Genomic DNA, 57,071 nt, shown 5'->3' with positions numbered 1-57,071 from the left:
TTGGGATCGCGCGTTGGCCGAGATGAGGGCGATCGACCCGCAAATCGAGATCGTTCCCGCCGACTTCCAAGTGCCGTTCGCGGAATGCTTTGATTTGTACTGGACTGGCGTGCGAGGCGCCCGCATTTACGCCAAGTACATCAGGCCTAAGCATGCTGCCGGTCCGCACCCCGCAGTCGTGCAATTCCACGGCTATTCCGGGAATTCGGGGGACTGGACAAGCAAGCTCGGCTACGCAGCCCTCGGATTCAGCGTACTCGCGATGGACTGCCGGGGACAGGGCGGCCGATCCGAAGACGTCGGGGGCGTCAAGGGGAACACGCTGAACGGCCACATCATCCGCGGCGTGGACGACCACGAGGACCAACTGCTGTTCCGCCACATTTTCCTCGACGCGGCGCAACTGGCCGGCATCGCGATGAGTCTGCCCGAAGTGGATCCGGCGCGCGTGGCCGTCACCGGCGCTTCCCAGGGCGGCGGGTTGACGCTCGCCTGCGCAGCGCTGGAACCGAGAGTGGCGCGCCTCGCGCCGATCTATCCGTTTCTCAGCGACTACCGGCGCGTCTACGAGATGGATCTGGACAAAGACGCGTACGACGAGATCCGCACCTACTTCCGCCGGTTCGATCCGACGCATGCGCGCGAGGACGCGTTCTTCGAACGGCTCGGGTACATCGACGTTCAGCATCTGGCGCCGCGCATCCGGGGCGAAGTCCTCATGGCGACCGGCTTGATGGATACGATCACGCCTCCGTCGACCCAGTTCGCCGCCTACAACAAGATCGTCGCCCCGAAGGAGCTGGTCGTCTACCCGGATTACGGGCACGAGGGGCTGCCGGGCTTCGACGACCGGACGATGGCCTTTTTCCGGGCGCTGCTCTGATCGCATGCTTGACGGAAAGAAAGGAAGAAACGAATGAAATTCAGCGAATTGGACGAAGCGAGCTGGCCGGACTTGCAGCCTTTTCTGGATACGGCGCTCCTCCCCGTGAGCGGACTGACCGCCCTGGATTCGCCGCCGGAGGCCGCGGAGAAGATCGGCCGCACCGGCGATTGGCTGTCCCCGCTCGAAGAAGCCTTCCGAGGAAGGACGGTTACGCTGCCCGCGAGCCACTACGACGGTGATCCCGCCGCGGGCGCCGCGCGCCTCGAAGGGCTGTGCGCCGCCATCAAACGCCAGGGCTACCGGTACGTGATCGTCGTGGCCGGCGGCGGCGGATGGTCGGAAGCCGCATTGCCCTCGGCGGATTTGATCGTGCAGCCATCGGAGCCGGACGAGCAGCCCGAGCCGGAGCGGATCCGGCAGGCCGTGACGACGCTCTGGAAGCGGCCGGCGGTCGGCTGATCCGCTGCGCCGTGAACCGTTCCTTCATTAGAGCGGACTTTTGCGGCGCCTCGCGAATGACCCGTCCGCGATTGGGGCATACCAATGGCAGACGGCCGCCACGGAGAAATGTGACAATTTGAGAACAATTTAGGCTGGCTCAATCCGGCGGCGCTCGAATCCAAGGTGGCAATTCTTGACGCTCCATGGCACGTGGGCTATTATAGTTATGTCCTTGTCAAGTAAAAGCGGTTTCGCTTTTTTTCATGCAGCAAGCGAATCGTTTTTATCGGGATCATACGGCGTTGGGCGGGCGAAAGCCTGCCGATTCGGTATGATGAACAAAAGGTGAAAGTCCGTGACGGACGCGACATTGGTGGGCAAAGGGGGTAGAAAGAATGGACCACAATCAGCAGCACGAAACCTCGCACAAGCCGATCAAGCGCAAAGAAATGACTCGCCGTCAGTTTCTGTCCTACACGCTCGGCGGCGCTACCGCCTTCATGGCGGGCGGAGCCATTTTGCCGATGCTTCGGTTTGCGGTTGACCCGCTTTTGCAGAAGAAGACTGCGACGCCTTTCGTGAAGGTCGTCGAAGAGTCGAAGGTGACGGCCGAGCCGCAAAAGATCGACTTCAAAGTCCATCAGGTGGACGGTTGGTACGAGAGCGACCCGAAGATGCAGGCATTCCTCGCCAAGGATGATTCCGGCAAGATTTTCGCGCTGTCTCCGGTGTGCAAGCACTTGGGCTGTACGATCAGCTGGGGCGGCGAAGAAGCGCCGAATCTGTATCACTGCCCGTGCCACGGTGCACGCTACACCAAAGACGGCAAGCAATTGAAAGTGGCACCGAAACCGCTGGACGAATACGAAGTGAAGGTCGAAAACGGCTGGGTTTATCTCGGACCGCTGGAAGCCAACACCCGCGTGAAGTAGAAGGAGGGCGTCTCGTCCCATGTTCAAAGGCATGTATAACTGGATTGACGAACGTCTTGACGTAACGCCGATGTGGAGAGATATCGCCGACCACGAAGTGCCCGAGCACGTCAATCCGGCGCATCACTTCTCCGCTTTTGTGTATTGCTTCGGCGGACTGACGTTCTTCATTACCGTCATTCAAATCCTTTCGGGGATGTTTTTGACGATGTATTACGTACCGGATATCATCAACGCGTACTACAGCGTTGACTACCTGCAGCACCAGGTCGCCTTCGGCGTCATCGTGCGCGGGATGCATCACTGGGGCGCCAGCCTCGTCATCGTGATGATGTTCCTACATACCCTGCGCGTTTTCTTCACGGGCTCCTACAAGGCGCCGCGCGAGATGAACTGGGTCGTCGGGATGTTGATCTTCTTCGTCATGTTGGGCCTCGGGTTCACGGGCTACCTGCTCCCGTGGGACAACAAGGCGTACTTCGCGACCAAGGTCGGCATGGAGATCGCCGGTTCGGTGCCTTGGATCGGCGGCTACATCAAGGAGTTGTTGCAAGGGGGCACGATCGTCGGCGCCCAGACGCTGACTCGCTTCTTCGCGATTCACGTGTTCTTCTTGCCGGGTGTATTGCTCACGCTGCTTGCGGCACACTTCTTCATGATTCGAAAACAGGGCATTTCCGGGCCGCTGTAAGAGAAAGGAGTGGCAAGCTTTGGCACATGGACATCAATCTAAAGAAAAAGTCGTCTTTGTAGGCGACTCTCGTATCCGCAAGCCGAACCCGAACAAGCCCGCTCCGCCGGACTATACCGCATACCCGGGCAAGTCCGAAGCCTTCATCCCGAACTTCCTCTTGAAGGAATGGATGGCTGGCGTCGTGGTGCTGGTCGGCTTCCTCGCGCTGACGATCGCGGAGCCTGCTCCGCTCGGCTATCCGGCTGACCCGTTGAACGGTTCGTTTATTCCGATGCCGGACTGGTACTTCCTGTTCATCTACCAGCTCCTGAAGTACCCGTACACGTCGGAGCACTTTATCGTACTCGGTACGATCGGTCTTCCGGGCATCCTGTTCGGGGCGCTGTTCCTTGCACCGTTCCTCGATACCGGCAAGGAGCGCCGCTTCTACCGGCGTCCGATCGCTTCCTCACTTATGCTCGTCACGCTCGTCGCGAGCGTCTACCTCACTTGGGTGTCTTGGCATCACTACACCAAAGAGGTCGAAGCGTCCGGCGTCGTGCCGGAGCACATCGAGCGCGAAGAGAAGAACCGCGAATCGATCGAAGCCGGCAAGGGCCGCTTCATTCCCGGCAAGGTGAAAGTGCCCGCGCTCGTGAAGCCGGAGGACGAAGCGTTCTCCGTCACCATGAAGGCGCAGTGCATCGCGTGCCACGGCACCGACCTCGAGGGGCAAGCGGGACCGATGCTGGCCGGCATCGGCGACAAGCTGAGCAAGGAAGAAATTTTGAACACGATCACCAACGGCAAGGGCGAAGGCATGCCTTCCTTCAAAGGCCAGCTGTCCGACGCCGAGATCGAAAAAGTGGCTACCTGGCTCTCCGAGCAAAAGGCCGCCGAGTAAGTCGCAACCAAGTAAACACGGCTCCGCCGCCTTCAAGGAAGATGGGGGCACGTTTTTATCGAAGGTCATACAGAAATGGATAGGGCTAAAACTTATGCATTCTGTATGAAGAACCTGAAGACCTGACCGTACGCGGTCAGGTCTTTTTTGGAGGCGGGTCCGGGTCAACCTTCGCCCGATGAAAGGAGGACAAGCATGAATTTGCGCGCTTATTTATCCCGGGAAACGCTGCTGCATCCGACGACGCTCACGTTGCTGATGATCTTTTACATCCCCGGCACGATTTACGGCTATTACTGGTACAAAGGTCAGCTCCAGGATACATGGGAATGGAATCCGCACTGGCAAATTCCCTTTGTGCCCGACAGCCCGACCGCTTCGCTGCTGTTCACAATCGCGGTGCTGTGGCTATGGATCCGCCCCGCGCCGAACCGCAGCCCGGTCTGGCGATCGATCCGGGGGTTAGTCGAAGCGCTGGCGGTCGTCACTTCGGTGAAATACGGCATCTGGGCGTCGGCGATCATCTTCGCAGGCGCTGCCTACGGCGACCAGCTGGTCTGGGAGCACTGGATGCTCGTCGCTTCGCACCTGTCCATGGCCGTATGCGCCGTGCTGTACGCGCGGTTTTTCCATTTTCGCATATGGGCGCTGGCGGCCGCGGCCGCTTGGACCTTCCTGAACGACACGGTTGACTACGGCTTCGGGGTCTACCCGTATCTGCCGAACGAGCTGATGGACAAAGTACCCCAGGTCGCCGTCTTCACCTTTCTGCTCACCGCATTTAGCGTTCTGACGGCTGGCTTGTCCCGGTACTTGCCCGAAGAAGCCCGGCGGAACGAGAAGTCGGCAGCCTGACGAACTAACGGCCGCAAGCGCCTCGAGCGCTTGCGGCCGTTGTCGTCGACGGGGCTTCCGCAAGCGGACAACCCGGTTCTAGGCTGGGACATCCCCTCATACGCTGGGTACAAGGAGGGGATGTCCATGGAGAAGCGCGATGCGATCGCGATCCGATACCGCAAGACGGCGGGGCTGCTGCTATTGCTGCTCGCCTGGGTGCTTGGCGCCGTCCCGGCTGCCGCGTCGGCGGCGACCGGCGAGGCAGCCGGGACCGCCGGCGCGGGAAAGACGTCCGCCGGCGAGCCGGAGGCGGCATTTCGCAGCGCGGCCGAAGCGCTGTACCTTGCCGTGCAGCAGGGCGAGCCGCTGACGGTCCACCGCAAGCTGCAGGAGGCGGAAAAGGCGCTGCGCGCCCTGCCGATGGAGCGGATTCCGCATGCAGAGGGCATCGCGGCGCTTTCCGGCAGCGTCGCCGATTTGAAGCGGGCGCTCGCGGCCACGGCGCCGGACGAGACCAAAATCCAGACGGCGGCGGGAGCGCTGCGGCTGGCGGCGGATGCCCTGGCGAGCTCGCAGCGGCCGCTATGGCTGCAGTACCGCAAGTTGATGCAGGAGGAACTGACGACGCTGGAATTGTCGATCGGCGCCGCGCCGGGCCGTATTCCGCCGGAGGCGAAGATGGCATTCGAGCGGCTGAGCGGCCATTACGCGCTCATCCGAACGGCGGTCGCGCTCGAGCGGGAGCCGTCCGTCGTGGAGCGAGGGGATTCGGTGTTTCGATATGGGACGCGGGTGATGGCCGCGAAGCAGCCGGACGCGCGGGTGCTCGACGGACTGACTGAGCCGCTGCGGGATGCGGTGGAGGGACTGTTTCCGCCCGGGGACGGGGAACCGGCTGCAGGGCCCTTGCTCATCCCGCCGGCTTGGGGATTCGCCGCAACGATCGGTTCGTTCATCGTCACGGTGCTGACGTACGCCGGCTGGCGGCGCTTTCGCTTCGAGCGGCGGGGCGGGGGGAGCGGAAGAAACGGCGGCGGAGAGCGCAGGGACGCGGCCGACCGCTGGCTCGGACGATAATTGGGCTTGCGGCTGCCGCTTTCGCTTCCCATCTTCACCAAAACAAGGCGATAGAGTTACCCGTGAAAGCCTGTCCAAGGGACGTTATTCCTCTCGGAATCCTTCCCCCAGCACGTCGTGCACGTCGCTGATCACGATAAAAGCCTGTCTGTCATGCTGGCGGACGAGGCTTTTTAATTTGCGGATTTCGAATCGGCTGACGACGCAATAGACGACCATCCGCGCTTCGCCCGAATATCCGCCGACCGCCTTCATCAGCGTGACGCCCCGGTCCATCTCCTTCGTGATCGTTTCCGCCAGCCGTTCGGGCGCATGGCAGACGATGGTGAAGGCCTTGGCCGCATAGGCGCCTTCCTGGACGAAGTCGATCATCTTCGAGGCGATGAAGACGCTCACGAGTGTGTACAGCACCTTTTCCTTCGGAATGAAGATCAGCGAGGTGAGAAGGACGACCGCATCCATCGCGAGGATGATCTGACCGAGGCTGAAGCCTTTGCCGCGGTTCAGGATGCGGGCGATGATGTCGACGCCGCCGGTCGTGCCGCCCGAGTAAAAGACGAGGCCGAGGCCGACGCCGAGCGTCACGCCCGCGTACAGCACGACGAGAATAAAGTCCTGGCGCGAGGTGAACGGGACGAGCCAGCCCAGGTCCACGGCCGTCTCCCACAGCCAGAGAAAGCCGGACAGCGACAGCGTGCCGCCGAACGTGTAGATCATCGTATTCCAGCCGAGCTTGCGCAGGCCCAGCCAAAAGAGCGGCAGGTTGATGAGCAGCGTCGTGAGCCAGGTCGGCAGGCCGGTCGCGTAGTACAGCAGGATGCCGATGCCCGTCACGCCGCCTTCCATCAGCTGGTTCGGGATAATGAAGTATTGAAGGCCGAACGCGTAGATCGCCGTGCCTGTCAGCAGGACGACCCATGCGCGCACGGCCGCTCCGATTCGATTCGCATTCAATGAAGGACCCTCCCGGGCGCCAATTTGCATTTGTCTTTAGCATCGTCATGAGCTAACATAAGATTATTACCGTTCGGAAAGGAAGCAGGGTATGGGAACCTCCGGCATCGCGGGCGTCGAGCTCGCCGAGAAATCTCTGGCTGACATTCAGCGTGAAGTCGACGCTTATATCTCGCAGTTCAAGGAAGGCTACTTCTCCCCGCTGTCGCTGCTCGCGCGTATGACCGAGGAGGTCGGCGAGCTGGCGCGGGAAGTCAACCACCGCTTCGGAGAAAAGCCGAAGAAAAAGGACGAAGCCGAAAATTCCGTCGAGATGGAATTGGGCGACGTGCTGTTCATCGTCCTCTGTTTTGCGAATTCGCTCGGGATCGATCTGACCGAGGCGCACGACAGGGTCATGCACAAATTCAATACCCGGGACGCCGATCGTTGGACAAAGAGGCACACCGACGACGCGTAAGATCATATGCTGTACCATCCCCGATAGAAGGAGGGTGGTCGCATGAACGGGGAATCTTGTCTTCAGCACGCGTACGAGTCCATCCTGCAGGGTGACTTCGAAGCCGCGGCGGACTGGTTCGAGCGGGCCATCGAGGCCGAGCCGGACAACGCTTCCTACTATTACAAGGGCTCCATCAGTTTAGCGCGGAACGGCCGCTTGGCGCAAGCCGTCGCTTACGCGAGCCGGGCGGTGCAAATGTCGCCGGAAGATCCGGTCTATTCGTTCCACCTGCGGACGCTGCGCGCCAAGGTGCGGATGCGCGACGCCGAGTCGCTTCTCTCCCAGACGCCGCCGAACACCGCGCAAGCGATCGAAGCGCTCCGCGAAGCGGTCAAGCTGGACCCGCTGGCGGGCGAGGCGCAGCTGCTGCTCGGCATCGCGTATCATTTCGGCGGAGACTACGAGCAGTCGCTAGCCGCGCTCGTCAGCGCACAGCAGCTCAATCCGCAGCTCGAAGAGGCGGGAAGGCTCCTGCAGCAAGTACGCACGGAGCGGCGCAGACAATGGAAGCAGTGCTACTCTACCACAACTCGCAGAAGGAACAGGTGATGACATGTCTGAGCCAATCAAGGTCGCCGTAGCCGGCGCCGCAGGGCGCATGGGACGGGAAGTCGTAAAAATGGTGCTGGAGGATCCGGCGCTGCGCCTCGTCGCGGCGATCGGACGCTCCTCCGGACCCGTCGACGCCGGAAGCCTGGTAGGCAAGCCGGACACCGGCGTCGTCCTGACGGGCCACCTGGCGGAGGCGCTCGAGCGCTCCCGTCCGGACGTGCTCGTCGACTTCACGAATCCCCAATCGGCCATGCCGAACACGGAGACCGCCGTCGCGCTGGGCGTCCGCCCGGTCGTCGGAACGACTGGCTTCACGCCGGAGCAGATGCAAGCGCTGGACAAGCAGTGCAGGGAGCAGGGCATCGGCTGTCTGATCGCGCCGAACTTTTCGATCGGCGCGATCCTTATGATGAAGTTTGCCGCATCGGCCGCGAAATATTTGCCCCATGTGGAAATCATCGAATATCATGGCGACCAAAAGCTGGACGCGCCTTCGGGGACGTCGATCAAGACGGCCGAATGGATCGCCGAAGCACGCCAAGAGCTGCGCCAAGGCAATCCGAACGAAGAGGAAATCATCGAAGGCGCCCGCGGCGGCTATTACAACGGATTCCGCATCCATAGCGTCCGGCTGCCCGGCGTGTTCGCGCAGCAGGAGGTCATCTTCGGCGGCCACGGCCAAACGCTGAAAATCCGCCACGACTCCTACGAGCGCGCGGGCTACATGCCTGGTGTCAACACCGCCGTGAAAAAGATCATGCACGTCACCGGTCTCGTTTACGGCTTCGAGCATTTTCTGGACTAATTCATTCGCTCCCGAGAGAGGAGGCGCGTGGTTCCGATGCTGAACATCGCGCTAATCGCCCACGACCGCAAAAAAGAAGAAATGGTGAACTTCACCATCGCTTACGAACACGTATTCAAGCCGCATAAGCTGTATGCGACGGGCACGACGGGCAGCCGCATCATGGAGCAAACGTCGCTGAACGTTCATCGCTTCATGTCCGGGCCGCTCGGCGGAGACCAGCAGATCGGCGCGCTCGTCGCCCAGAACGAAATGGACTTCATCATCTTTCTCCGCGATCCGCTAATGGCCCAGCCGCACGAGCCGGATATCATCGCGCTGCTCCGTCTGTGCGATGTGCAGGGCATCCCGGTCGCGACGAACGTGGCGACGGCCGAGCTGCTCGTCAAATGTCTGGAGCGGGGAGACTTCGCCTGGCGCGAGCTCGTGCACAAGTACAAGCCGGGGCTCGAAGAATGAGTGCCGAAACGCGCGCGGGTCTCGATCTGCTCGTATTCGCCGCCCATCCGGACGACGCGGAGATCGGCATGGGCGGCACGATCGTCAAGGCGGTCCGCTCCGGGCAGCGTGTCGGCATGATCGACCTGACCTATGCGGAGATGTCTTCGAACGGCGACGTGGAGACGAGACAGCGGGAAGCCGCTGAAGCGTCCGAGACGCTCGGTCTCGCGGTCCGCGAAAACCTCGGCCTGCCCGACCGCGGGCTTGCCGCCGTCCCCGAGCAGCTGGACAAGCTGGTCGAGGCCATTCGTCGGCACCGGCCGCGCGTCGTTTTCGCGCCTTTTGGCGTCGATCGGCATCCGGACCACGTCTTGTGCAGCCGGATGGCCGAGGAAGCGGTGTTTAACGCCAAGCTTCGCCGCTATCTGCCGTCCCTGCCCGCGTGGTCGGCCGAGCAGCTCGTCTTTTATTTCATTAACGACGTGCACGCGCCTCAGCTCGTCGTCGATATTTCCGACGTGCAAGAGCGAAAGATGCAAGCGCTTCGCGCTTACCGGTCCCAGTTCGAGCCTGCCGGCAGCCAAGCGGACTGGGTCGCGACGCCGCTCACGCAAGGGTATCTGGAGAACGTGGCCGCACGGGACCGACTGTTCGGCGCGCCGCACAAGGTGGCTTTCGCGGAAGGCTTTATCCCCAAAGGACCCGTCAAGCTCGAACGGTTCTAAAACGATCGCCGGGCGGAAGGCTTGCCTTCCGCCTATTTGCGCCGCTTGGCGGCAAAGAAGGAAAGGAAGCAAGCTTCAGGGAAATATACATATGAGGAAAGGAGGCGGAAGCCATGACTCGACCGCTTCGCATCGGCATTACCTGCTACCCTTCATTGGGGGGGTCCGGCGTTGTCGCGACCGAGCTCGGCAAGCTGCTTGCCGAGAAGGGACACGAGATTCATTTCATTACGCACAGCATGCCGTTCCGTCTCGGCAAATTCCACCGCAACATTTTCTATCACGAAGTCGAAGTGTCGGATTATTACGTGTTTCGTTATCCGCCTTACGATCTGTCCTTGGCGAGTAAGATGCATCAAGTCGCCAAGCTGCAGCAGCTCGATCTGCTGCACGTCCACTACGCGGTACCGCACGCGATCTGCGCCTTGCTCGCCAAGCAGATGTCAGGCAACAAGCTCAAGGTCGTCACGACGCTGCACGGAACCGACATTACGGTGCTGGCGCAGGACGAGACGCTTAAAAATATTATCCGCCTCGGCATTCAAAGCAGCGACGCGGTCACGGCGGTCAGCCGCGATCTTATCCGCGAGACGCGCGAGCTGCTGGAGATTGAGGAGCCGATCGAGTTGACGTATAACTTCGTAGACAAACGCATCTACTACCCTCGCGAAGTGTCCGATCTGCGCCTCGACTTCGCGGAGCCGCACGAGAAAATATTGATGCACATCTCTAATTTCCGTCCGGTCAAGCGCACTTGCGACGTGGTCGACGTTTTCGCCAAGGTGCATGAGCGCCTCCCGGCCCGCCTGCTGCTCGTCGGGGAAGGCCCCGATCTGCCGAAAATCCAATCCAAGATCGAGGCGATGGGCCTTAGCCGCAAGGTGCATTTCCTGGGCAAGCAGGACGACGTCGCCGAAGTGCTGTCGCTCGCGGATCTGATGCTGCTGCCGTCGGAAAAGGAAAGCTTCGGCCTCGTCGCGCTCGAAGCGATGGCGTGCGGCGTGCCGACGATCGGATCGATCGCCGGCGGCATCCCGGAATTGGTGAAAAGCGGTGAGACCGGATTCCTGTCTCCGATCGGGAATACGGACGAGATGGCGGCGAACGCCGTCCGCCTGCTATCGGACGAAGCGTTGTATGCGCAGTTCCGCGAAGCTTGCCTGCATCGGGCGCGTACCGCCTTCTGCAATGATTTGATCACTGCGCAGTACGAGCAAATCTACTACAACGTCCTCGGCATCCCGGCCCGCATTGCCGTTCCGGCTTGCGACTGACGTCGCCGGGAGCGGCCGCGCAGGCGACGGAAGGAGCGGACTGCGCATGAACGACAACGATCGAGCGGCATGGGAGGCGGGGCTGGACGTGCTGCGCCGCTTGGAGGAGGCCGGCCATCCCGCTTACCTGGTCGGCGGCTGCGTTCGCGATAAACTGCTGGGGCGCGGGGGCGGCGACGTCGACATCGCAACGGCGGCCGAACCGGAAACGGTCATGGAGATTTTCCCCGACGTGCTGCCGACGGGTCTCAAGCATGGAACGGTCACCGTACGCGAGGCCGGCTTCATCTTCGAGGTGACGACGTTCCGCCAGGAAGCGGGGTACTCGGATTCGCGGCACCCGGACGCCGTCGCCTTCGTGCGAGATGTGCGCGAGGATTTGGCGCGCCGGGACTTCACGGTCAACGCGATGGCTTTCGGCTCGGATGCCGAACTGGTCGACCCGTTCGGCGGCCGTGACGATATGAAAGCGCGCCTCCTGCGGGCGGTCGGCGACGCGGCGGAGCGCTTCGGCGAGGACGCGCTGCGCATGCTGCGCGGCATCCGTTTTGCAGCCGAGCTCGGTTACCGTATCGAGGATGCTACCTGGCGCGGCTTGCTTGCCCAGCGGGACAAGCTGCGGCACGTCGCCATGGAGCGGGTCGGCGTCGAGTTGAACAAGATGATAGCCGGCTCGAATCCGGCGCGCGCCCTGGCGCTCCTCGCCGAGAGCGGGCTCGCGGACCGGACGGCCGAGCCGCTGCCCGAGCGCCTGCGCGACACCTTGGGGACCGCGGCTCCGCTTCTGGACGGCATGCGCCTTGGTCTCGGCGCGCCGGCCGAGGCGCTGGAGCCCGACCTGCGCTGGGCGGCGCTGCTGCTTGCATGCGGGGTCACGCCCGCGGAGGCGCGGGATGCGATGCGCGCGCTGCGGTACGCCTCGCGGCGCGCGGGTCGCATCGAAGCGGTCGTCCGGCTCTACGAGCAGCTCGCCGAGTCGAAGCGCGCAGGGGAGGAAGCGAAAGTCGCCTGGATCCGGACGGTGCTCGACCGCGGCCGGGAAGCCGCGCGGGATGCCCTCCGCATCGCCGCCGCGCTTCCGCATCCATTGCCTTTGACCGAAGACGCGGAGACGGCGCTCCGACTCGCGTCGAAATGGATGCGAGAGATGCCTGCCGGCACCGTCAAGGAGCTTGCGGTAAAAGGCGACGAGCTGGCCCGGGCGGTGGAGGCCGCGCCCGGGCCATGGGTGGCCCGCCATCTGCGCCTGCTGTTGGAGGAGGTCGCCCTGGGACGAACGAACAACGACAAGGAAGCGCTGCTGGCGGCGTTCGAAGACTGCTGGCGAAAGGAACGTGAAGCTACGCTATGACTGTCCATCTGTTGACGCTGCTCGAAGCGCAACCGGGCGCTTATGTGTCAGGCGAGGAAATCAGCCGGACGCTGGGCGTAAGCCGGACGGCCATCTGGAAACAGGTGCGCAAGCTCGAGGCCGAAGGCTATCGTATCGAGGCGGTGCCGAGACTAGGGTACCGTCTCGTAGAGAGGCCCGCTCGTCTTACCGAGGCGGAGCTTCGTGCGCATCTGAAGACGCGGGAGCTCGGCCGGCATCTGCACCTGCGGGAAGCGGTCGCCTCGACGCAGGACGAAGTACGCGCGCTGGCCGAACAAGGCGCGCCCGAAGGCACGCTCGTCGTCGCCGAGCGGCAGGACCAAGGCCGCGGCCGAATGGGGCGCAGCTGGATATCGCCGCCGGGCAAAGGCGTCTCGATGAGCCTGCTCCTCCGGCCCGACGTGCCGCTGCCGCTCGCACCACAGCTGACGCTGTTGTCGGCCGTCGCGCTGTGCCGTTCGCTCTCGCGAATCACCGGCCTGCGCATCGGCATCAAGTGGCCGAACGACTTGCAGGTAGAAGGCCGCAAAATCAGCGGCATCTTGCTGGAATCGGCCGCCGAGGACGAGCGCATCCGATATGTGGCCGTCGGACTCGGGATTGCCGTGAACCTCGAAGAGGCAGACTATCCGGAGGAGCTTCGGGAGAAGGCCGTTTCGCTGCGCATGGCGGCGGGCCGCGCGTTCGACCGTGCCGCGCTGATCGGCGAAGTGCTTCTCGAATTTGAACGTCTCTACGATCTCTACCGCGAACAAGGCTTCGAACCGATCCGCTTGCTGTGGGAGGCGAACGCCGTGACGCTGAACCGAACCGTAACGCTCTACACGGCCCAAGGCTCGTTCGACGGGATTCCCCGCGAGCTGGACGCCTCCGGCGGCCTCCGCGTCGAATTGCCGGACGGCAGCTGGCGCACCGTATATTCCGCCGAGGTCGGCGATGCGGCGCCTATCGATCGCTAACGTTCGCATCCGCCCGCCCGCGGGGCGGGCCGTTATGCATAGACGATGGCGGTCCGATCTGCTATAATGAAGTCCTCGGGCGGTATCGATCGAACCGCACCGACGACTCGTCTGGGCGGTATCGATCGAACCGCACCGCAGACGGATCGACGACAAATCGTACTTATTTCCGTTTTTTCGAAATTGAATACCGTGAATTTTCGCGGCGGATTCTGCTCTGAGCCGAAGGGACCGAGACAGAAGGACGTGAAGCGCTCCTGCTGAATGGATACCTTCTTTGCTCATGGGCAAACGAAGGTTTTTTTGCGTCCGCATACCCCTTTCCAGGGATTCCAGAGGAGGCGCTATTCTCCATGAAACAAAAACAACCGATGACGCTGCCCCGATTACGAAAAATGAAGCAGCAAGCCGATCCGATCGCGATGGTGACCGCGTACGATTACCCGTCCGCGCAGCTCGCCGAAGAAGCCGACGTCGATATGATTCTGGTGGGCGATTCGCTCGGAAATGTCGTCCTGGGCTACGATACGACCGTACCGGTCACCCTCGACGATATGATTTATCACGCGAAGGCGGTCGTCCGCGGCGCCCCGCATACGATGGTCGTCACCGATATGCCCTTCGCAACCTATCGGCTCGGCAAGGAAGCGACGCTCCGCAACGCAGCCCGCATCATGCGGGAAGGCGGGGCGCACGCCGTGAAGCTCGAAGGAGGGGCGGAGCTGGCCGAAGAGATCGCCGTTCTGGTGTCGGCCGGCATCCCCGTACTCGCGCACCTGGGACTGACCCCGCAATCGGTGCACCAGATCGGCGGTTACAAGGTGCAGGGCAAGGAACCGGCGGAAGCCGAAAAGCTGCTGGCGGACGCCAAGGCGCTCGAGCAGGCAGGGGCGTTCGGCGTCGTCCTGGAGCTGGTGGCCGAACCGGTCGCGGCCGCCGTTACCCAATCGCTCCATATTCCAACGATCGGCATCGGCGCCGGCCGGGGCTGCGATGGACAAGTGCTCGTTTACCATGATATGATCCGGTACGGTTCCGGCATCCGGGACAAACGCATGGTCAAAGCTTATGCGGATGTCGGCGAGACCATCCGCGCCGCGATTTCCCAATACGTCGGCGAAGTGAAAAACCGCCAATTTCCCGAAGCGAAGCATGGCTTCCCGCTCGATGAGCAAGCCGAGCAGGCGATGACCGCCGCTTTGTACGGAGGAGATTCCAAGTGACAACCGTACTGACATCCGCCCCTGCGGTCGTTCGGACCGTCCGCGAGCTGCGCGAAAGGCTGCGCGACTACCGGGCGAAGGCGGGAGCCGACGCGACGGTCGGCCTGGTGCCGACGATGGGCTTTTTGCACGAAGGCCATGCCAGCCTGATCCGGAGGTCCGCGGCGGAGAACGGATTGACCGTGCTCAGCATCTTCGTCAATCCGCTTCAGTTCGGCCCGAACGAGGACTTCGAGCGATATCCCCGGGACGAAGCGCGAGATCTGGCTATCGCCGCCGATGCGGGCGCCCAGCTCGTCTTTATGCCCGAAGTCCGGGACATGTACCCGACGCCTCCGAGCACGAAGATCATCGTCGGCGGGATTACGGAGCGGCTGTGCGGGGCAAGCCGTCCCGGACACTTCGACGGGGTTGGCGTCGTCGTGACCAAGCTGTTCAACCTCGTGCAGCCGGGCCGCGCCTACTTCGGCTTGAAGGACGCGCAGCAGGTTGCCGTCGTATCGACGATCGTCGCCGATCTGAACCAGCCCGTCGAGATCGTGCCTTGTCCGATCGTACGTGAGGCTGATGGCTTGGCCATGAGCTCCCGCAATGTGTACCTGAAGCCGGAAGAGCGCGAGCAAGCGCTGATTCTGTCGCGGACGCTGCGCCAGGTACCCGCCTGGGTACGCGAAGGCGCCACGCCGGAATCGTTGAAAGCCAACATGACGGCTTCAATTGCCGGCATGCCGCTCGCCGAGATCGACTACGCCGAAGTGCTGACGTATCCGGACCTGCAGCCGCCCGCCGAGGGCGAGGCGCTCCGGCATGTCCCCGTGCCGCTGCTGGCTGCCGTAGCCGTCAAATTCGGCCAGACGCGTCTCATCGACAACGTGCTCCTGAATCCGAACGAGGTGAACTGATATGTTCCGTCAAATGATGAAGTCGAAGCTGCATCGCGCCACCGTCACCGAAGCCAACTTGAATTACGTCGGCAGCGTGACGATCGACCGCGATCTGATGGACCTGGTCGATATTTTGCCGGACGAAAAAGTCCAGATCGTCAACAATAACAACGGAGCCCGCTTCGAGACGTACGCCATTTCCGGACCCCGCGGCTCCGGCGTCGTCTGCCTGAACGGCGCGGCGGCGCGTCTGGTCCAGCCCGGCGACAAGGTCATCATCATCGCCTACGGCTACATGACCGACGAGGAAACCCGCGTCCACAAGCCCAAGGTGGCCATCATGGACGACGCCAACCGTCCAGTCAAAATGCTGGCGGAGGAGCCTCATTCGACCGTCGTGTAACGCGTATGAAAGGTCCCCCCGGAACGCAGAATGAGCATACAAACTCGCTGCGACAGGGGGACTTCTTCCATGATCCGTTCTTTTTTCTCCGCCATGAACGATGCCCTTGACGACCTCATCGCGCGTTACCCTCATGCCTCGACGGAAGAAAAATTGCGGCTGGAAGAGCAATGGAACGTGTTAAAAACGCTGAGTGATGATATCATTGAATCATGGCTTCAGTTCGAGGACAAAATGGCGGTTTACCGGCAATCGCGGGAGCAAGCGGCACCACAGGCGCCATCATGGGAAAACGCCGAGGAGCTGTGGGGACCGTTCGTCAAAGGACAGGGCTACTTCAAGCTCCACATGTTCGGCGAAGCTTCGCGCCATTTCGACGAAATGCTGAAGCGTGACGCCGAACTGATCGTCGCCCGGCTGTTCCTGGCCATGTGCCGGATGCATCTCGGGGAATTCGAAGAGGCCCAGCGCCACTTACGATTAATCGCGGCGACGTCGGACGAGCCGAAGCTGCAGGCGATCGCCTACAATGCCCTCGGCTGCGTGCAGGCCGTGTACGCGAATCTGAAGCAGGCGCAGTGTTATTTTCACAAAGCGATGGAGACCGACCCTTCCTTCGCGGATGCGCGCAGGAATTTGGAGTCCTGTCTGCAGGGCTCCGGGCAGCTTCAGCTGCAATTCGGAAGCGCGGAGCTGCATGCGCTCGTGCAATCCTGATCGGTCGGGCCGGTTCGCTAAGCGGACCGACTCCGTATGCTGGGAAAGGAAGTCAGGCATGAAGTTTGCCGTACTCGACTTTGAGACGACGGGCACATCGCCCGAACAAGACGAAATCATCCAAGCGGGGCTTGCCTTGATCGACGAGGCGGGCGCCGCTGCTTCTGTATATACGTCGTTGGTTCGGCCGTCCAAGCCGATCTCCGAATTCATCGCGCGGCTCACCGGCATCACCGACGACGACGTCCGGGAGGCGCCCGAGATCGAAGACGTGCTCGCGGAAATGGTTCCTCTGCTGCAGGATGCCGTCCTCGTCGCGCACAATGCCAGCTTCGACGCGCAGTTCCTGCAGGCGGCGCTGGACCGCAGCGGCTATTTGCCCTTCTCGGGGCGAATCATCGATACCGTGGACCTGGCTCGGATCGCTTTTCCTACGCTGCCGTCTTATCGGTTGGGTGCGTTGACCCAAAGTTTGGACATCGCCCACGACCGGCCCCATCAGGCCGACAGCGACGCACTCGCGACGGCAGACGTGTTCGCGCGCTGCCTGGACCGCTTTCGGGCGTTTCCGATGCTGACGCTGCAGCGGCTGGCGAACCTGTTCGATCCCGAGCGCAACGATCTGGGCTGGCTGTTCGCGCACATTCTCGCATGGCGGGAGACGCAGCCGCTCGCGGAACCCGAAGGCTATCAATATTACCGCCAATTCGCGATGAAAATCGCCGATTGGACGGAGGAAGACGAAGACCGCGAGGAAGCGGCGATGAGAGCCGCGCGCGAACTGGGCGAGATGACGTTCGAGACGTACGAGCAGAGCGTGCGCGAACGGCTCGAGACGCTCCTGCCTTCCTACGAGACGCGGGAAGGCCAGCGCATCATGTACGGAGAAGTGCTGGAAGCGCTGGAGCGCGACGCGCATTTGCTCGTCGAAGCCGGCACCGGCACCGGCAAATCGCTGGGCTATTTGCTTCCCTCTCTCTATTATGGTTTAAAGGAATCGAAAAAAATCGTCGTGACGACGCATACGATTCAGCTGCAAGAGCAGCTCCGGCAGCGGGATCTTCCGCTACTGCAGGAAGTGCTGCCCGTCCCGTTCCGGGCGGCGGTGTTCAAAGGGCGGGGCAACTATATGTGCCTTCGCAAGTTCGAGCAGCAGCAGATGCTGCCGGAAGCCGCCCTGTCGCGCGACGAGGCCGTCACGCGGGCGCAGATGGCCGTATGGCTGACGGATACGGAGCGGGGAGAGGCGGAGGAGCTGAACCTGAGCGGACGTTCCAAGGACGAATGGAACACCGTGGCGAGCGATGCGGACTCGTGTCTGAACCGACAGTGCCCTTGGTTCCGCAAATGCTTCTACCACCGCGCACGCCAGGAGGCGAACAAGGCGGATCTGGTGATCACCAACCACGCGATGGTGTTCACGGACATGCGGGCGGAGCATCGCCTGCTGCCTTCGTACGACCGGCTGATCGTCGACGAGGCGCATCATCTCGAAGAAGTCGCGAGCAACCATCTCGGGCAGAAGACGGGCTACAACGCGCTCCTGACGCCGCTGCAGCGATTGTGGAAGGACGCGCGCAGCGGACAGCTCAACGCCTTGATCGCGCTCGTGAGCGGCCTTGGCGACGATCAGGCGACGGCATGGGGCGAACGCCTCGAAGAAGCCGTCCCGCGCGTGCACGAGCTGCGGGAAGCATGGGAGCAGTGGACTGATCGGCTTTACGCGCTGCTCGCGGCGAACGCGGCGGCCGACGAGACCGGAAGTCTCACCTACCGCTTGCGCACCGAGGCGCTTCCAGCCGATTGGGAGTCCGTTCAAGTGGACGGACACAATGTCATCCAGCGGCTGTCCGATTTGCTGCGGCCGCTCGACAAAGTCGTCTCGGACATCCGGGATCGCAGCGACGACTTGACCGTCCAGAGCGTGCTGACGGACTTGAACGGCGCGCTGAAGGATCTGGCCGGCCTGCGAACGGAGCTTCAGTCGTTCGTCACGCTAGGCGAAGAAGGCCACGTGTACTGGATCGAAGGCCATTCCCAATACAAGAGCCGGTCGGTGTGGATGTACAACGTCCCTGCCGACGTCAGCGATCTGCTCAAGGAAGGCATGTTCGACAAAAAGGCGAGCGTCGTCCTGACGTCGGCGACGCTGACCGTCGACAAATCGTTCCAATACGTGAAGGAGCAGCTCGGCCTCGACGCGGCCGAACGGGAAGGCAGGCTGCGCACGGCGCAGCTGCCCTCTCCGTTTAACTACCGCAAGCAAGCGCTCGTGCTCATTCCGCGCGATTTTCCGAACATCCGCGGCAGGGAAGGCGACGCGGCGTTTGTCGAGGCGCTCACCCGGTCGCTCGCCGAAGTGGCGTCGGAGACGGGCGGACGGATGCTCGTGCTGTTCACGTCCCATCGGATGCTGAAGTCGGTATACGGTCCGCTGAAGGACCTGCTCGCACCCGCGGAGATCGAGGTGCTGGGTCAGGGCGTCGACGGCGGGAGCCGCAGCCGGCTCACCCGGCAGTTCATGGAGCAGCCGAGATCGGTTTTGCTCGGGACGAGCAGCTTTTGGGAAGGCGTCGATCTGCCCGGAGACGCGCTGACTTGCCTGGCGATCGTGCGACTGCCCTTCCAGCCGCCGAACCACCCGGTTATCGAAGCCAAGTCCGAAAGACTGCAGGCGGAAAAGAAAAATCCGTTTATGAAGCTGTCGCTGCCCCAGGCGGTCATCCGCTTCAAACAAGGCTTCGGCCGTCTCGTCCGCACCGCTTCGGACAAAGGGATCGTCGTCCTGTACGATACGCGGGTCATCGATACTAATTACGGCAAATATTTTCTATATTCGCTGCCCGGCCCCAAGATGGAGCACCTACCGCTCAGCGGCCTCGTGCCGCGCGTGCGGGAGTGGCTCGCGCACGATGAAGCCGCTGCCGGCGAAGCGTCGGACCGGCCTGCGGCGGCACCAGCGAAAGGAGGAGACGGGTCATGAAGCAGGTGAAAATTTCCGAAGCGGTCGTCCGGCGGCTGCCGATCTATTTGCGGTACCTGAACGAGCTGAGCCTGAGCGACGTGCAAACCGTCTCCTCGCAGGATCTCGGCGAGAAGCTGGACCTCAATCCGGCCCAAATCCGCAAGGATCTCGCCTACTTCGGGGAGTTCGGACGCAAGGGCGTCGGCTACAACGTCGGCTATCTGATCGAAAAGATCCGCCAGATCCTGAAGCTCGACCGCCCGCTGCATGTCGCTCTAGTCGGGACGGGGAACCTTGGCCGCGCCCTCTGCAACTACAACATGTATCTCAAGGACAATATGAAGATCACGTCCGTATTCGATGCCGATCCTTCCAAGGAAGGCATCGTGATCAACAACCTGACGGTCGAGCCGATGAGCAAGCTGCCCCAGGTCGTGCGCGAAAAAGAAATTTCCATCGGCATCATCACGGTGCCGGCCGCCGAAGCGCAGAACGTGGCGGACCGTTTCGTCGAAGCGGGCGTGCGCGCGATTCTGAACTTCGCGCCGACCGTCATCCGGACGCCGGAGGACGTGCGAATCCATCACGCGGACTTCACGTCCGAGCTGCTGAGCTTGGCTTATTACATGAATCATGAGGACGAGATGGACGAAAGGAACAGTGAGTCATGAAAAGATGGTTGATACGCAACGGTACGTTCGTCACGCTGGCGGCGGAGCGGCCGACCTATGAAGGATGGCTGTCCGTCGAAGGCGACCGGATCGCGGGTATGGGCGAAGGCGAGGCGCCTGCCGCCGAGACAGAGGCCGCGACGGAGATCGTGGACGGGCGAGGGCTGCTATTCCTGCCAGGCCTGATCAACACGCACGGTCATGCCGCGATGTCCCTTCTGCGGGGACTCGCCGACGATCTGGTGCTCCAGGATTGGCTGGAAAACCATATGTGGCCGACCGAAGCGAAATTTACCGGAGACGACGTCTACTGGGGGACGGCGCTGGCCGCGTCCGAAATGATCCTGAGCGGTACGACGACGTTCGTCGACATGTACGACCATATGAGCCGGGTCGCCGAAGTCGTCGAGCAGGCCGGCTTGCGTGCCAGCCTGACGCGCGGCGTGATCGGATTGTGCCCACCCGACGTACAGACAACCAAGCTGAACGACGCCGTCCGGTTCGCCCGCGAGTGGCACGGCAAAGCCGACGGCCGCATCCAGGCGATGATGTCCCCGCACGCGCCCTATACGTGTCCGCCGGATTACATCGAGCGGATCGTGGCGGCTGCCCACGAGCTCGGGCTGCCGCTGCACACGCACATGTCGGAGACGGCCGCCGAAGTCGCGCAGAACGTCCGGGATTACGGCGTCCGCCCGGTCGAGCATCTGGACCGGCTCGGCCTGTTTTCCCGTCCTTCGCTCGTGGCGCATGCCGTTCATCTGAACGACGAAGAGATCGCGCTTCTAGCCGAGCGCGGCGTCGCCGTCTCCCACAATCCGGTCAGCAATCTGAAGCTGGCGAGCGGCGTCGCCCGAGTGCCGGATATGCTTCGCGCGGGCGTCACCGTCTCGCTCGGCACCGATAGCGCCGCGAGCAACAACAATTTGGACCTGTTCGAGGAAATCCGTCTGGCCGCGCTGCTGCACAAGGGCGTATCCGGCGATCCGACCGCCGTGCCGGCCGCTGAAGCGCTGCGCATGGGGACCGTCTACGGCGCCCGGTCGATCGGCCTTGAGAACGTGACGGGCGAGCTGCGTCCGGGCCTGAAGGCCGACATCGTCGCCGTCTCGATCAACAAGCCGCATTTCGTGCCGCGGACGGACTACATTTCGCATCTCGTCTATGCGGCTAACGGAGCCGATGTCGCCCACGTTTGGGTCGACGGCAAGCAGCTGCTGAAAAGCCGCGAGTTGTTGACGCTGGACGCGGAGCGCATTCGCTTCGAGGCTCAGCGCTGCTTCGAGAGGCTTCGGGGATGAGCCGGAGCAGGACGAAGGAGCGCCGTTCCGGCGCTTCCTTGACCCCGGTACGCTGGGTGCTGCTCATCGCCGGTTTTCTGCTCTTCGTCGTTGTCTGCCTGGCGATCTATGTCCGGAATGCGGACGCGGAATATCGCGGCGAAGAGCGCGCCGCGACGCTGAAGGCCAAGCAGGAAGCCGGGCTGGCGTCGGTTCGCGAAGTGACCAAGCATGTGTGGGACGAGGTCGTCTGGGTCGTCGAAGGCGAAGACGAAACGGGCGTCTCTTGGATCGTCTGGGAACGGGAGTCCGGCATCGTCAAGGAACAGGCGAGCGCGGGACTGACGAAGAAAGAGATCGAAAACCGGTTTGAGACCGCCCATCCAGGCAAGCCCATCGCCCGCCTGCTGCCCGGCTGGTTTGCCGGACAAGCTGCTTGGGAGCTGAGATATGTGGACGACAAGGCAGCCGACCGGGAGGCCATCGACTTTTACGCGTTTAAGGACGGCGCTATGCTCGGAACTTACGATCTGCCCGGCAAGTAACGCCGCAAGCCCGCTTTCCCCTCGGGGAGGCGGGCTTTTTCGTATTCGCAGAGGCGAAACCTTTCGGTATGTCATATCGTATACACATTTGGCAAGCATTTATACCGCAAAAGTCTATCAAAACATGATATACTCTTAGTTGTGCCAAGTAAGTTGCGAACGAACGCGAACGACATGCTGATCATACAACTTAGAGATAGAACGAGGAGAAGGAGGGCATACAGCATGAAACTGCGCATCATTCCGATCGCGGCGACTGCGGTGTTGTCCGCGGCCGTCCTGTTCGGCGGCTGGTTCGCCTATCGCCATTACGGTGTCGAGCAGCCGCTCGACCGCGTGGCGCAAAAGGTGCCCGGCGTCGAATCGGCGCGAGCAAGCATGAAATCCGATCAGGTCGTCCTGACGGTAAAGTTGAGTAAAGACGCGGACTTGGCCGAAGTATACCGTCAGGTCAAATCGCAGGGCGCGCAGGCGATCGGCTCCAAGGAGCTGCAGCTTGTCGCCCAACAATCCGACGATCCTTCGCTCGAGAAGGTATGGCGATCCGCCTTGTTTGACGTAGCGGAAGCGATGGATCACCGGCAATATACCGGCATTCGCGAAGCGATGACCAAGCTGGAGCAGGCGACGCCGGGACTGAATGCCTCGAGCGAGATGGACGAGCAGAACGTCTATATCAGCCTGCATCTGGGCGACCATGCGAAGTACGTCATTCTGCCGCGGGAGGCCGCCAAGCTGGGGGTGTGGCCAAATGCGTAACTGGAGAAACTACGGCAAAGAGATCGCGATCGGCTTCATTCCGGTCCTGATCGTATTCCTCATCTTCGCGGGAATGCCCGCCGTTCCTCTGCTGATGGGCGCGGCGCTGGTCGGCGGTCTGCTGTTCCTCGCGCGCGCCAAAGGTGGCCTCGCCGTCGGCGCGGCCGCCCGCAAGGCGCCCGCCCGGGAACCGGCTTACCTGTCCTTCGACGACATCGGGGGACAGGAGCAGGCCAAGCGCGAGCTGACCGAGGCGCTGGATTTTCTCGTGCAGCGGGATCGCATCGCGAAGCTGGGCATTCGTCCGCTTAAAGGCATTTTGCTCACCGGACCTCCCGGAACCGGCAAGACGCTGCTTGCCAAAGCAGCTGCCAAGCATACCCACTCGGCGTTCGTCGCCGCGTCGGGCAGCGAATTCGTCGAGATGTACGTCGGCGTCGGTGCCGGCCGTATCCGCGAGCTGTTCAAGGAAGCGCGCAACCAAGCCGCCAAGCTGAAGCGGGACAGCGCGATCATTTTCATCGACGAGATCGACGGCATCGGCGGCAAGCGCGACGGCGGCCAGCATCGCGAATACGACCAGACGCTGAATCAGCTGCTGACCGAGATGGACGGCATTCAAGGCGACGAAACGCCGCGCGTGCTGATTATCGCGGCGACCAACCGCAAGGAGCTGCTCGATGCCGCGCTGACGCGCCCGGGCCGTTTTGACCGCCACATCCAGGTGGATCTGCCGGACAAGCACGGACGCGAGCACATCCTGCGTCTGCATGCACGCAACAAGCCGCTGTCGGAGGACGTGTCGCTCGCCAAGGTGGCGGAGGAAACGTTCAGTTTTTCCGGCGCGCAGCTGGAGAGCGTCATGAACGAAGCGGCGATCTACGCGCTTCGCGACGAGAGCGAGCGAATCGTCCAGGCGCATCTGGCTCAGGCGATCGACAAAGTGATGATGGGCGAGCGGATGGACCGCGAGACGTCGAAGGAAGAGCGGGAACGCGTTGCGCTTCACGAGCTGGGTCACGCGATCGTTGCGGAAACCGTCCGGCCCGGCAGCGTGGCGCAGGTATCGCTTACGCCGCGTGGACAAGCGCTCGGCTACGTCCGCCACCATCCGCAGAAGGACAGCTACCTCTATACGAAGCAGGTGCTGGAGGACCAGATCCTGATCGCCCTCGGCGGCGCCGTCGCCGAAGAGATTCATTACGGCGGCCGCAGCACCGGGTCGCGCGGCGACTTCGACCAGGCGACGCAAATCGTGCGCACGCTGATCGAGTCCGGCATGTCGGGCCTCGGCATCATTCATCCTCAGGCACTGACCGCCGACCAATGGTCGAAGGAAAACGCCGCGATCCTCGAGGGGCTGACCGAACGGACGCGGGACATCCTCAAGGGACACATCGAGACGTTCAGCCGGCTGCTAGCGATTCTGATTAACGAAGAGACGCTGTCCGGAGATGCCCTCCGGGAGCATCTCAAGCAAGACGCGGCCTGATTTTTTTCTGTACGTTGAACGATGAGCGTTTCCCGAACCGATAGGGGAGGGAGACGCTTTTTTTTCTACTTTTGGACATCAATCTCGCGAAACAAGCGGCAAGGAGGGAACTTCCATCCCCGGCCGCGGCTGAGCGGCGACACCAACCGACAAGCATCGGTGACCGAACCCCAAAAGTGTGGTAACATAAATGTTTGAACCGATCACTCGTGTTCTTCGTCCATTAAAGAGGTGGTTGCTTTGAATGCCGACGCGAATTTCGATTATCTCAAATATATGAACGACCCCGAAGACAAGAAAGCGCTGCTCTCGGAGCTGATGAACGCTTACGGCAAGGAGGTCTGGAATTATGCGTTCAGCCTTACGCGCAAGTGGGATCTGGCGGACGATATTTCCCAGGAGGTCTTCATCAAGGTATTCAAGAACCTGCACAACTTCCGAAGCGACGCCTCCATCCGGACGTGGCTCCTCACCATCACGAGGAACACGGTCATCGACCACCATCGCTCCGCTTTCCTCCGCAAGGTCACGCTGACCGACTGGATCGGAGAAGTCGGGGAGCGGCAGTCGGTTGAGGAAGACGTCATCGAGCGATATGCCGTCAACGATCTTTGGAAGCTTGTGCTCAAGCTGCCAGCCAAGTCTCGCGAAGTTCTCATTCTTTACGCGCATCACCAGCTGTCGTTGAAGGAGATCGCCGAAGTGCTTGGCGTGACGGAAGGAACCGTGAAGTCCCGCATGTTCCACGCCCGTCGCAAAATCGCGAAAATGAAGGAGCGCAATGGTTATGGAACCGAATGATAAAGAATTGAGGCAGCAGCTTTCTCGAGGCCCCCTGTCCCGAAACGGCTTCGACGACCGTCTGCGCAAGCGGATCGAGGACGCGATCGACCGTCCTGCGCGCCGGCCGTCCTTCTTTGCCCGGATCGGCTGGAACGGGGCGGGGGTCGCCGCGATCCTCAGCTTGCTGCTGGCATTCGGCATCTGGCAGTGGACGGCCCCCGGGCCGTCCGCGGAGCGCTTCGCGGACGACCCGGCCGTCCAGACGGCCTCGACGCAGGACAACAAGCTGTTCGCGGACGCAAACGCGCAGATCCGGTCCGTCCTTCTGCTCGGTTTGCGCACCGACCAGGAAGCGGGCGGCAACGTCGTCAGCCGGTACCGGACGCTGCTCATCGCGCCGCAAGACGGCCAGTTTGCAGTCACCGCGTCGGGCGACGGGATCGTCATGCCTTACAAGCAAAATTTTTGGAAAATTGAGGCAGTTACCTCGGGCGACAAGAACGCGCCTACGCAGACGCTCAAGGCGTATCAGGCAAACGGTAAAGGCGCGCTGACTCTCGAGCAGGCTAACGCAATCCCCGTTACCTCCGACATCGGAATGGTCGAGCGCCTGACGTTCGTCGGCAACCGATACGTCTCGGTCGTGCAAAACCGGACCAGCGCGCCCAAGGCGGAGTTCCGCTGGGTCAAGCACATCGAGCAGCTCGCCTCCGACGCGAGCCGTACGGCTTTCGACCCTGCAGCAGAGTCGCACGTCAAGCTGGAGGAAGTCCTGAAAGACTCCGTTGCGGCGTCGCCCGCCATCCAGCCCCAGACGGAGCAATGGTCGATCATCCGGCGGACCGGCAACTGGACGGCTGCCGCCGAGGAGATGAAGAACGGCGTCACCGTGACCGACGCCTACGCGCCGTTCGGCAACGACGCGCTGGTCGAGATCTCCGAACCGCTGCCAGACGAGTTCCGGAATTACGACACGCTGTCGATCTCCTGGTCCCAGATCAAGAAGATCGTGCCGCAGGCGGAAGACGCATTCACCTCGCCGAACGAGGATATGCTCGCGGTCCTCGCGGGCAATCAGATTCTGGTCTATCCGTACCAGCAACAAAACGGCAAGGACCATCCGCTCACGATTCCGCTGGCCGACGGGGAGAAGATCGTCATGGCCCAGTGGACGTCCAATATCAAATACGTCGACAACTGGAAAAAGCAAGTGGCCGCCATCTTGAACCCGACGGACGGCGACGCGATTCAGTTGAATCAAGGGAACTGAGCGCCCGAAACATCCCGACGACATCCGCCGACGCGGATGGTCGGGTTTCTTTTTGCGAAAAAACCTTTACTTAGGTAACGCGTTAATGTATTATTGGGGTAATATAATAAAGCGTCCGATACGCAAAGGAGAGATTTGCATGAACCGAACCGGCCCAACGCCCGCACGGGAGACGCTCGGCCGCATGGCCCCCTATACGCCGGGCAAGCCGATCTGGGAAGTCCGGGAGGAATACGGCCTTGACCGCATCGTCAAGCTGGCTTCGAACGAAAATCCGCTTGGGCCTTCGCCTCTGGCGCTCGCCGCGATCACGGAGATGCTTAGCGAGCTGCACCGTTACCCGGACCATCGGGCGACCGCGCTCGCGGAAGCGCTGGCCGAGCGGCTGGGCGTGGCGCCGTCTCAGCTGGTCGTCGCCAACGGGGCCGACGAGCTGATCACCCTACTCTCGGAAGCGTATCTCGATCCCGGAGACGAGATTGTCGTCCCGTCGCCTTCCTTCAGCGAATACGAGTTCGGCGGGCTGCTCATGAACGCGGATGTCGTCCGGGTGCCGCTGCGCGAAGGGTTCGCTTACGAGATCACGGATATCCTCGCCTCCGTCACGCCGCGGACCAAGCTCTTGTATTTATGCTCGCCGAACAATCCGACCGGCACCTACCTTTCGCGGAACCACCTACGCCATCTAACGGATGCATTGCCTGAGCGGGTGCTTGTCGTCCTCGACGCGGCCTACGCGCATTTTGCGGATGCGGAAGACTATACCGACGGCTTCGAGCTGCTGCGCGAAGGGCGCAACATCGCCATCCTGCAGACGTTCTCCAAAATTTACGGCCTGGCCGGCGTTCGAGCCGGGTACTGCGCGGCACCGGAGGCGATCGTGCGGGCGCTGCTTCAAGTCAAAGAGCCTTTCAACGTCAATGCCTTGGCGCAGACGGCCGCCATCGCGGCGCTGCGGGACGACGATCACCTGGCCGCCTCCCGCCGGTGCAACGCCGAAGGCCGGCGGCAGCTTCGCGAGGGGCTTGCCGCGCTTGGCGTGCCGACGACCGAGAGTCAGGCCAACTTCGTGCTGGCCGAATTCGGGGACGACGCCCAGGATCTTGATAGGGCGCTGCTGCGGCGCGGGGTGATCGTCCGAAGCGGCAAGGGCTGGGGGTTGCCCCGCCATCTGCGCATTTCCGTCGGGACCGGGGAGGAGAACGCCTTCCTGCTGCGCGTTTTGCGGGAAGAGATGACTGCGCTCGGACGGCCCTGTTCCTCTTAACGGAATCTTCACCGGTTCTTCACCGCTTCGTCGGTTTATGTCGGCGGAGCGGTATGTTAAGATGGAAATGTCAGGTCGGACTTGCCGACCGACAGGCTGGAGGGATTGTCTGCATGTGGAGAAAGATCGGCGTCGTCGGCGCCGGCACGATGGGGCAGAGCATCGCGGAGATGCTGGCCGCCAAAGGATTGGACGTTCATCTGACCGACTATACGGCCGAGCGGCTGCAGCAGGCGCTGCTGCAGATCGAGACGAGCCTGGACCGGCAGATCGAGCGTTGGGCCATTACGACCGCGGAGAAGAAGCTTATCTTAAACCGCATTCATACAGAACCGTCGCTCTCCCACCTCGCGGAGTGCGATTTGGTCATCGAGACGATTAGCGAGGATTTGGACAGCAAGAAGGACGTGTTCCGGCAGTTGGACGCCGTCATCCCGGCAGATCGCGTGCTGGCGAGCAACACGTCCACGCTCAGCCTCACCGAGCTTGCGAGCGTCACGGCCCATCCCGAGCGGGTCATCGGCATGCACTTCGTCTATCCGGCTTTCCGGATCGACGTGGTAGAAATCATCCGCGGGCTGCAAACGTCGGACGAGACGTTCGTTCGGACCAAAGACTTTATCGAGCAGGTGCTGGCCAAAAAAGGCGTCATGGTGTACGAGTCGCCCGGCTTCGTCACGACGCGGCTGATCTGCCTGCTCATCAACGAAGCGCTGCATCTGCTGCAGGAAGGCGTCGCGTCCGCCGACGACATCGACAGCGCGATGCGGATCGGCTACCAGTTCGAAAACGGGCCGCTCGAGATGGCGGACCGATTCGGTCTCGACTCGGTGCTGGCGGCGCTGGAACGCATGTTCCGCGAATACGGCGAGCTGAAATACCGCCCGTCGATTCTGCTGAAGAAAAAGGTGCGCGCCGGACAGCTCGGCGTGAAGACGGGCAGCGGCTTTTTCTCCTACGACAAGGACGGTGACCGGCTCCCATGAACGTGCTCGTCATGAATGCGGGGAGCTCCTCGCTCAAGTATCAGCTGTACGAAATGGCGACCGAGGCGGTGCTCGCCACCGGCCGGGTCGAGCGGATCGGGATGGATTCGTCCATCCTCACCCATGAAGTGGAAGGACGCGCGGAGGTGCGGGAGGTCAGCGAAATTCTCGATCATACGACCGCCGTCCGCAAAGTGCTCGACATGCTGACCCACAAACAGTTCGGCGTGCTGCGCAGCATCGGCGAGGTGCAGGCCGTCGGCCACCGCGTCGTGCACGGAGGCGAAACGTTCGGCGAGTCGGTGCTCGTCGACGCGAACGTCAAGCTCGAGATCCGCAAGCTGTTCGATCTCGCGCCCCTTCACAACCCCGCCCACATGATGGGGATCGTCGCCGTCGAGCAGAACCTGCCGGACGTGCCGCAGGTCGTCGTTTTCGACACGGCCTTTCATCAGACGATGCCGAAGACGTCCTACCTGTATGCGATCCCGACGGTGCTGTACCGCAAGCACCAGATTCGGCGCTACGGCTTTCACGGGACGTCGCACGACTATGTCAGCAAGCGGGCTGCCGAGTTTCTCGGCCGGCCGCTGCGGGAGCTGAAGCTCGTCAGCTGCCACATCGGCAACGGCGCGAGCTGCACGGCGATATTGCACGGCCGGTCGTACGATACGAGCATGGGCATGACGCCGCTGGAAGGACTCATGATGGGGACGCGCAGCGGCGATCTGGACCCTGCGATCGTGCCGTATACGATGAACAAAGAGGACCTGACGCTGAACGAAGTGAATTCGATGCTGAACAAGCACAGCGGCCTGATGGCCGTATCGGGCATCAGCAGCGACATGCGCGAGGTCGTGCAGGCGATGGAAGCGGGCAGCGAGCAGGCGAAGACCGCCTTCGAGATGTACGCTTACCGTATCCGCAAGTACATCGGCGCCTACGCGGCGGCGATGGACGGCCTCGACGCGATCCTGTTCACGGCCGGCGTCGGGGAAAATTCGGACGTGCTGCGCAAGCGGGTGCTCGAAGGGCTTGGCTTCTTCGGCGTCGAGCTCGATCAAGATCGCAACGCCGTCCGCTCGAAGGACGTCCGCCGGATCACGACGGACGCGTCCAAAGTGACGGCGCTCGTCGTGCCGACCAACGAGGAGCTGCTCATCGCTAGAGACACGTACCGTCTCGCACGGTCCAGAGGGGGAGAGCTGCGGCATGAATGATATCGGAGGCGTGGCGAAAGGGCTGGCGGAAGCGTATCTGGACGGTGCGGTCAGCATTCCGTACGCGCTGCTGCGCGCCTACCGGGCGCTCAAGCTGACGGATACCGAATGCATGCTGCTGCTGCAGCTGATCGCTTTTCGGCAGTTGGAGCAAAACGACTTTCCGACGACGGAGCAGCTGCAGGAGCGAATGGGTGCCGGGGCGGCGACGATCGGGCAGGCGCTTCAGCGGCTCATGAAGCTGGAGCTCGTCGGGATCGACGAGGTGACGGACCCGGTGTCGGGCGTCCAGGCCGAACGTTACAACCTGAACGGACTATTTCACCGGATCGCGTCGCTGCTCGCGGCCGGAGAGGTGCCGCTGCGCTCGGAATCGGCGGACCCTACCGCCGCCAAGCCGACGGTCATTCCGCCCGCCGCGGCAGGTACGCCTTCGCTGTTCGGCACGTTCGAGCAGGAATTCGGCCGGCCGCTTACGCCGATGGAGGTCGAGACGATCAACGGATGGCTCGATCAGGACCGTTATCCCGAGGAGCTCGTCCTGTTCGCGCTCAAGGAATCCGTCTTCGCCGGCAAGCTTCACTTCCGCTACATCGATCGCATTTTGCTGGAGTGGAGCCGCAACCGGGTGCAGAGCGTCGAAGACGCGCGCGCGCATGCGCAGAGGTTCCGCGTCGGGCGATGAGTTCGCCGACGTGATTCGCCGGCGTTTGACAGCGGGCGGATTGGCGGGTATAATCTCGGCAAACAAGCTGCATTCGCCAAGCCGAAGGAGTCCTTACGCATGTCCAAACCGCTCTACCAAAAGCTGTACTACAAATCGGGCCGCGCGGCGGTCCTGAACGCGCCGGAAGGCTTCGACCTCGGCGTCGACGTCGAGACCGCTCCGGAAGGGAAGTTCGACTTCGTGCTCGTGTTCGCGCGCAATGCGGAGCAGGTGCTGAAGTGGACGGCCAAGATCATTCCGACCCTGAACGAAGACGCCGTCTTCTGGGTCGCCTACCCCAAGCAATCCGGCAGCATCAAGACCGACATCAATCGGGACAGCCTGTGGCGCCTCATGGAAGGAAAGACCGAATACCGGATCGTCAGCAACGTCGCCGTAGACGATACATGGTCGGCGCTGCGGTTCCGCCATCTCGACAAAGTCAAGACCAAGGCGTAATCGCCCGACCCGTCCCCGCGGTGAGGGGGCGCCGGTCCGGCGATCCGACGCCGCGAATGAAGACCGCCAGACCACGAGCGCGTGGTTCCGGCGGTCTTTTTTGGCTTGCGTCGATCCAGTGTTTGCCGGGGGCTAGGGAGAGTGTTCCGATGGAAAGTTGCACCGGCGATCCGACGCCGCGAATGAAGACCGCCAGACTCGCGAGCGTGTGGTTCCGGCGGTCTAGTTGGCGTGTGCCGTTCTAGTGTTCTCCTGGGGCTAGCGGACGTTCCGAAGCGGGTGGTCGGCCATCCTCTGAATGGAAGGAGGAGAGGGGCGGCGCCGTGACGAGCTGTTGTGTGCGATAGCAGCCGATTTGCAAGGGGGAATGGGTTGAAGGGGACGTTTTGCAAAGAGGATCGCGTTTGAAGAAATGAATTCGAAAATTCATACAGAAGCCGGTCATGGTTTCATAAAATCGTATCATGAGCATGAAAAATCGAATTCATTTAAGCCTTTTGGCGGTTTTGGGGCCTTTTGAATGCGAAAAATCGAATAGATCGACACGATGAAGGCTACGAGTGGCCGTTCCATGGTGCCTCGTTCTTGCGTCGAGATGCGTTTATTCGGGGGCGCGGCGGGGGCATGACGAGCAACCCAGAATTTTTGGCGGATAGGCGCGTACATATAGGAATAGGCGACTAGATCGATACCGGGAGCCGGATGGGAGTCGAGAACGGTATGGACATTTTCGAGGAGATGCAGGTGCTCTTGCCGATTCTGTTCGTCGTGGTGCTCGGCATCATTCTATTCGGCGCCGCGCGAGGCGCCGGAGAATGGAGGCGCAACAACAAGGAGCCGCAGCGGTCCGTCCCTTCGCGGATCGTGAGCAAGCGAACGCAGGTACGATTTCACCATCATCACGACGACGGCATGTCGCACCATCATTCGGACACGATCTACTATGCCACGTTCGAAGTGGAAAGCGGCAACCGACTGGAGTTCAAGGTGAGCGGGAAAGAGTACGGCCAGCTCGCGGAAGGAGACTACGGGCACCTCAATTACCAGGGGACCCGGTACAAAGGATTCGAACGCCAGCCCGCCGGCGGGCTGCGGCGCGTCAGCAGGGGGTAGCCCAGCTAACCGCCGACATCGGATGAGATGCCAAAAGCCGCCCGGCGGGCGGCTTTTTTGTTCTTGCGAATGCGACAGGATCAAATAGGGAACTACAAGTTCCTAACGCTGCCGTCCGATGTCCGGGAGGGCATCGAATTTGACTTGCTGCGCCGCCATCAGCGCTTCAGCAGCTGCATGCGGTAGACGTACTCGAACAGAAACTCGAACGCCTCAAGATGCTTGCGCGCTTCGAAAGCGTCGCGGCCCCAGGCGTAAATGCCGTGTTTGCGCAGCAGAATGCCGGGGATGCGCTTGTCCAGCCGCTCGGTCACTTCGGGGACGATCCGCGGGATGTCGGCGAAATTCGAGACGATCGGCACGTCGATGACGGCTTCTTCGTCCCAGATGTTGAATGCCTTGATCAACTCGACGCCCTCGACCGGGACGGAGCGCCGTTCCCAGAACAGCTCGGACACGATGCTGTTGAAGACGGAGTGAATGTGGAAAATGGCGCCGCAGCCGGTTTGACGATAAATCTCGCAGTGGATCAGCGTCTCGGCGGACGGCTTCAGCTTCGTCGCTTCGATCGGCTGGCCCGTCTGATCGACCAGGAGGAAGTCCTCCGGCGTGGACGCGGCTTTGTCCTTGCCGCTCGCCGTTACGGCGAAGGCGAACGATTCGGGCGCGTAGTCGCCGACCCGCATCGACAGATTGCCGCTCGTGCCGGGGAACCAGCCCCGCGCGGCGAAGTCGGCTTTGACGTCGCTCAGCTCGCGGTATGCGCGCTGCTTTTCTTCCAGCCATATCGTGGTCATCGTTTCCAGTCTCCTTGCGATAAATGTCGGACGACGTCGTGGAACGTCTCGAACGGAATGTGCGGCAAGCCCAGCTCCCGGCAGCGCTCGGTCAGATGCGAGCGGGAGAAGACGAGGTCGACGAGCTTCGCTCCGGCGAAGTCCGTGATGCTGTCCCCGATCAGGATGCGCGTGAACCGGTCCTGCGGAAAGCGGCGGATAACCGCCGTCTTGCACATGCCGCAGTCGTTGTCGCACTGGTCGTCGCAGGCATGCGGCCAGGTAATCCGGATGCGCTCGCCTTCGAAGTCGCTGCCGTTGCAGAAAATATGGTCGGCCGGAATGCCGAACGGCGCGAGCAGCGGATAGACGAAAAAGTCGATGCCGCCGCTCGTCACGTAAAATTCCACGCCGTTGTCCTTGCACCAGGCTAGCAGCTCGGGAAAGCCCGGGCGGATGCCGGCCGTGTTTAGAATGTAGTCCGTCACTTCTTGACGCATGGACGAGGGGAAGAGGGCGAACATCTCGCCGACCCCTTGGCGGACCGACTTTTTCAGCGCGACGATGTCGGCGACGATCGGTTCCCAGCCGGGCGGGTTGAAGTGCTTCATCGCGGCGACGATGTTGTCGCTGAGCGTGATCGTGCCGTCGAAGTCGCAGAACAGGACGGGCGGGCGTTCAAAGGTAGCGGTCATGGTTGTAGGATCCCCCAGCGCTCGATGGCGATTTGAAGTTCTTCGTGATCGGCGGCGGCTTGCTCCAGGTTGATGCCGGACGTTACCGCGTCGATCGCCTGGCGGAAGGCCCGTCCGCCCGCGGCGGCGCCGAGCGGGTGGCCGTGCACGCCGCCTCCGGCGTTGACGACGACGTCGCGTCCGAAATCGCGCAGGATGAGCGGCACGAGCCCCGGATGGATGCCGGCGGACGGGACGGGGAAGGCGGCGGCTTGCGGCAGCTTGCCGTTCACCAGCGCGTCCTGGACGGCGAGGTTTTCGGCTTTCGGCATGACGACGGAGCCGTACGGCGACGGGAACAGCGCGAGGTCCGCGCCTGCGATGCGCATCAGCTTGCCGAGCAAAAGCGGCGCGGCGATGCCGTGGTGCGGCGACGGGTAAAAGGCGCCGGCCATCGCCGGATGCGCCGCGATCGGCACGTCGATCGCAGGATCGGCGGCCAGCTCGGCGAGCGCGTCGTAGCCGTAGGCCAGCACGTTGAACAGAAGGCCGTTCGCGCCGGCGTCGATCGCGCGGCGGGCGTTCGCGCGCAGCTGCGACGTCGGTCCGGTCAGGTTGGTGAAATAGATGAGTTTCTGGCCCGTCGTTTTCTCGGCTTCCCGGGCCGCGCCGATGCACGTCTCCACCCGGCGTTCGAGCGGCGTGAGCGGGTTCTCGAACAGAATCTCGTCGTCCTTGATCAGATCGACGCCGCCCAGCGCCTGCTGAAGGAACTGTTCGCGCAGGCCGTACAGGTCGTAGCCGATGACCGACTTGAAGATGCTCATCAAGAGGGGCCTGTCCTGTACGCCGAGGCGTTCGCGCACGCCCGCGATGCCGAACTTCGGGCCAGGGAACGCCTGCAGAAATTCGGCGGACGGCTGCAGGTCGAGCAGCTTGATCCGGCCGTCCATCGACAGCTTGCCGAACGCCGTGACGAGCAGAGCGGGCAGGTCCCGGCTGAAGTTGGCGTCCGGGTAAGCGATCGTAATGTCCGCGTACCGTTCCCCGGCCGCCGCATTTTCGGGCTCAAACGCTTCGACGGAGACGACCTGGCCGAGGTGCTTCTCCATCTTTTGCTTGGCGACTTCGGGCAGCTCGGTCCAACTGCCGACCGTCAGGCCGACGGCGATGCCTTCGGCTTTTTTGCGAAAGTCCGCTTTATCGTCATACAACCGGTAAGTAGCCGTACTCATGGAATGACGCATGGAAAACCCTTCTTTCTCGTGATTCGTTAGCGCGCAAGCGCTTCGTCCGCGATCGCTTGGCCCATCTCGGCGGCGCGCGCCGCGCAGCGGTCCATCGCTTGGCGGACGGCGCCGTGGAAGTCGTGACGCTGCAGCGTCTCGATGGCGGCCTGGGTCGAGCCGTTCGGCGACGTCACCTTGCGGCGCAGCTCGGCGGGCGCTTCGCCCGTTTGGCGCACCATCTCGGCCGCGCCGCGCACCGTCTGCACGGTCAGCTCGAGCGCAGCTTCGGGCGCGAGGCCCTGCGCCACGCCCGCCGCCACCATCGCCTCCATCATATAATAGATGTAGGCGGGCCCGCTGCCGGATACCGCGGTCACGCTCTCCAGCAGCCGCTCCTCGACGATCGTCGTCATGCCGATCGCGTCGAACATCATCTGCGCCAGCTGGCGTCCGGACGTCGTCACGGCATCCGAGAAGCTGATGCCGGTCGCGCCGAGTCCGATCGTGCTCGACGTGTTCGGCATCGTGCGGACGATCGGCTGCCCGGCGTCGGTCAGTTGCCGCATCGTTTCGATCGACAAGCCCGCGATGAGCGACACGAGCAGCTGCTCGCGACGCAGCGTCGGCTTCAAGGCGGCGAGGGCGGTCGCCGCATCCTTCGGCTTCATCGCGAGGACGATCACGTCGGCTTTGGCGAGCGCCGCCTCGCGGTCGGCGTCGTCCGAGGCCGAAGCGATGCCGTAGCGCTCCCGCAGCTCGGCGAGACGCTCCGCGTTGCTGCGGTTCAGGACGGTGATGCGGGACGGGGTGGCGACTTCTTTTTCGACCAGCCCGCGCAGGATGGCTTCCGCCATCGCGCCGGCGCCGTAGAAGACGATGTTCACGCTCGGAAGCGCGGAAATAGGGTTTGTTGCGTTGGATGACATGCGTATCACGCTCCTATTGCCGGATTTGGCCGTTGCCGGTCACCCGGTATTTGGTGGACGTCAGCGCCGGCAGTCCCATCGGTCCGCGGGCGTGAAGCTTCTGGGTGCTGATGCCGATCTCCGCGCCGAAGCCGAATTCGAAGCCGTCGGTAAAGCGGGTCGAGGCGTTGTGATAGACGGCGGCGGCGTCGACTTCCTGCAGGAACCGCTCCGCGTTCGCATCATCCGCCGTGACGATGCATTCGGAATGCATCGTGCCGAAGCGGCGGATGTGGGCGAGCGCCTCGTCCAGGCCGTCCACGACGCGGACGTTCAAAATATAGTCGCTATACTCCGTCGCGTAGTCATCGTCGGTGGCGGGCTTCGCCCAGCCGACCAGATCGCGCGTGCGGGCGCATCCGCGAAGCTCGACGTTCCGCTCGCGGAAGCGATCGGCCAGCGCGGCTAGATGGCGCTTCGCGAAGGCTGCGTGCACGAGCAGCGTCTCCATCGCGTTGCAGACGGACGGACGCTGGACCTTCGCGTTGACGGCAATGGCCTCGGCCATGGCGGGGTCAGCGCTTTCGTCCACATAAGTATGGCAAATTCCGGCTCCCGTCTCAATGACCGGGACGGTCGCGTTCATGACGACGTTACGGATGAGGGAGGCGCCGCCGCGCGGAATGATGACGTCGAGCAGGCCGTTCAGCTTGAGCATCTCGTCGACCGAGGCACGATCTGCGTCCTCGATGAGCTGCAGCGCTTCGGCCGGCATCGCGGTGCGGCGCAGCGTATCGCGCAGCGTCTCGACGATGCGCCGGTTCGACTCGAGCGCCGCGGAACCGCCGCGCAGGACGACCGCGTTGCCGGTCTTCAGGCAAAGGCCTGCGGCGTCGACCGTGACGTTCGGGCGCGCTTCGTAGATCATGCCAATGACCCCGATCGGCACGCGCCGCTTCTCGATATGGAGGCCGTTCGGCCGGTCGAACCGCTCGAGGACGTCGCCGATCGGATCGGGCAGCGCCACGACCTCCCGCAGTCCCTGTGCGATTCCTTCGATGCGCGCAGGCGTCAGCTTGAGCCGATCCAGCAGCGACTCGGACGTGCCGTTCGCGCGGCCTCTGGACAAATCCAGCTCGTTCGCCGCGATGATGGCGTCCAGGTCCGCGACCAGCGCGTCCGCCATTCGGAGCAGGGCCTCGTCTTTATCCGCCGTCGACAGGCGGCTCATCGCGGCGGCCGCTTCGCGCGCCAGCGCCGCTTTCGTTCTTACTTCGCTCATCACAACTCAGCCTCCTTAGGTACGTAGGTCGTCACCCACTCGTCGCGGTGGATGACTTCGATGCGGGGCACGTCGACCCGGCGCGACGCCTCTTCGCTGGACAGCCCGGCGACAGCCGTGATCTGCCAGGCGTCGTAGTTCGAGACGCCCCGGCCGATCACCCGGCCGCCCTCGCCGACGACTTCGACGACGTCGCCGGGATGGAAGTCGCCTTCCGCGGCGCGGACGCCCGCCGGCAGCAGGCTTCGCCCGCCGCTCACGAGCGCGGTTTCGGCGCCGGCATCGACTGCGATACGGCCCTGCGGCACCGACAGGAAGCCGATCCATTGTTTCTTGGCGGGCAGGGAGTGGAGAGAGGAGGCGAAGTAGGTGCCTCTGCCCCGACCTTCCACGGCCGCCGTCAAATCGCCGGGCTCGGTTACCCGGCCGACGAAGGTGGCGACGCCGCCGCCCATCGCGATGCGGGCGGCTTCGATCTTCGACCGCATGCCGCCGGTCCCGACCGCCGATCCCGCGCCGCCGGCGATCCGGTACAGCGCTTCGGAGATGACGTCGACGCGCTCGATCTTGCGGGCTCTGGCGTCCTTGCGGGGATCGGCGGTAAAGAGCCCCTCGATGTCGGTCAAAATATAGAGACCGGAAGCCTTCACCAAATTCGCGACGAGCGCGGAGAGCGAGTCGTTCTCGCCGAACTTGATCTCGTCGACGGCGACCGTGTCGTTCTCGTTGATGATCGGGACGGCCCGCTGCTTCAGCAGCTCCTCAATCGTCAGCTGGGCGTTCTGCGCCCGCTGCCGGTTGCTGAAGTCGGGACGGGTGAGCAAAATTTGCGCGGCGGCGATGCCGTGCGCGCCGAAAGCCTCCTGGTACGCTTCCATGAGCAGCGCCTGGCCGACGGCCGCCGCCGCTTGCTTTTCGTGCACGAGCTTCGGCCGCGACGCGTACCCGACCCGGCGAAAGCCGGCCGCGATGGCGCCGGAGCTGACGAGCAGCACCTGATGGCCCGAGGCGTGCAGGGCCGCGAGCTCATCCGCGAAGAATCGGATCCGCTCACGTATCAAGCCGCCTTCCTCGCTCGCAAGCGAGCTGCTGCCGATTTTGACGACGATGCGTTTGAACAAGAGAATCACCCTTTACCGGTCGAAAATAAAAAGACTCCCGTCCTCGTCAAAGGACGGAAGCCTGGCTTCCGCGGTACCACCTTCGTTGATGCCGACCGGTCCCTAACCGGCGCGTCATCCGCTTGGTTCCTGATAACAGCAGGATCTGTCCGGCTCTTCGCCGGCCGCTCGGGGATGGGGGAGGCAGGGGCTCGCGCGCATCCTTCCAGCCTCGGAATGCGCTCTCTGATCGTGCCCGGTTCCGCTTCGGTTCCCGTCTTCGCGTTTTGAACGAACGCGCCGCCTGGCGGGCGACGCGAATTATCCTAAGAATACCATGCGTCCAAGGCCTTGTAAAGGAACGAGCGTCCAGCCGTCCGTCCGCTCAGCGGAACAGTCCCAGCCGACCGATCCGTTCCGCCGTCTCGCGCAGCCGCGCTTCGGAGGCGAGCAGACCGAGCCGCACGTAGCCTTCGCCGCTCCAGCCGAAGCCGATGCCCGGCGCGACGACGATGTCCGCCTGCTCGAGCAGCAGGTCGGCGAACGAGACGGAGGTGTAGCCTTCCGGCACCGGCAGCCAGCAGAAAAACGAGCCCGCCGGCTTCGGCGCCCGCCAGCCGATGCTCGCCAGGGCGTCGTACAGCACGTTGCGTCGACGCTCGTAGGTGTCCACCAGCGAAGCGACCGCGTCCTGCGGCCCCGTCAGCGCTTCGGCCGCCGCCTCCTGGATGCCGCCGAACAGGCTGCAGTAATAATGGTCCTGGATCAGATTGAGCAGCTCGACGACCTGCTTGTTCCCGAGGGCGAAGCCGACGCGCCAGCCGGCCATGTTGTAAGACTTGGACAAGGTGTAGAATTCGACCCCGACCTCTTTCGCGCCGGGCGTCTCCAGGAAGCTGATCGGCCGCTGCCCGTCGAAGCCGATCGCGCCGTAAGCAAAGTCGCTCGCGACGACGATGCCGTTGCGCTCCGCAAATCGGACCGTCTCTTCATAAAACGAGCGGGTCGCGACGGCCGACGTCGGATTGTTCGGGTAATTGAGGAACATCAGCTTGGCGCGCTTCACGGCCTCCGGGGGCAGGGCGGCGTAGTCGGGAAGAAAGCCGTTTTGCGCGAGCAGCGGCATAAATGCCATCTCCGCGCCCGATAGCGCTACGCCCGACCAGTAGTCGGGATAGCCCGGATCGGGAACGAGACAAACGTCGCCCGGATTCAGCAGACATTGGCTGATCTCGACGAGGCCGGTTTTGCCGCCGAACAGCACCGCAACCTCGGTCGCCGGATCGAGGTCGACGCCGTAATCCGCTTTGTAGCGTTGCGCTACCGCTTCCTTTAAGAAGGGAAAGCCGCGGAACGGCGGGTACTTGTGATAAAGCGGATTTTCGGCGGCCATCTTCAGGCGGTCGACGATTTGCGGAGGCGTGGGCAGATCGGGATTGCCCTGACCGAGATTGATGACGTCGCGGCCCGTGGCGACGCGCGCGTTCGCTTTGGCGACGAGCGTCGCAAAAAATTGCTCCGGCAGCGTCTGCATGCGCAGAGCCGGCTGAACTTGAAAAGACATGATGAACGTTCACGCTCCAACCATTCGAAAATACATAGCATGAATGTAGCACAATACTCCCGCGTGAGACAATCGGAAAAGACGGAATACCGCGGCATCCCGCTTGTCGCTCGACCGGGAATCGGGTAGGATGGAGCCATACGGCTTCATTTCACTTCACCGAGAAAAGTTAGGAGCGACGTAATCATGTCGAAGACGATGCGCATCGCGCTCATTCAAATGGATATCGAGGTCGGCCGCGTCGAGGCCAACTTCGCCCGGCTGGCGAGCCTGCTCCGGGAAGCGGCGGCGGCCTCGCCGAAGCCGGACGTGATCGTCGCGCCGGAAATGTGGAATACCGGATACGCCCTGACCGAGATCCGGACGCTGGCGGATCCCGACGGGGAGCGGACGAGGGCCGAAATCTCGGCGTTCGCGCGCGAGCACCGGGTGAACGTCATCGCCGGCTCGATCGCCGAGCGTCGCTCAGACCGCGGCGGGGACGTCACCAACACCGTTTACGGCTTCGACCGCGAAGGCCGCGAGATCGTGGAATACGCCAAGATTCATCTGTTCCAGCTCATGGACGAGCATCTGCATTTGGCCGCGGGCGACAAGCCTGGCCGCTTCGCACTCGAGGAAGTGCCCGCTGGCGTCATGATTTGCTACGACATCCGCTTTCCCGAGCTGGCTCGCAAACTTGCGCTGGACGGCGCCAAGGTGCTGTTCGTCCCCGCCGAATGGCCGCATCCGCGACTTCATCATTGGCGGACGCTGCTGCAGGCGCGGGCCATCGAGAACCAGATGTACATCATCGCCTGCAATCGCAGCGGCACGAGCGGAGAGACGCGCTTCTTCGGCCATTCGATGGTGATCGATCCGTGGGGCGAGGTGATCGCCGAAGCCGGCGAGGAAGCGGACATCCTATACGCCGACATCGACCTGGCGCTTGCGGACGAGGTGCGGGGGCGCATCCCGGTATTTGCAGACCGCCGTCCGTCCGTCTACGAATAACATGCCGCAAGCATGACAAATGTCATCCCGAGCCGGTGACATCTGTGTCTGACGCCATCCCGCCGCATCTTGTACGATAAGAATGCGAACAACGAAAGGGAGCGTGAAGACGAAGATGTTGCCGGCTATTGATTTGAACGGGGTGACGAAGCGGTTCGGAACGAAAACCGCCGTCCGCGATTTGACGCTGCGGGTCGAAAAAGGGACGGCGATGGCGCTGCTCGGACGAAACGGCGCAGGCAAGACGACGACGCTGTCGATGCTGCTCGGGGTTTCCGCCCCGACCGAAGGAAAGCTCGCCGTGCTGGGAGGCAAGCCGACGGACGCCAAGGTCCGCAACCGCCTCGGCGCGATGATGCAGGAGGTCAGCGTGATCGAGCGGCTGCGCGTCGAAGAGACGATCGAGCTCGTCCGCCAATACTATGACAAACCGCTGCCGCTGCGGACACTGCTGGAATGGTCCGGGCTCGCGCCGCATGCCAAGCTGATGACGCAAGGGCTGTCGGGCGGGCAGAAACGCCGCCTGTCGTTCGCCCTCGCCCTCGCCGGCGATCCGGAGCTGCTCTTCCTGGACGAGCCGACGGTCGGCATGGACATCGAATCCCGCCAGCGGTTTTGGGAGACGATCGGGCAGTTGAAGGATCGGGGCAAGACGCTTATTCTGACAACCCACCATATGGATGAGGCCGAGCGCATCGCCGACCGCGTCGTCGTCATCGATGAAGGCGTTCTGAAGGCGGACGGCACGCTGAACGAGATTCGTCGGCTGAATCGCGTGCGGACGATGACGTTCACGGCGGGAGACGGCATAACGCCGGAGCGGCTGAAGCGGCTGGCCGGCGTGACGGACCTGGCATGGGAAGGGCGCCGCGTGCGCCTGACGGCGACCGACACCGACCGGCTGCTCCGCCAGCTGATCGGGGAAGGCGCGGACATTTCCGATATCGAAATCTCGGCCGGCGGACTGGAGCAAGCGCTCCAGACGATTTGGAGCGGCGATCGCAAAGGAGAGACTGCCTAATGAACGCTTACTTGAGAATGTGGAAGGCGCAAAGCGCCGCCGAATTGCTGCGCACGATGCGCAATCGCCGGTTTTTCCTGCTCGGCATCGTCATGCCGGTGATGCTCTACTTCGTCTTCGTCGCTTCGGTCGGCGACAACGTGCAGGTCGGCGGGATCGACTGGAAGGCGTACTACCTGATCTCGATGACGGCATTCGGCATTATCGGCTCGAGCCTCAACTCGCTCGGTCCGAGGCTCGCCGAGGAGCGGTCACGGGGATGGGCGAAATGGCTGCGCACGACGCCGCTGCCGAACTCGGCATACCTGTTCTCGAAAATTTTGTCGCAAGCGGCGATTCATTTGGGCATCATTCTCCTCATGTTCGCTGTCGGCATCCTGGTGAAGCATATTCAGATGCCCTTCCATTTCTGGCTCGAGAGCGGGCTATGGATGCTATATGGCATGATCCCGTTCCTCGCGCTCGGGACGCTGCTCGGCACGTTCGACGCGCCGGAGGTTGTGACCGTCCTCTCCACAGTGCTGCAAATGGTGCTGGCCCTGCTCGGCGGGCTGTGGACGCCTACGGAGCAAATGCCGGACTGGATGGCGCAGATCTCGCATGCGCTGCCGTCCTATCGCTTCGCGGAAGGAGCGTGGGACATCATGGCGGGGCGCGCGATTCCATGGGAAACGCCGGCCATTCTGCTCGGGTATGCCGCCGTCTTTATTCTGCTCGCCGTCTGGCGGCTGAACCGCAAGGGCACCCGGGCATGAAGCCGCCGCGCGAACCGGGAACCTCGTACAGCAAAACCTACACTTCGTCGTGGTTCCCCTACATCTGGCTCATTTATCTCGTCGTCCCGATTTTCTATCTCATCCGCTTGCCCGGGGACAAAGCCGCGATCGGCTTGTCCCTCGTGGCGTTGTTCACGGTCTTCTACGTCCTGGGCTTCAGGAGGCGCGCCTGGTCGTTTCCCGCCGCGCTGGCGATGACGGCCATCGCGGCCGGTCTTGCGCTCCTCAGCGACGCCGGGATGATCACGATCGGCTTTTTCATCGTGGCGCTGGCCGTGTTTCAGACGCAGTTCTGGCAGACGCTCGCGGTCATGGCCGCGATGGCGGCCGCCTTCAGTTACGTGCTGATTGCGGAGTTCGCCGTCCTCTCGCCGGACGAATGGGCGAGTCTGCTGCCGCCGATCGGCATCATGCTGGCGTTTCCGTTCGTCATGCGGGCGATCCGGCGCTCCCGCGAGCTGCGCAAGCAGTTGGATACCGCCAACGAACGGATTCGTCAGCTCATCCAGCAGGAGGAACGGGAGCGTATCGCCCGCGATTTGCACGATACGCTCGGCCAGACGCTGACGCTCATTTCCCTGAAGAGCGAAATCGCGGGCAAGCTCGTGACGCGCCAGCCCGAACGGGCCCGCGAGGAGCTCCGTGAGATCCACGGCACCGCGAGAACTGCGCTGAGGCAAATCCGGGAGCTCGTGACGGATATGCGGGCGCTGCGGCTGGCGGACGAGTTGGATCGGGCTCGGCAGCTGCTGCACAGCGCCAACATCGCCTGCGCGGCGGAAGGGTTCGAAGATGAGGGGGCCGTCCATCCGCTGGAAGCCCACGTCCTGGCCTACGCCCTCCGCGAGACGGTGACGAACGTTGTCCGCCACAGCGGGGCTTCGCGGTGCGAAATCGCCTTGTCGGTAAGTGAGACCGAGCTCGCGCTGATCGTCCGTGACGACGGCAAAGGGCTGCCGGAGGCGGAGGACGGGCAGCTGCGGGCGGGCAACGGACTGCGCAATATGCGGGAGCGGCTTTCGTTTCTAGGAGGACGGTTCGAGGCAGCAACGCAGCCCGACGGGGGGAGCCGCTTCGCGATGCATCTCCCGGTGGCGTCGCGCGGCGAAGCCGAATCGCAAAGCGAGACGAAAGAGGGAGTCGCGCAGGACGCCGAAGTTTCAAAAGAAAGAGCCAAGGAGGAACGCGCATGAAGATCGTCATCGCGGAAGACCAGGGTATGCTGCGCGGCGCGCTGGGCATGCTGCTCGGCATGGAGGAGGACATGAGCGTCATCGGACAGGCGGAAAACGGCGAAGAAGCGCTGCGGTTGATCCGCTCCCTCTCGCCCGACCTGTGCATTCTCGATATCGAAATGCCGAAAATGACCGGGCTCGAGGTGGCGGAGACGCTGCGCCGGGAAGAGCATCCGTGCCGCATCGTCATTTTGACCACGTTTTCCCGAACGGGGTACCTGCAGCGGGCCGTCCAAGCGGGGGTGAGCGGCTATTTGCTGAAGGACGCGCCGATCGAGGAGCTCGCGGATGCGCTGCGCCAGGTGATGGCGGGCAAGCGGGCGATCAGTCCCGAACTGTCGGTCTCGCTGTGGGAAAAGCCGAATCCGCTTACCGAGCGGGAACGCGCCGTCTTGTCGCTGCTGGCGGACGGCAAGTCGGTGTCGGAGATCGCGGGCACGCTGTTTTTGTCCGGGGGGACGGTCCGCAACTATATCTCGGAAATTCTCCAGAAGCTCGAGGCGAAAAACCGGATCGAAGCCGTCGCGATCGCCACGGACAACGGCTGGCTCGAATGACGGACGCAAGGGCCTTGCCGGCTTAGCGGGGGAGGCGGGCCATCGTCTCCCGGAACGTCGCGATGAACGCTTCGGCCGCGTTGGACAAGTACCGCCCCTTCCGGTAGGCGATGACAAGCGTGCGGGAAGGGCGCCCTTCGAGACGGAGATGGACGGGGGCGAGGCCGGGCAGCGGTCTGCGTGTTACCATCTCCGGCACGAGCGCGACGCCCATCCCGGCCGCGACGAGCGATTGCACCGTCTCGATGTTGGTGCTCTCCACCCCGACGCGAGGGCTGAAGCCGGCATCCTGGCACATGCGGAAGGCGAGGGCGCGGAAGCCCTGGCCTTTTTTGAGCATGACGAACGATTCCTCCGCCACTTCGGCGAGGGACACCTGACGACTTGACGCGGCTGCGGCGAGCGGGTGATCGGGCGGGACGGCCAGGCAGATTTCCTCCTCGATGATCGGTTCGTAAGCAAGCGCGGGCTCCACAAGCGGGAGCGACAGCAGGCAGACGTCGGTACCGCCGCTCGCGGTCAACTGCTCGAGCTGTGCCGAAGTGTCCTCGACGAGCGCGATCTCGATGTCCGGGTAAGCGCTGCGGAAGGCGGGCAGCACGTGCGGAAGCACGTGGGAGCCGGTCATCGGCAAGCTGCCGACGACGATCCGCCCTTTGCGCAGATCCGCGAGATCCTCCATTTCCCGGCGCAGCTGCTCGGTCATGTCGACGATCTGCTGCGCTTTGGCGACAAAGACGGTGCCCGCGTGCGTCAGCTCGACGGAATTGGTGCTCCGCTTGAAGAGGAGGACGCCGAGCTCCTTCTCCAGCTTAGACAGCTGTTGGCTAAGCGAAGGCTGCGCGATATGCAGTTTTTCGGCCGCGCGTGAGAAGTTGCGCTCGGCGGCGATCTGGATGACGTATTGGAGCAGGCGGAATTCCATAAGGGCCTCCTTATAATCAGGGACTATCAACTTTATAGATATTATATCTTGGATCAATGATAGGGGAGATGGTATGATGAGGTCAACCATTCGGAAGAGAGATTATTACGGGGTGAACATGATGAGTAAACAGACGATGTTCGAGAAGATTTGGAACAATCACGTCATTCATTCGGAAACGGGCAAACCAAGCATTCTGTACATCGATTTGCACCTGGTGCACGAAGTGACGTCGCCGCAGGCGTTCGAAGGCCTGCGCCTCAGCGGCCGCAAGGTGCGCCGCCCGGACCTGACGTTCGCGACGATGGACCACAACGTCCCGACCAAGGATCGCTTCAACATTAAGGACCCGATCTCCAAGCAGCAGGTCGATACGCTGACGGCGAACTGCCAAGAGTTCGGCGTCAAGCTCTACGACCTGAACACGATCGACCAGGGCGTCGTACACGTCATGGGGCCGGAGCTGGGACTGACGCACCCGGGCAAGACGATCGTTTGCGGCGACAGCCATACGTCCACGCACGGCGCGTTCGGCGCGCTGGCGTTCGGCATCGGCACGAGCGAAGTCGAGCATGTGCTGGCTACCCAATGTCTGCAGCAGGCGAAGCCGAAGACGATGGAAGTCCGCTTTGTGGGCAATCGCCCGGCCGGCATCACGGCGAAGGACCTGATCCTCGGCCTGATCGCCAAGTACGGCACCGACTTCGCCACCGGCTACGTCATCGAGTACACGGGCCAGGCGATCCGCGACCTGTCCATGGAAGAGCGCATGACGGTGTGCAACATGTCGATCGAGGGCGGCGCCCGCGCCGGTCTGATCGCGCCGGACGAGACGACTTTCAATTACCTCCGCGGCCGCGAGTACGCGCCGCAGGGCGAAGCGTACGACCGCGCCGTCGCCCAGTGGCAGGCGCTCTGCTCCGACGAAGGCGCCGTCTACGACACCGTCGTCGAGCTGGACGTCGAGTCGCTCGTTCCTCAAGTGACCTGGGGCACGAGCCCGGGCATGGGCACCGGCATCACGTCGAGCGTGCCGTATCCGGATCGGCTGCAGACCGAGAACGAGCGCAAAGCCGCCGAGAAGGCGCTGGAATACATGGATCTGAAGCCGGGCACGCCGATGTCGGACATTCCGATCGACTACGTGTTTATCGGCTCCTGTACGAACGGACGCATCGAGGACCTGCGCGCGGCCGCGGCCGTCGCCAAAGGCCACAAGGTCAGCCCGAACGTCACGGCGATCGTCGTGCCGGGCTCCGGGCGCGTCAAGATCCAAGCCGAGAAGGAAGGCCTCGACGCCGTCTTCACCGCGGCCGGGTTCGAATGGCGCGACGCCGGCTGCTCCATGTGCCTCGCGATGAACCCGGACGTCCTGCAGCCCGGACAGCGCTGCGCCTCGACGTCCAACCGGAACTTCGAAGGCCGTCAGGGCCGCGGCGGACGCACGCACCTGGTGTCGCCGGAGATGGCCGCCGCTGCGGCGATCAAGGGCAAATTCACCGACGTCCGCAACTGGGAATTCAAGACCGAAGCGACGGCATAAGAAGGGAGAACCGATACGATGCAACCATTTTCCAAACTGACGGGTCTCGTGGCGCCGGTCGACCGCGTCAACGTCGACACCGACGCCATCATTCCCAAGCAATTTCTGAAGCGCATCGAGCGCAGCGGCTTCGGCCAGTTTCTGTTCTACGAATGGCGGTTCGACGAGCAGGGAAGCACCATTCCGGAGTTCAACCTGAACAAGCCGCGTTACCAGGGCGCTTCCGTCCTGATCTCGCGCGCCAATTTCGGCTGCGGCTCGTCCCGCGAGCACGCGCCTTGGGCGATTCTGGACTACGGCTTCCGCGTCGTCATCGCGCCGTCTTTCGCGGACATTTTCTATAACAACTGCTTCAAGAACGGCATCCTGCCGATCAAGCTCAGCGAAGAGCAGGTCGAGGAGCTGTTCCAGCGGACCGACGCGAAGGAAGGCTACGAGCTGACCGTCGATCTGGAGAACAAAGTCGTCTCCGACGCGGACGGCCTATCGATCCCGTTCGAGCTGGACGAACACCGTCGCCAGTTCCTGCTTCTAGGACTGGACGACATTGGCTTGACGCTGCAGCATGCGGACGAGATCGCCGCATACGAAGCGAAGTACGCGTCGCGCCTCGCCAACTCGTTCTAATTTGCAATTATTAAGGTACATTTTCGATTCGCTCGGAGATCAAAGGGCGGCGTCGGGGACATTCCCCGCGCCGCCCTTTGTGCTTGTAGCGATAGGAGGGGCTTGAACTCGAAAAATCGAATAGAATCGTGTGTTTCAGCGGGAGAGCGGGCGTTCGTATTCGAAAAATCGAATAGAATCGTGTGTTCCGCGGAAAAGTAGGCGTTCGTATTCGAAAAATCGAACAAATCAGCGCAAGGGGACGGCAAAAGAGCGTCGCGCGCCGCCCCGATTCGGCATCGTTCCCGACTTCGCCTGTTTGGAGCGGTTCAAGCCCGGAGCGCTTCATCCAGCGACGGCGCGTGGAGCGGCCCGAACTTGACGAGTCGATTCAGCACTTCCACCATATACGACGCGCTGTAACGCAGATCGTGATCGAGCCACCATTCGATGAGTCCGAAATGCGCGGATGCGACGTACGCCACGAGGATTTCCCGGGGGGCTTGCGCTTCCCGCTCGTCCGTCTGCGCCGTATCGAACTTTTGATAGAACGTCTCCTCGATCGCGCGCTTCATTTGCTTCGAGAAGCAAGGAAGCCCGACTTCCCGCAGCATGACGCGATAGAAATCCGCATGCTCGGCGATATGCACGAAGTGGCGCGTCGCGGACGCGATGCCCGTGAAGGTGCAGGCTTTAGCCTGTTCGGAGGGCACCTGCAGCGCCTCCTTGAACGCTTCCAGCATTTCCTCGGTGCTCTGCTCCAGCAGGTCGAGTTTGTCCCGATAGTGAAAATAGAAGGTCGACCGATTGACGTCCGCGCGGGCCGCGATCTCCTGCACGGTGATCGACTCAAACCCTTTTTCCCGGATCAAAGCGACCAACGCGTCCCGGATGACCCGGCGCGTCCGTTTGACCCGGCGGTCCAGTTCTTCTTTGCGATCCGACATTTCCTTCCCTCCCGTAGAAGATGATTCGGTTCTCCCACATGCCGGGCCGATCTGTCCGAAATGCGATGAATCGGACGTCATTGTCGGTTGGCAGAATCCGCTGCTCCCCTTACTATAACAACAGACCGTTGAATTTCCTACACAGCGTTGGCCAACGAAGGGGAGCACGGCGAAACGTCATCCATCGAATCGCGAGGAGGAATCTCTTTTGATCAAAATCGCCATTATCTCCGGAAGCACGCGCCCTGGGCGCAACGGAGACGCCGTCGTCCAATGGGTGAGCGAGACGGCCCGCCGAAGAGGAGACGCCGAATACGCGCTTGTCGACCTTGCGGATGAGTCCCTGCCGCTGCTGGACGAACCAATCTCCCCTTTGATGGGGCAGTACACGAAAGATCATACGAAGCGTTGGTCGGAGAAGATCGCATCGTTCGACGGCTATATTTTCGTCACGCCGACGTACAACCGCGCCACATCCGGCGCGCTCAAAAACGCGATCGACTTTTTGTACAAGGAATGGAACAACAAAGCAGCCGGCCTCGTCGGTTACGGGGCATCTGATGCGAATAGCGCCATGGACAGTCTTCGGCTGATTCTCTCGGAACTTCAGATCGCCCATGTGCGCTCGCAAGTCGGCCTGTCGCTGCATACGGAATGGGAGAATTACCGGGTTTTTCGGCCGGGGGAACGGCACGAGCAGAAGCTAAACGCGATGCTGGACGAATTGCTCGCCTGGAGCGGCGCCTTGAAGGGGCTTCGCGTACCGGCCTGAATTTCTTCTGGGATCCCGGGATTGTCACCCTGTTCGGGGAACTTGGATAGGGAGTTAGGGAGATAGAGAGATAGAGAGATAGAGAGATAGAAATATGAAGATAGGAGCCTCCGTACGGTCGCATCGGCCGGACGAGGCTCTTTTTGGTTTGCGAGGATGGAAAGGAATTAAATAATAAAATTTAATTTAAAAAGAATTATTGATAAATATTTTATATCATATTAGCATCCAAGTTGCAGCAATCGCACATGGAAAGGAAGAGGAAGCGATGGAAGCGAGTGTCGAAGTTTTCCCTTTTTATCGCATTGCATATGTACGTCATACGGGTCCTTACGGCTCCGCCCAGGTTCAAGCCATGAAACAACTGAAAAGATGGGCGAGAGAGAAAGGACTGCTTACGGAATCGGCGATCCTATTCGGCATTCCGCTAGACGACCCCCAAACCACGCCGCCCGAAAAGTGCAGGTATGACGCTTGCATCGTCCTGGCCAAAGAGGAACCGATCGACGATGCCGTATGCGAAGGCGAGCTTGTCGGCGGAGATTACGTCGTTTTTAAAATCCGACATTCGGCGGAAGCGATTCAAAACGCCTGGGCCGATGTGTTTTCGGCCGTGCGCCGGATGGGTTATCGGGTGGACGACAGACCCGATTTGGAAAAATACGCCGGCGACTTGATTGTCCGGGACCTGTGCGAAATCTGCGTGCCCATAAAACCGGTATAGCAGAGTAAGCGGCAAACGGAGCGTCATCCGATAGGCTTCGCTGTGAAGGTGGCTGTCGTCAGCATGATTGGCAGGGAAAATGCTCCGTCTTTCCGCTTTCGCCATTGCCCTGCGCAGCAAAGGTTCGACAACGTTTTCATCCCGCAAGCGGGCCTTCGAATTCCGAATCGGCAAAATTCGGGTTCGAGGGCCTTTTTTTCCTCTTTTTCTCGCAACTTTTGGTAGATTCCCGCGTCTAATATTCGTGGACATGCCCCGACGCTTGGCGCTGTCTCTGGAGCGCGCCGCAAGTGGCGGGGAGCTGGCGTTTTCATCGGGAAAGGCACAAATCATATCGACACCGAGGTGAAGCATGAAGTACTGGGTTTCTTTGTTGTTCGTCGTCTCCATGCTGTTCATGACCGCCGGTCTCGCGTCAGCCGCGACGACCGTGCCGAAGCTGGTTCTGGACGGAAAGGAATTAAAGCCCGAGGAGCCGCCGGCGTTGATCGGCAGCCGGGTGATGCTGCCGGTCCGAATCGTCGGAGAGAACTTGGGTTACATAGTGGATTACGAAAAAACGAAGAAAACCGTTACCGTCAAAAACGGCGCCACGACGATCGTCATGACCGTCGGCAGCAAGTCCGCGACAGTCGACGGCAAGAAGGTCGCGATCGATGCGCCGCCGACTGTGACGAAGACGGGGCGGACGCTCGTTCCGCTGCGGTTCATCAACGACAACTTCGGGGCGACTGTCTATTGGGACAACGCCGCGAAGACCGCCTTCATCTATAGCGCCGCCGGCAATAACGGCGGCACGGGCGGCGGCGACGCTGGCGGCGGCACGGGCAATGGCGGTACCGGCGGAGACGGCTCGGACGGCGGTCTGATCGGCGTCGTCGACCCCGAGGAAGGCGGCGACCCGACGGACGGCGGCACCCCGCCGCCCGCGACGGAGACGCCGGCCAGCAGCCTTATCCACAGCGTCCGCTTCGACGCGGACGCGATCGTCCTGAAGTACGACGGCACGGTCGCCCCGAAGACGAGCGTGTTGTCCGGTCCGGACCGGATCGTCGTCGACCTGCCGGGAACGGACTTCGCATCGGACTTCGACCCGGCGCTGCCGGCGGATCCGCTGCTCGGCAAGACCGGCGAGCTCGCGGTGAGCGGACACGCGGCTCTGCAGAAGATCCGCTACTCGCTGTACGCGGACAATCCGAAGACGCTGCGCTTCGTCCTCGATCTGAGCCAGAAGTGGAACTTCGAGGTGCAGAACGATCCGACGGCAGGCGAGGTCAAGATCGTCCTCATGCAGCCGGATCAACAGCCGCAGCAGCCGGACAAAGGCGTGTACACGGTCGTCCTCGATGCCGGCCACGGCGGATCGGATCCCGGGGCGATCAGCGTCGCCGGCAAATCCGAGAAGACGTTTAACCTCGCCGTCATTCTGAAGCTGCAGGCGCTCCTGGCGGGCGACTCGCGCCTCAACATCGTCATGACGCGCTCGGGCGATACGTACCCTACGCTCGCGGACCGCTACAATCTGGCGAACTCCATCGGCGCGGACCTGTTCCTGTCGGTGCACGCCAACAGCAATCCGAAGAACACGATCAAAGGAACGGAAGTGTACTACTCCCGTGACGCGAGCCTCGCGTTCGCCAACGTTGTGCATCAATACGCCACGACGGCGGGCGGCCTCCAGGACCGCGGCGTCCTGAAGAAGAGCCTGGCGGTGACGCGCGAGACGGTCATGCCGGCCGTTCTGTTCGAGGCGGGCTATCTGTCGAACGCGGACGAAGAGAAAGTGCTCTTCACCGAAGACTTCCAAAACCGGATCGCCGCCGGCTTGGCGCAAGCCATCAAAGCCTATTTGAATTTGGCGTAACGGAGCGGGCGCGGCGGCATGCCGCGCCGATTATCGAACCCAAGGAGAGAAGAGACGATGTCGCTAAAGTCGCGGGGTAAGTTTTGGGTTGGACTGATCATGGTATTAACGCTCGTTTGGACGGGAGCCGGCTGGCCGGCTCCTTCGGCGTCGGCGGCTTCAAAGACGCCATTCAGCGACGTGGCCGCGGGCCACTGGGCCGAGAAGCACATCGCCAAGCTGGCGCTCCAAGGGCTGGTGCAGGGCGACAAAGGCAAGTTTAACCCGACCGGCATCCTCAGCCGTCAGGACGCGGTCATCATCGCGATCCGCTTCATGGGTCTCGAAGACCAGGCGAAGGCCAGCGGCGCTTCCCAGTTTCCGAGCAATTTCTTTGTGGACGAGTACGCCAAGCCCTACGTCAATTACGCGATCAAGGAAAAGCTGCTGACGAGCGAACAGTTCGCCCTCGCCGATAAAGAAACGAACAAAAAGTGGGGCAAAGAGCCGGCGACCCGCGAATGGATCTCCCGCCTGCTCGTGCGCGCGATCGGCAAAGAAACCGACGCCGTCGCGGCAAACGGCAAAGCGACCGCGTTCGCGGACAATGCCTCGATCGACACGACCCTGCTCGGCTACGTCAACGTAGCGGTAGCGGAAGGTCTCGTCAAAGGCGTCGAAGGCAACAAGTTCGATCCGAAGGCCAGCGTGAACCGCGCGACGATCGCCACGCTGTTCAGCCGCGCGGAATCCAAGATCTCCGTCGCCTACCCGGGCCAAGCGGCCGGCATGGTGCTGTCCTTGGCGCCTGACCAAATTTCACTCCTTCATACGGAAGGCAAGACGACGTCCTATAAAATTACGGACAGCACGCTGTTCTCGAGCAGCGACGTCGAGACGCTGACCGGGGCAGACACCGTGAAGCTGTACGGCACCGCCATCGTCATCGGCAACAGCGACGGCAGCGCCGCCTACATCGAATTGACCGACGCCACGGCGAAGGCGAAGACGGTGCAGGGCAAGCTCGTCGTCGTCAGCACATCCAAGCAAGAGATCAAGCTGCTGGAAGGCGAAGACGTGCACGATTACGCCTATGATGCGGCCAACCTCCCGAGCGTGACCGACGCGGAGAACAATACGATCGCCCTCGGAGATCTTCCGGCGAACGCCGAAGTGACGCTCCTCGTCGACACGTACCGCACGGCGGGCAAGGTGCTCGCCGTGAAGCTCAAGCAATCGGCGACGACGAAGAACGGCCAAGGCACCGTCGTCTCCGTCGACGCGAACGCGCGAACCCTCCTGATCAAGGACGCTTCCACCGGCGTTCAGGAATCCCGCCCCGTCTCGCCGACGGCGACGATCCAACTGAGCGACGGCAACTATGGCAAGCTCGACGCCGTCAAGGCGGGCGACACGGTCTCCTACGCGATCGTGAACGGTTCCGTCACGTCGCTCACCGTGAGCAAGTCCGTTTCGTCCGGCATCATCGAGGGCACGCTGTTCAAGATCGACACGGCCGCCCAGACGGTCCAATACACGACTAGCGCGAACCCGAACAAAATTACCGGCCTCGTTTATCAAGCCAACGTCGCCGTCAAGATCGGCGGCGTGAAAGACGCGTCGCTGGCGGATCTGCTCGTCGGCGATCCGCTCGTGCTCACGCTGGACGGCGAGGGCAAAGTCGCGACGATCGAGGTTGCGAGCCGCTCCGTCCAATACGCGAACGGCGCCGTCATTTCCTCGTACGACAACGACGCCAAGGTGCTGGTCGTGAAAGACGCTTACGGCAATCCGAAAGTGTTCAACCTCGGGCCGAACGTGCGCTACGATCTGAACGGCACGCGCATCACGCTTGAGGCGGCTTACGGCCAACTGTACAAAGGCAAAAAAGTCGACATCTCCTATTCCGGTTCCAACATCGTCTCGCTGTCCTTTGTCGCCCGCTACACCGGTACGGTCTACGAGAACAATACGACGAGCCGCATCCTGCGCGTGCAGCTGGACAACGGGACGATCGTCAATCTTCCTTATACGAATCCGACCGTCGAAATCTATGGCGCCGGCTACAAGAGTTACTCCGACGTCGCCGTCGGCTTCAAGGTCACGGTACTGCTGAACGCGACGCAGGATCAAGCGGCCACGATCCAGGTGACCCGCACGATCCAAGCCGAAGTGACGGCCGTCGACGCGTCGTCCGGCAAGCTAAGCGTCAAGCGGCCCGAGGGCTACGCGGACGAGTGGGTTATCGGCTCCGGCGTCTCGCTCAAGGATGAAGACAACAATAATGTCACCCTGAACAAGTACGTTCCGGGAACATTGGTCAACATCACGTTCCAAGGCAATACGCCGGTCGCGGTCAAGAGCGTCTCGGTCGTCTTTGGACGCGTGACCGCCATCGATACGTACGGGGCGGCGCTCGAAGTGCAAACGGGCGCGGCTACGCCGGTCCGCATCACGGTCGGCTCCAATGCCGCCGTCGTCAAGACGGGAACGACGTATACGGCGCTGTCCACGATCCAGCGGGACGACCGCGTCGAGATCCGCAAGGACGAGAACGACCGGAACATCATCACGATCATCCCGTCGGTGCGCCGCTTCTTCGGGTACGCGGATGCCGCGACGAACACGCTTTACTACAAGCTGGATACGTCGACGCAGGAATCGTATGTGACGCTTTCGCCGAAAGTGTATCTCCACAAAGGAACCGCCATCATCCCGCTGACGGAATTCCAGGCCGATGACGCGATCACGGTTTACGTCGTCCGCGGCAAAGCGATGGAAATTTCCAAGTAAAGTCGGCAAAGGCCGGGCAGAGCGATCTGCTCGGTCTTTTTTTTGTCGAGCGGACCGTCCCCGTTTCGGATCGCCCGCCGCGCGCGTCCGTCGCAAAAGCGTAGTCTCCGAATAAGGTGGGAGGAGGACGCCGGCTGCGGCGCGACAGTCGTCGACGCTTGTCGCTGCCGCCAACTTCCGTTACACTATAATGATGAAATAATAGGTTTCTTTCTTGGATCAGAGAAGGAGTTAGCCGATGAACGCCACGAAGATGAGACACATTCTGGATACGATCGCCGATCTGTTTCCCGACGCGCATTGCGAGCTCAACCACCGCAATCCGTTCGAGCTTACGATCGCGGTGCTGCTGTCCGCCCAATGCACCGACGAGACCGTCAACAAGGTCACGGCGACGCTGTTCGAGAAATACCGCACGCCCGAAGATTATTTGAGCGTTCCGCTGGAAGAGCTGGAGAACGATATCCGGCGGATCGGTCTGTTCCGCAATAAAGCCGCCAACATTCAGAAGCTATGCCGCATCCTGATCGACCGTTTCGGCGGAGAAGTGCCCCGGGAGCACGCGGCGCTGACGGAGTTGCCCGGCGTCGGCCGGAAGACGGCCAACGTCGTCGTCTCCAACGCTTTCGACGTGCCCGCGATCGCCGTCGATACCCACGTGGAACGCGTCTCCAAACGCCTCGCGATCGCGAAGCCGGACGACAGCGTCCTGGAAGTGGAGAAACGCCTCATGAAGCTCGTGCCGCGTGACGAGTGGACGATCACGCATCACCGGCTTATCTTCTTCGGGCGCTATCACTGCAAGGCGCAAAACCCGAAATGCGACGTCTGCCCGCTGCTGGACGTCTGCCCGGAAGGAAAGAAACGGATGAAGGCAACGGTGCGCGCGGAAGACAGAGCGAAGAAGGCGCGGGCGCAAACGGGGAAAGCCGGTTCCGCCAGAAACGCCGACGCGAATGGCGCGAAATCGCAGCCGACCCGGAAGCGGCAAGAGCAAGCGGCCGCGAAAGGGGGCGCCGACGCATGAATTCGACCCGCACCGAAGTGGCTTCCTCCGAACAGACGGGAGCCGCGGGACGTTACGCCGATGCGCTTCGCCGGATGGCCGAACTGGCGAACGGAGCCGGAGACGACACGCAGGCGGCCAAGTTCGGCGAGCTGGCGGATAAGCTGGCGCGCGGCGTCCTGACCGTCGCTTTCTGCGGACACTTCTCGGCCGGCAAGTCTACGCTCGTGAACGCGCTTTGCGGCGAGCGCTTGCTGCCGTCCTCGCCGATTCCGACGAGCGCGAACGTCGTGACGATCCGCAGCGGCCAGCCCGGCGCGCACGTCGTCTTTCGACGCGCGGACGGCACGGAGGAGATCACGCCTGATCTGCCGGTATCTCGGCTCGCCGACTTTGCGGTCGACGGCGAAGGGGTCGCCTCGATCGACGTCACCTATCCGGTTCCGCTGCTTGGCGACCGGATGGCTTTCGTCGATACGCCCGGCGTCGACTCGACCGACGGCGCGCACCGCGCGGCGACCGAGTCGGCGCTTCATCTCGCCGACGTCGTGTTCTTCGTGACCGATTACAACCACGTGCTGTCCGAAGTGAACTTCCGGTTTCTGCGAACGCTGCACCGATGGGGCAAGCCGACCTACGTCATCGTCAACCAGATCGACAAGCACCGGGAGCGCGAGGTGTCGTTCGCGGCGTTCCGGGACGGCATCCGGTCCGCGCTGCAGGCTTGGCGGATCGAACCGGCGGGCGTCCTGTTCCTGTCGCTTCGCGAGCCCGGCCATCCGCTGTCGCAGCGGGATGAGCTGATCCGTCTTCTGGAGTCGCTAAAGCCGCTCGCAGAGCCCCTCATGCTCCACAGCGCGGAACGGTCCGCCCGGTACTTGGCCGAGGAGCACCGCGCCTACGCGCGGCAGACGAACGCGCAGACGCGCGAGTCGCTGCTCGACGAGCTGGGCGGCGAGGAGGCGCTCGCCGCGCTCGAGCGCAGGCGCTCGGAGCTGGAGGAGGCCGTCGCGGCGATCGAGACGGCCGGTGACCGGGATCTGGAGCGCTGGAAGAGCGAGCTCGACCGGCTGCTCGGCAATGCGAGCCTGACGCCGGCGGAGACGCGGGAAAAAGCGCGGGAGGTGCTGGAGAGCCTGCAGCCGGGCTTCAAGGTCGGCTGGCTGGGCAGCAGCGCCAAAACGGAGGCGGAACGGGAGCGGCGCCTTCAGGCGCTCGCCGCCGACTTCCAAGCGCAAGCCTCGGCGAACCTGCACAGCCACGTGCGCGATCTGTTGCGCCGCGAGGCGAAGGCGGCCGACTGGGAAGGGACCGCGCTCGAAGAGGAGCTTGAGCGAGCGATTCCTGCCGCGGATCCGAACTGGCTCCGCGGCCGGGTGAAGCCGGGCGCCGGCGCGGACGGACAGGCGACGCTGAATTATGCGGCGGAGCTCAGCAACGACTGGAAGTCGCAGGTGCGCAAGGCCGCGCTGGGGCTGCTCGGCGAGGTAGACGCGCGCAGAAGCCCCGAGCGTCGGCGCGAAGCCGCCGCGCTGCGCGAGGAGCTGGCGCAGCTCGGCGAGCAGGAAGGCGCAGCCGGCCGGCTTCGGGCGCTGGAACGCGCGGAGGAGGCCGCCGAGGCGGCGCTGCTCGCGCTGCTGCCGGCAGAGCCGGCGGCAGTCGCGCCACTTGCGCTGCCGACGCCGGGCCCGGTGCGCGTACCCGCCGAGTCGGCCGGGCGCGA

Annotated in this window: 55 protein-coding genes and 1 pseudogene (1 of these 56 running past the window's edge); 46 read left to right on the top strand and 10 right to left on the bottom strand. The window is 62.5% G+C overall.

The genetic code is table 11. From position 1 onward, the window contains the following. The 7 genes from LKX83_RS25860 to LKX83_RS25830 all read left to right on the top strand — a co-directional run. A protein-coding gene (locus LKX83_RS25860) for an acetylxylan esterase (RefSeq protein WP_227885734.1) crosses the window boundary here: on the top strand, window positions 1–883 show its 3' portion. Its footprint begins 80 nt before the window's first position; the window shows 883 of its 963 coding nt (coding positions 81–963); the start codon falls outside the window, past its left edge; the stop codon is at window positions 881–883. Window positions 884–916: 33 nt separating this feature from the next. After that, window positions 917–1,345 (top strand): DUF2487 family protein, encoded by a 429-nt coding sequence (locus LKX83_RS25855; protein WP_227885733.1) that lies wholly within the window; start codon window positions 917–919, stop codon window positions 1,343–1,345. A gap of 377 nt (window positions 1,346–1,722) precedes the next feature. Continuing rightward, window positions 1,723–2,259 carry a ubiquinol-cytochrome c reductase iron-sulfur subunit gene (locus tag LKX83_RS25850; RefSeq protein ID WP_227885732.1) on the top strand — a complete coding sequence of 179 codons (537 nt, stop codon included), beginning with the start codon at window positions 1,723–1,725 and terminating at the stop codon, window positions 2,257–2,259. Window positions 2,260–2,278: 19 nt separating this feature from the next. Continuing rightward, the gene (gene qcrB / locus LKX83_RS25845) at window positions 2,279–2,950 is read left to right on the top strand and encodes a menaquinol-cytochrome c reductase cytochrome b subunit (RefSeq protein WP_185671980.1); all 672 of its coding nucleotides are present in this window, start codon (window positions 2,279–2,281) and stop codon (window positions 2,948–2,950) included. A gap of 19 nt (window positions 2,951–2,969) precedes the next feature. Continuing rightward, window positions 2,970–3,836, top strand: coding sequence for a menaquinol-cytochrome c reductase cytochrome b/c subunit (locus tag LKX83_RS25840; RefSeq protein WP_227885731.1), 867 nt, complete (start codon window positions 2,970–2,972; stop codon window positions 3,834–3,836). A gap of 195 nt (window positions 3,837–4,031) precedes the next feature. Then, window positions 4,032–4,691, top strand: coding sequence for a DUF1405 domain-containing protein (locus LKX83_RS25835; protein WP_227885730.1), 660 nt, complete (start codon window positions 4,032–4,034; stop codon window positions 4,689–4,691). 126 nt (window positions 4,692–4,817) lie between these two features. After that, window positions 4,818–5,750, top strand: a complete 933-nt coding sequence (locus LKX83_RS25830) for a sporulation protein YpjB (RefSeq protein WP_227885729.1) — start codon at window positions 4,818–4,820, stop codon at window positions 5,748–5,750. Between the two features lie 84 nt (window positions 5,751–5,834). Here LKX83_RS25830 and LKX83_RS25825 read toward each other — a convergent pair whose 3' ends face one another. Beyond that, window positions 5,835–6,704 (bottom strand): YitT family protein, encoded by an 870-nt coding sequence (locus LKX83_RS25825; RefSeq protein WP_370639134.1) that lies wholly within the window; start codon window positions 6,702–6,704, stop codon window positions 5,835–5,837. 91 nt (window positions 6,705–6,795) lie between these two features. Here LKX83_RS25825 and LKX83_RS25820 point away from each other — a divergent pair, with 91 nt between their 5' ends. From LKX83_RS25820 to LKX83_RS25695, 26 genes are all read left to right on the top strand, one after another. Further along, a complete protein-coding gene (locus LKX83_RS25820; RefSeq protein ID WP_227885727.1) occupies window positions 6,796–7,164 on the top strand; it encodes a nucleotide pyrophosphohydrolase in 369 nt (122 codons plus the stop codon). Window positions 7,165–7,206: 42 nt separating this feature from the next. Next, a complete protein-coding gene (locus LKX83_RS25815) occupies window positions 7,207–7,755 on the top strand; it encodes a tetratricopeptide repeat protein (protein WP_227885726.1) in 549 nt (182 codons plus the stop codon). A gap of 4 nt (window positions 7,756–7,759) precedes the next feature. Next, window positions 7,760–8,563 carry a 4-hydroxy-tetrahydrodipicolinate reductase gene (gene dapB, locus LKX83_RS25810; protein ID WP_227885725.1) on the top strand — a complete coding sequence of 268 codons (804 nt, stop codon included), beginning with the start codon at window positions 7,760–7,762 and terminating at the stop codon, window positions 8,561–8,563. A 36-nt stretch (window positions 8,564–8,599) separates the two neighbouring features. After that, a complete protein-coding gene (gene mgsA, locus LKX83_RS25805) occupies window positions 8,600–9,022 on the top strand; it encodes a methylglyoxal synthase (RefSeq protein ID WP_227885724.1) in 423 nt (140 codons plus the stop codon). Next, window positions 9,019–9,729, top strand: a complete 711-nt coding sequence (bshB1, locus tag LKX83_RS25800) for a bacillithiol biosynthesis deacetylase BshB1 (protein ID WP_227885723.1) — start codon at window positions 9,019–9,021, stop codon at window positions 9,727–9,729. The genes mgsA and bshB1 overlap by 4 nt, the downstream gene beginning before the upstream one ends. Window positions 9,730–9,842: 113 nt before the next feature. Beyond that, window positions 9,843–11,003, top strand: coding sequence for an N-acetyl-alpha-D-glucosaminyl L-malate synthase BshA (gene bshA / locus LKX83_RS25795; protein ID WP_227885722.1), 1,161 nt, complete (start codon window positions 9,843–9,845; stop codon window positions 11,001–11,003). A gap of 46 nt (window positions 11,004–11,049) precedes the next feature. After that, a complete protein-coding gene (locus LKX83_RS25790) occupies window positions 11,050–12,354 on the top strand; it encodes a CCA tRNA nucleotidyltransferase (RefSeq protein WP_227885721.1) in 1,305 nt (434 codons plus the stop codon). Then, window positions 12,351–13,334: a biotin--[acetyl-CoA-carboxylase] ligase gene (locus tag LKX83_RS25785; RefSeq protein WP_227885720.1), complete on the top strand. Its 984-nt coding sequence runs from the start codon at window positions 12,351–12,353 to the stop codon at window positions 13,332–13,334. The genes LKX83_RS25790 and LKX83_RS25785 overlap by 4 nt, the downstream gene beginning before the upstream one ends. Before the next feature lie 353 nt (window positions 13,335–13,687). Further along, complete coding sequence (gene panB, locus LKX83_RS25780; protein ID WP_227885719.1) at window positions 13,688–14,557, top strand: 3-methyl-2-oxobutanoate hydroxymethyltransferase; 870 nt, start codon at window positions 13,688–13,690, stop codon at window positions 14,555–14,557. After that, entirely contained in the window at window positions 14,554–15,459 is a 906-nt protein-coding gene (panC, locus tag LKX83_RS25775; protein WP_227885718.1) for a pantoate--beta-alanine ligase, read from the top strand. The genes panB and panC overlap by 4 nt, the downstream gene beginning before the upstream one ends. Before the next feature lies 1 nt (window position 15,460). Continuing rightward, window positions 15,461–15,844, top strand: coding sequence for an aspartate 1-decarboxylase (panD, locus tag LKX83_RS25770; RefSeq protein ID WP_227885717.1), 384 nt, complete (start codon window positions 15,461–15,463; stop codon window positions 15,842–15,844). Between the two features lie 69 nt (window positions 15,845–15,913). Continuing rightward, complete coding sequence (locus LKX83_RS25765; protein WP_227885716.1) at window positions 15,914–16,561, top strand: tetratricopeptide repeat protein; 648 nt, start codon at window positions 15,914–15,916, stop codon at window positions 16,559–16,561. A gap of 58 nt (window positions 16,562–16,619) precedes the next feature. Then, window positions 16,620–19,544 carry an ATP-dependent DNA helicase DinG gene (dinG, locus tag LKX83_RS25760; protein ID WP_227885715.1) on the top strand — a complete coding sequence of 975 codons (2,925 nt, stop codon included), beginning with the start codon at window positions 16,620–16,622 and terminating at the stop codon, window positions 19,542–19,544. Continuing rightward, entirely contained in the window at window positions 19,541–20,197 is a 657-nt protein-coding gene (locus LKX83_RS25755; protein WP_227885714.1) for a redox-sensing transcriptional repressor Rex, read from the top strand. Before dinG ends, LKX83_RS25755 begins: the two co-directional genes overlap by 4 nt. After that, window positions 20,194–21,498 carry an amidohydrolase gene (locus LKX83_RS25750; RefSeq protein ID WP_227885713.1) on the top strand — a complete coding sequence of 435 codons (1,305 nt, stop codon included), beginning with the start codon at window positions 20,194–20,196 and terminating at the stop codon, window positions 21,496–21,498. Before LKX83_RS25755 ends, LKX83_RS25750 begins: the two co-directional genes overlap by 4 nt. Further along, window positions 21,495–22,022, top strand: a complete 528-nt coding sequence (locus tag LKX83_RS25745; RefSeq protein WP_227885712.1) for a cell wall elongation regulator TseB-like domain-containing protein — start codon at window positions 21,495–21,497, stop codon at window positions 22,020–22,022. Before LKX83_RS25750 ends, LKX83_RS25745 begins: the two co-directional genes overlap by 4 nt. Window positions 22,023–22,247: 225 nt before the next feature. After that, window positions 22,248–22,781: a hypothetical protein gene (locus LKX83_RS25740; RefSeq protein ID WP_227885711.1), complete on the top strand. Its 534-nt coding sequence runs from the start codon at window positions 22,248–22,250 to the stop codon at window positions 22,779–22,781. Further along, window positions 22,774–24,273, top strand: a complete 1,500-nt coding sequence (locus LKX83_RS25735) for an AAA family ATPase (RefSeq protein ID WP_227885710.1) — start codon at window positions 22,774–22,776, stop codon at window positions 24,271–24,273. Before LKX83_RS25740 ends, LKX83_RS25735 begins: the two co-directional genes overlap by 8 nt. A gap of 240 nt (window positions 24,274–24,513) precedes the next feature. Beyond that, window positions 24,514–25,074 carry an RNA polymerase sigma factor gene (locus LKX83_RS25730; RefSeq protein ID WP_227885709.1) on the top strand — a complete coding sequence of 187 codons (561 nt, stop codon included), beginning with the start codon at window positions 24,514–24,516 and terminating at the stop codon, window positions 25,072–25,074. Next, complete coding sequence (locus LKX83_RS25725; RefSeq protein WP_227885708.1) at window positions 25,061–26,326, top strand: hypothetical protein; 1,266 nt, start codon at window positions 25,061–25,063, stop codon at window positions 26,324–26,326. The genes LKX83_RS25730 and LKX83_RS25725 overlap by 14 nt, the downstream gene beginning before the upstream one ends. Before the next feature lie 139 nt (window positions 26,327–26,465). Then, window positions 26,466–27,593 (top strand): histidinol-phosphate transaminase, encoded by a 1,128-nt coding sequence (gene hisC / locus LKX83_RS25720; RefSeq protein WP_227885707.1) that lies wholly within the window; start codon window positions 26,466–26,468, stop codon window positions 27,591–27,593. Window positions 27,594–27,706: 113 nt separating this feature from the next. After that, window positions 27,707–28,579 (top strand): 3-hydroxyacyl-CoA dehydrogenase family protein, encoded by an 873-nt coding sequence (locus tag LKX83_RS25715; protein ID WP_227885706.1) that lies wholly within the window; start codon window positions 27,707–27,709, stop codon window positions 28,577–28,579. Next, window positions 28,576–29,799, top strand: a complete 1,224-nt coding sequence (locus tag LKX83_RS25710) for an acetate kinase (protein ID WP_227885705.1) — start codon at window positions 28,576–28,578, stop codon at window positions 29,797–29,799. Before LKX83_RS25715 ends, LKX83_RS25710 begins: the two co-directional genes overlap by 4 nt. Further along, window positions 29,792–30,484 (top strand): DnaD domain-containing protein, encoded by a 693-nt coding sequence (locus LKX83_RS25705; protein ID WP_227885704.1) that lies wholly within the window; start codon window positions 29,792–29,794, stop codon window positions 30,482–30,484. Before LKX83_RS25710 ends, LKX83_RS25705 begins: the two co-directional genes overlap by 8 nt. A gap of 99 nt (window positions 30,485–30,583) precedes the next feature. Beyond that, entirely contained in the window at window positions 30,584–30,964 is a 381-nt protein-coding gene (locus LKX83_RS25700; protein ID WP_227885703.1) for a hypothetical protein, read from the top strand. A gap of 720 nt (window positions 30,965–31,684) precedes the next feature. Further along, on the top strand, window positions 31,685–32,077 hold the full coding sequence (locus LKX83_RS25695) for a DUF2500 domain-containing protein (protein ID WP_227885702.1): 393 nt from the start codon (window positions 31,685–31,687) through the stop codon (window positions 32,075–32,077). Between the two features lie 158 nt (window positions 32,078–32,235). Here LKX83_RS25695 and mtnB read toward each other — a convergent pair whose 3' ends face one another. From mtnB to LKX83_RS25660, 7 genes are all read right to left on the bottom strand, one after another. Then, entirely contained in the window at window positions 32,236–32,874 is a 639-nt protein-coding gene (gene mtnB, locus LKX83_RS25690; protein WP_227885701.1) for a methylthioribulose 1-phosphate dehydratase, read from the bottom strand. Next, window positions 32,871–33,548: a 2-hydroxy-3-keto-5-methylthiopentenyl-1-phosphate phosphatase gene (locus tag LKX83_RS25685; protein ID WP_227885700.1), complete on the bottom strand. Its 678-nt coding sequence runs from the start codon at window positions 33,546–33,548 to the stop codon at window positions 32,871–32,873. The genes mtnB and LKX83_RS25685 overlap by 4 nt, the downstream gene beginning before the upstream one ends. Next, window positions 33,545–34,774: a 2,3-diketo-5-methylthiopentyl-1-phosphate enolase gene (locus LKX83_RS25680; RefSeq protein WP_227885699.1), complete on the bottom strand. Its 1,230-nt coding sequence runs from the start codon at window positions 34,772–34,774 to the stop codon at window positions 33,545–33,547. Before LKX83_RS25680 ends, LKX83_RS25685 begins: the two co-directional genes overlap by 4 nt. A 26-nt stretch (window positions 34,775–34,800) precedes the next feature. Continuing rightward, complete coding sequence (proC, locus tag LKX83_RS25675) at window positions 34,801–35,682, bottom strand: pyrroline-5-carboxylate reductase (protein ID WP_227885698.1); 882 nt, start codon at window positions 35,680–35,682, stop codon at window positions 34,801–34,803. A gap of 13 nt (window positions 35,683–35,695) precedes the next feature. After that, entirely contained in the window at window positions 35,696–36,943 is a 1,248-nt protein-coding gene (locus LKX83_RS25670) for a glutamate-5-semialdehyde dehydrogenase (protein WP_227885697.1), read from the bottom strand. Continuing rightward, window positions 36,943–38,064: a glutamate 5-kinase gene (gene proB / locus LKX83_RS25665; protein WP_227885696.1), complete on the bottom strand. Its 1,122-nt coding sequence runs from the start codon at window positions 38,062–38,064 to the stop codon at window positions 36,943–36,945. The genes LKX83_RS25670 and proB overlap by 1 nt, the downstream gene beginning before the upstream one ends. Window positions 38,065–38,428: 364 nt before the next feature. After that, window positions 38,429–39,607: a pyridoxal phosphate-dependent aminotransferase gene (locus LKX83_RS25660; RefSeq protein ID WP_227885695.1), complete on the bottom strand. Its 1,179-nt coding sequence runs from the start codon at window positions 39,605–39,607 to the stop codon at window positions 38,429–38,431. Window positions 39,608–39,793: 186 nt separating this feature from the next. Between LKX83_RS25660 and LKX83_RS25655 the strand changes: the two genes are divergently transcribed. From LKX83_RS25655 to LKX83_RS25635, 5 genes are all read left to right on the top strand, one after another. Further along, window positions 39,794–40,600 (top strand): carbon-nitrogen family hydrolase, encoded by an 807-nt coding sequence (locus LKX83_RS25655; RefSeq protein ID WP_227885694.1) that lies wholly within the window; start codon window positions 39,794–39,796, stop codon window positions 40,598–40,600. Between the two features lie 115 nt (window positions 40,601–40,715). After that, on the top strand, window positions 40,716–41,621 hold the full coding sequence (locus LKX83_RS25650) for an ABC transporter ATP-binding protein (RefSeq protein WP_227885693.1): 906 nt from the start codon (window positions 40,716–40,718) through the stop codon (window positions 41,619–41,621). Further along, on the top strand, window positions 41,621–42,376 hold the full coding sequence (locus LKX83_RS25645; protein ID WP_227885692.1) for an ABC transporter permease: 756 nt from the start codon (window positions 41,621–41,623) through the stop codon (window positions 42,374–42,376). The genes LKX83_RS25650 and LKX83_RS25645 overlap by 1 nt, the downstream gene beginning before the upstream one ends. Beyond that, complete coding sequence (locus LKX83_RS25640; protein ID WP_227885691.1) at window positions 42,373–43,590, top strand: sensor histidine kinase; 1,218 nt, start codon at window positions 42,373–42,375, stop codon at window positions 43,588–43,590. The genes LKX83_RS25645 and LKX83_RS25640 overlap by 4 nt, the downstream gene beginning before the upstream one ends. After that, window positions 43,587–44,189 carry a response regulator transcription factor gene (locus LKX83_RS25635; RefSeq protein WP_227885690.1) on the top strand — a complete coding sequence of 201 codons (603 nt, stop codon included), beginning with the start codon at window positions 43,587–43,589 and terminating at the stop codon, window positions 44,187–44,189. The genes LKX83_RS25640 and LKX83_RS25635 overlap by 4 nt, the downstream gene beginning before the upstream one ends. A gap of 22 nt (window positions 44,190–44,211) precedes the next feature. Here the strand turns inward: LKX83_RS25635 and LKX83_RS25630 are convergent, their stop codons facing one another. Beyond that, entirely contained in the window at window positions 44,212–45,114 is a 903-nt protein-coding gene (locus LKX83_RS25630; protein WP_227885689.1) for a LysR family transcriptional regulator, read from the bottom strand. A 121-nt stretch (window positions 45,115–45,235) separates the two neighbouring features. Between LKX83_RS25630 and leuC the strand changes: the two genes are divergently transcribed. After that, window positions 45,236–46,657, top strand: a complete 1,422-nt coding sequence (gene leuC / locus LKX83_RS25625) for a 3-isopropylmalate dehydratase large subunit (protein WP_227885738.1) — start codon at window positions 45,236–45,238, stop codon at window positions 46,655–46,657. Between the two features lie 18 nt (window positions 46,658–46,675). After that, window positions 46,676–47,284, top strand: a complete 609-nt coding sequence (gene leuD / locus LKX83_RS25620) for a 3-isopropylmalate dehydratase small subunit (protein ID WP_227885688.1) — start codon at window positions 46,676–46,678, stop codon at window positions 47,282–47,284. A gap of 308 nt (window positions 47,285–47,592) precedes the next feature. Here the strand turns inward: leuD and LKX83_RS25615 are convergent, their stop codons facing one another. Beyond that, window positions 47,593–48,210, bottom strand: coding sequence for a TetR/AcrR family transcriptional regulator (locus LKX83_RS25615; protein ID WP_227885687.1), 618 nt, complete (start codon window positions 48,208–48,210; stop codon window positions 47,593–47,595). 208 nt (window positions 48,211–48,418) lie between these two features. On the opposite strand from LKX83_RS25615, the gene LKX83_RS25610 reads away from it, so the two are divergent. From LKX83_RS25610 to LKX83_RS25585, 6 genes and pseudogenes are all read left to right on the top strand, one after another. Continuing rightward, window positions 48,419–48,982, top strand: a complete 564-nt coding sequence (locus tag LKX83_RS25610) for an NADPH-dependent FMN reductase (protein ID WP_227885686.1) — start codon at window positions 48,419–48,421, stop codon at window positions 48,980–48,982. Window positions 48,983–49,250: 268 nt separating this feature from the next. Then, window positions 49,251–49,706, top strand: a complete 456-nt coding sequence (locus LKX83_RS25605; protein ID WP_227885685.1) for an AraC family transcriptional regulator — start codon at window positions 49,251–49,253, stop codon at window positions 49,704–49,706. Window positions 49,707–50,058: 352 nt separating this feature from the next. Continuing rightward, complete coding sequence (locus LKX83_RS25600; protein WP_227885684.1) at window positions 50,059–51,570, top strand: N-acetylmuramoyl-L-alanine amidase family protein; 1,512 nt, start codon at window positions 50,059–50,061, stop codon at window positions 51,568–51,570. Window positions 51,571–51,627: 57 nt separating this feature from the next. After that, a complete protein-coding gene (locus LKX83_RS25595; RefSeq protein WP_227885683.1) occupies window positions 51,628–54,342 on the top strand; it encodes an S-layer homology domain-containing protein in 2,715 nt (904 codons plus the stop codon). A gap of 238 nt (window positions 54,343–54,580) precedes the next feature. After that, window positions 54,581–55,252 (top strand): annotated as a pseudogene (gene nth, locus LKX83_RS25590) (endonuclease III); the annotation flags it as partial. 113 nt (window positions 55,253–55,365) lie between these two features. After that, window positions 55,366–57,071 (top strand): dynamin family protein (locus LKX83_RS25585; protein ID WP_227885681.1); only part of this gene is annotated, 1,706 nt, incomplete at its 3' end.

Source organism: Cohnella baijiui (assembly GCF_020731285.1).
Taxonomy (GTDB): Bacteria; Bacillota; Bacilli; order Paenibacillales; family Paenibacillaceae; genus Cohnella.
Note: the sequence above shows the minus strand (reverse complement) of the source record. Positions and strands in the feature narration are given on the sequence as shown.

Excerpts from the sequence above, each read along its gene's own strand:
- LKX83_RS25855 (WP_227885733.1), top strand. The coding sequence starts at position 917 with ATGAAATTCAGCGAATTGGACGAAGCGAGCTGGCCGGACTTGCAGCCT.
- LKX83_RS25850 (WP_227885732.1), top strand. The coding sequence starts at position 1,723 with ATGGACCACAATCAGCAGCACGAAACCTCGCACAAGCCGATCAAGCGC.
- qcrB (WP_185671980.1), top strand. The coding sequence starts at position 2,279 with ATGTTCAAAGGCATGTATAACTGGATTGACGAACGTCTTGACGTAACG.
- LKX83_RS25835 (WP_227885730.1), top strand. The coding sequence starts at position 4,032 with ATGAATTTGCGCGCTTATTTATCCCGGGAAACGCTGCTGCATCCGACG.
- LKX83_RS25830 (WP_227885729.1), top strand. The coding sequence starts at position 4,818 with ATGGAGAAGCGCGATGCGATCGCGATCCGATACCGCAAGACGGCGGGG.
- LKX83_RS25820 (WP_227885727.1), top strand. The coding sequence starts at position 6,796 with ATGGGAACCTCCGGCATCGCGGGCGTCGAGCTCGCCGAGAAATCTCTG.
- LKX83_RS25815 (WP_227885726.1), top strand. The coding sequence starts at position 7,207 with ATGAACGGGGAATCTTGTCTTCAGCACGCGTACGAGTCCATCCTGCAG.
- dapB (WP_227885725.1), top strand. The coding sequence starts at position 7,760 with ATGTCTGAGCCAATCAAGGTCGCCGTAGCCGGCGCCGCAGGGCGCATG.
- mgsA (WP_227885724.1), top strand. The coding sequence starts at position 8,600 with ATGCTGAACATCGCGCTAATCGCCCACGACCGCAAAAAAGAAGAAATG.
- bshB1 (WP_227885723.1), top strand. The coding sequence starts at position 9,019 with ATGAGTGCCGAAACGCGCGCGGGTCTCGATCTGCTCGTATTCGCCGCC.
- bshA (WP_227885722.1), top strand. The coding sequence starts at position 9,843 with ATGACTCGACCGCTTCGCATCGGCATTACCTGCTACCCTTCATTGGGG.
- LKX83_RS25790 (WP_227885721.1), top strand. The coding sequence starts at position 11,050 with ATGAACGACAACGATCGAGCGGCATGGGAGGCGGGGCTGGACGTGCTG.
- LKX83_RS25785 (WP_227885720.1), top strand. The coding sequence starts at position 12,351 with ATGACTGTCCATCTGTTGACGCTGCTCGAAGCGCAACCGGGCGCTTAT.
- panB (WP_227885719.1), top strand. The coding sequence starts at position 13,688 with ATGAAACAAAAACAACCGATGACGCTGCCCCGATTACGAAAAATGAAG.
- panD (WP_227885717.1), top strand. The coding sequence starts at position 15,461 with ATGTTCCGTCAAATGATGAAGTCGAAGCTGCATCGCGCCACCGTCACC.
- LKX83_RS25765 (WP_227885716.1), top strand. The coding sequence starts at position 15,914 with ATGATCCGTTCTTTTTTCTCCGCCATGAACGATGCCCTTGACGACCTC.
- dinG (WP_227885715.1), top strand. The coding sequence starts at position 16,620 with ATGAAGTTTGCCGTACTCGACTTTGAGACGACGGGCACATCGCCCGAA.
- LKX83_RS25755 (WP_227885714.1), top strand. The coding sequence starts at position 19,541 with ATGAAGCAGGTGAAAATTTCCGAAGCGGTCGTCCGGCGGCTGCCGATC.
- LKX83_RS25750 (WP_227885713.1), top strand. The coding sequence starts at position 20,194 with ATGAAAAGATGGTTGATACGCAACGGTACGTTCGTCACGCTGGCGGCG.
- LKX83_RS25745 (WP_227885712.1), top strand. The coding sequence starts at position 21,495 with ATGAGCCGGAGCAGGACGAAGGAGCGCCGTTCCGGCGCTTCCTTGACC.
- LKX83_RS25740 (WP_227885711.1), top strand. The coding sequence starts at position 22,248 with ATGAAACTGCGCATCATTCCGATCGCGGCGACTGCGGTGTTGTCCGCG.
- LKX83_RS25735 (WP_227885710.1), top strand. The coding sequence starts at position 22,774 with ATGCGTAACTGGAGAAACTACGGCAAAGAGATCGCGATCGGCTTCATT.
- LKX83_RS25725 (WP_227885708.1), top strand. The coding sequence starts at position 25,061 with ATGGAACCGAATGATAAAGAATTGAGGCAGCAGCTTTCTCGAGGCCCC.
- hisC (WP_227885707.1), top strand. The coding sequence starts at position 26,466 with ATGAACCGAACCGGCCCAACGCCCGCACGGGAGACGCTCGGCCGCATG.
- LKX83_RS25715 (WP_227885706.1), top strand. The coding sequence starts at position 27,707 with ATGTGGAGAAAGATCGGCGTCGTCGGCGCCGGCACGATGGGGCAGAGC.
- LKX83_RS25710 (WP_227885705.1), top strand. The coding sequence starts at position 28,576 with ATGAACGTGCTCGTCATGAATGCGGGGAGCTCCTCGCTCAAGTATCAG.
- LKX83_RS25705 (WP_227885704.1), top strand. The coding sequence starts at position 29,792 with ATGAATGATATCGGAGGCGTGGCGAAAGGGCTGGCGGAAGCGTATCTG.
- LKX83_RS25700 (WP_227885703.1), top strand. The coding sequence starts at position 30,584 with ATGTCCAAACCGCTCTACCAAAAGCTGTACTACAAATCGGGCCGCGCG.
- LKX83_RS25695 (WP_227885702.1), top strand. The coding sequence starts at position 31,685 with ATGGACATTTTCGAGGAGATGCAGGTGCTCTTGCCGATTCTGTTCGTC.
- mtnB (WP_227885701.1), bottom strand. The coding sequence starts at position 32,874 with ATGACCACGATATGGCTGGAAGAAAAGCAGCGCGCATACCGCGAGCTG.
- LKX83_RS25685 (WP_227885700.1), bottom strand. The coding sequence starts at position 33,548 with ATGACCGCTACCTTTGAACGCCCGCCCGTCCTGTTCTGCGACTTCGAC.
- LKX83_RS25680 (WP_227885699.1), bottom strand. The coding sequence starts at position 34,774 with ATGCGTCATTCCATGAGTACGGCTACTTACCGGTTGTATGACGATAAA.
- proC (WP_227885698.1), bottom strand. The coding sequence starts at position 35,682 with ATGTCATCCAACGCAACAAACCCTATTTCCGCGCTTCCGAGCGTGAAC.
- LKX83_RS25670 (WP_227885697.1), bottom strand. The coding sequence starts at position 36,943 with ATGAGCGAAGTAAGAACGAAAGCGGCGCTGGCGCGCGAAGCGGCCGCC.
- LKX83_RS25660 (WP_227885695.1), bottom strand. The coding sequence starts at position 39,607 with ATGTCTTTTCAAGTTCAGCCGGCTCTGCGCATGCAGACGCTGCCGGAG.
- LKX83_RS25655 (WP_227885694.1), top strand. The coding sequence starts at position 39,794 with ATGTCGAAGACGATGCGCATCGCGCTCATTCAAATGGATATCGAGGTC.
- LKX83_RS25650 (WP_227885693.1), top strand. The coding sequence starts at position 40,716 with ATGTTGCCGGCTATTGATTTGAACGGGGTGACGAAGCGGTTCGGAACG.
- LKX83_RS25645 (WP_227885692.1), top strand. The coding sequence starts at position 41,621 with ATGAACGCTTACTTGAGAATGTGGAAGGCGCAAAGCGCCGCCGAATTG.
- LKX83_RS25640 (WP_227885691.1), top strand. The coding sequence starts at position 42,373 with ATGAAGCCGCCGCGCGAACCGGGAACCTCGTACAGCAAAACCTACACT.
- LKX83_RS25635 (WP_227885690.1), top strand. The coding sequence starts at position 43,587 with ATGAAGATCGTCATCGCGGAAGACCAGGGTATGCTGCGCGGCGCGCTG.
- LKX83_RS25630 (WP_227885689.1), bottom strand. The coding sequence starts at position 45,114 with ATGGAATTCCGCCTGCTCCAATACGTCATCCAGATCGCCGCCGAGCGC.
- leuC (WP_227885738.1), top strand. The coding sequence starts at position 45,236 with ATGAGTAAACAGACGATGTTCGAGAAGATTTGGAACAATCACGTCATT.
- leuD (WP_227885688.1), top strand. The coding sequence starts at position 46,676 with ATGCAACCATTTTCCAAACTGACGGGTCTCGTGGCGCCGGTCGACCGC.
- LKX83_RS25615 (WP_227885687.1), bottom strand. The coding sequence starts at position 48,210 with ATGTCGGATCGCAAAGAAGAACTGGACCGCCGGGTCAAACGGACGCGC.
- LKX83_RS25605 (WP_227885685.1), top strand. The coding sequence starts at position 49,251 with ATGGAAGCGAGTGTCGAAGTTTTCCCTTTTTATCGCATTGCATATGTA.
- LKX83_RS25600 (WP_227885684.1), top strand. The coding sequence starts at position 50,059 with ATGAAGTACTGGGTTTCTTTGTTGTTCGTCGTCTCCATGCTGTTCATG.
- LKX83_RS25595 (WP_227885683.1), top strand. The coding sequence starts at position 51,628 with ATGTCGCTAAAGTCGCGGGGTAAGTTTTGGGTTGGACTGATCATGGTA.